A 57671-nucleotide genomic window follows, 5' to 3' on the forward strand; every position below is an offset into this window, starting at 1 on the left:
CTCTATCTTGAAAGCCTCTCCGGATTTCTTCATCTCCATACAGAGAACTATGTTGAGATCCTCGCTCTTCATTGCAGATGCCTCATCATATTTCCCTCCAGGATTAAATTTTGGATCGTAGGCATTCTTCACATAGTCGCCTGCATGACGGGAATATTCTTCCAAATTAACGCACTTTTCCACAAATACAGGGGCAAGCTCATCAACGGTATAATATTTACCCGTGAAATCTACCATCGGACGTGTCTCTCCTTTCTGGTTTATCATAAACAGTGGCGGAATACCGGCTGCTTTCGCAACTTTGGCGTCATCCGCACCAAATGTTGGCGCAATATGAACAATACCGGTACCATCCTCTGTAGTGACATAATCTCCTGAAATCACTCGGAATGCCTCATCTGCGATTTCAACGAAACGGTCATTACCATAACTGAAGACATTTTCAGGATGTGAAGATGCATAATTTTTAACATACTCAGCACTCCTGTCATCAACTCGCTCCACAGGCTTCACCCAAGGCATAAGTTGTTCATAATGCATACCCACAAGTTCCGGACCTCTCCATTTCCCGACCACTTTATATGGCAAAATCTTGTCGCCTGCATTATACGCCTCCAGATCCAATTTCTCACCTTCCGGCTTAAAATATGCTTTCAAAAGAGATTCGGCAAGCACTACTGTCAGTTTATCTGCTGTATAGGGATTGTAGGTACGCACTGCAACATAATCTATCGACGGACCCACACACAATGCCGTGTTGGATGGCAATGTCCATGGCGTGGTAGTCCATGCCATAAAGCAAGGTGTGCCCCATCCCTCCATCTCCGGCTTTGCATCCTTAATCTTAAACAATACTGTAGCCGTGGTGTCTTTTACATCACGATAGCATCCGGGTTGATTAAGCTCATGTGAACTAAGCCCGGTACCCGCTGCCGGTGAATAAGGTTGTATTGTGTAGCCTTTAAACAAATAGCCCTTGTCATATAGCTGACGAAGTAGCCACCATACACTTTCTATATATTTATTGTCGTAGGTTATATAAGGATTCTCAAGATCTACCCAGTAGCCCATCTTATGAGTCAGGTCGGTCCATTCCTTTGTGTACTTCATCACCTCACTACGGCATGCGGCGTTGTATTCATCTACGGAAATCTTCTTCCCAATATCCTCTTTAGTGATTCCAAGGCTTTTCTCTACTCCAAGTTCCACCGGCAAGCCATGAGTATCCCAGCCAGCCTTACGCTTAACATGGAATCCTTTCATCGTCTTGTAGCGGCACACAATATCCTTTATTGTGCGAGCCATTACATGATGAATACCTGGCATTCCGTTTGCAGACGGAGGACCTTCGTAAAACACAAATGTAGGACAACCTTCCCTCTCTTTCATTGATGCTTCAAAAAGAGAATGTTCATCCCAGATCTGCAACATCTCCTTATTTACTTCCGAGAGGTTGAGCTGCTTGCTGTATTCTTTGAATTTTTTGCTCATTATATTGAGTATTGTTATTGGAAAGACTTTTATTTAATTCTTGAACTTTTTTCCGGGTTTTACTCTATCTCACCGATTTTAACGTATTCAACGATGTCCGAATTTACTACCCTTCGCTCCCTTGACACCACCTTTTACGCCACCCCCCATGGCAAAAATATTGGCATCATACGTAAACGTCTTGCGATCTGTCTCACGTTTTCTACGCAAAGCTAATTCCACCAATTTATCCATAAGTTGCATAAATGTGATGCCTGTCTCTTCCCACAGATAGAAGGAAAGACTTCCAGGTATCGTGTTGATTTCATTTACATAGATTTTATTATCAGATCGATCCACCATCACGTCTACCCTACTAACTCCGTGACACGATAATACACGGAACGTTTCTCCTGCCATTTTTCTGATCTCATCGCTCATCGTTTCAGGGATATCTGCCGGAATACGCTTCTCACTTGACTGCATCCCCGCTTTTGAACCGCCTCCGTATTTCTCTTCGTATGACAAGAAATCGCCTTTAGATATCGGTTCCTCACACACACTTGTCTGATAGTCATCACAATCCCCGAGTACGGAACAGTTGATTTCCATCATATCCTTAACCATGTGCTCCACGATTATACGACGGGAAAACTTTTCTGCATTGTCTATCTTTTCCATAAGACTTCTGCGGTCAGAAGCTTTCCCTATACCGACACTGGAACCGAGATTTGCTGGCTTGACTATAACGGGATAGCCAAGTTTAGCCTCTATCTTATCCATAATGGCTTCCTTATTGGAGAGCCATTCCTTATCAGTAAACCAGACATAATCAACCACCGGGATACCTTCGGCTGAAAGTATCATCTTCATCGTAATCTTATCCATGCCATTGGCACTCGACAAGGTATCGCATCCGGCAAACGGTATGCCAATTGTCTCAAGAAGACCTTCAAACATGCCATCCTCTCCATGGGAGCCGTGAAGCACAGGTATTGCCACATGAAGTTCTTCATAAACCGGATTTTTCTTTGAAAATAGGCCTCCGCTTGGATTTGAACGATAAAGATTAAAATCGCCGTATTCCGGACGCATGTACACCTCTTCCGAATTCTCTGTAAGATGCCTCATGTCTTTGTAATTCCGGATGTCAAGCGTAAGTGGACCTGTATACCAACGTCCCTGTTTTGATATATATACCGGTATTATATTGTATTTTGACCGATCAAACGCATTTATAGCCTGCAAGGCTGATATGACCGAGATTTCGTGCTCCACGGATCTGCCCCCAAAGAACACAGCTACATTAGTCTTCATAAAATTTTGGAAAACCTATTATTATGAATCGTAAATACTCAGGAAACAAATCTTATTACAATCTGAAATCCCAAAATTCGCGATATTCCTTATTCTTAGTGCAAAATTAGCATAACACAATGAAAAAAACAAATATTTATTTACTTACGATGAAATCCCATAAAAAATCAGAAGATTACAACCTTATCATTTCTTAACCGAAGATACCGAAGGCCATGGAAAATCCGATGGATTGAGTGTGAGATGAACCTTATTTTCCTTCAATCTTATCTTCACATAAGAAATTAGCTTTTCCTTATCACCGGCAGACATACCTTTCGGTGCATTCACAAAAACCATATTTATTGTATCTGCCTGCGAATTAGTCAATGAAGTCGCGACCATCCTGCTCATTGCGATATCCTTAATTGATGGGAACAATGCCTTAACTTCTGGAGCTATCATAGTAAGTTCCCTATTGAAATAGCTATAATCCTTTAGCAAATCCTTCAGAGAGTCAATCTTTTCCTGGCGATCTGCAACTTCCTTTTGCATTACTGAATAAAATTGCCCGAAATTTTCCTCATCACTCCTCCCTCTGTTCTCACTAATCGAAAAGCCTTGCTTTATATTCAATATCGTGCCACCAAGACCCACGCTATCAAGTTTTGTCATCATTGCAAGCTGCAATGAATCCTTAGGAAGAGCCTGACCAATTAGTGTCACATCAATATGGCGTTGATTGCCGTTCATATATATTTTTTGATTAAGAACCTGCGTATTAGGAAATACCATCTCATTCTCCACAAACGAAGTCGCTTCCGTCATGAATATATTCTTTCTGATCATTTCATAGGTGAGATAGCAGCTGAAGCCTATGGTGACAAACACAACTGAATAGACAATCATCTGCACTCTATGACTTCTCCGAGTATCTTGATAAACCACTTTTTTAAAGTTCATCAATTTCACCCCGATAAGAGATGCAAACAATATGAATATCATATTTGTGAAGAATAGATAAAGCGCACCAAAGAAGAAATGTGATTGCAATGTTGCAATACCATATCCGGCAGTACACAAAGGAGGCATCAATGAGGTGGCTATCGCAACGCCCGGCATTACCTGACCCTTGTTCTTGCAAGCTATGCTTACAATTCCTGCCGCGCCACCGAACAACGCAACAAAAACGTCATATATGGATGGCGACGTCCTCGCAAGCAGTTGGCTTGAACCTTCATACTGCGGAGAAATCATAAAATATATTGCGGATGCCAACAACGAACCGATGATTGCCATGACAATATTCTTCAGACTTCTTTTCAATAAAGAGAAATCCTCTATGCCAATTGCAAGACCCATACCAATTATCGGACCCATCAATGGTGAAATAAGCATCGCTCCTATTATCACAGGAATACTATCAGTGTTAAGTCCAAGAGAGGCTATGAATATTGCAAATATCAATACGAGCAATTGACTTCCCTTAAAACTTACTCCTGATCTTATACTCTGCTCTATATCAAGTTGAGGTTCCAAGTCTTCTGCTACATTAAAGTATGAAACTATCTCATCTCGAAATTTGACAAGACCCTCTTTAACCGTTGACTTTGGTATCATAAATTATTAGTAATTTTAATTATTGTTATCCTGTAATACTATCGCGACATCCCTCGTCAGGATTCTTATCAAACTCAATCATGATGATAAATACCCTACTACAAAATGTCTCTATTGATAAAACGTAAAATATTCAAATTTTATCACATCTGTCAAAGATAATTCACTATAAAAATATACAAAGGTTATAAAGTCTCACAATTTTGTTAAATTGTATAGCAATTCTTATCTATTTCTTTACATTTTTTATTAACTTTGCATTAATAATTGAACCAACTTATGGCTGATTTACAATTAAAAGGTCTTGGTGTCGCCCTTGTGACACCCTTCAATAGCGACAAATCCGTTGATTTTGATGCACTCCGTAGAATGGTGGAGTATGTTGTATCCGGAAATGCCGACTATATTGTCGTGCTTGGCACGACTGGCGAAACTCCCACTTTGTTCCCGGATGAGAAAGCCGAGATTCGCAAAGTGATTATTGAGAAAAATGCTGGCAGAATCCCCTTGATTTTAGGAGTGGGAGGGAATAGTACCCAAGCAGTTGTCAACGAACTAAAGACTTCTGACTTCTCCGGATTTTCCGCAATCCTTTCCGTAGTTCCATATTACAACAAGCCTTCTCAAGAAGGATTATATCAGCACTACAGAGCTGTGGCTGATGCATCTCCTCTGCCTGTCGTGCTATACAACGTCCCGGGAAGAACTGGTGTAAATATGACCGCCGCAACCACCCTATCTCTTGCTCGTGATTGCGAAAATATTATTGGAATCAAAGAAGCATCTGGGAATTTTGCCCAAATAGAGGAAATTATCAAGAACAAACCGGAAAGATTTGAAGTGATTTCCGGAGATGACAGTATCACATACCCCTTGATGACTTTAGGTGCAGTAGGCGTGATTTCCGTGATTGGCAATGCATTCCCTATGGAATTCGGACGTATGGTGCGGCTTTGCCTGCAAGGTCGTTTTCAAGAAGCCCTTCCAATACACTGGAGATTCAATGAATTATTCAACCTATTATTTGTCGATGGGAACCCTGCCGGAGTGAAATGCACGCTACATGCATTAGGTCTTATCAAAAATGAATTGCGACTCCCGTTAGTGCCAACAAGAATGAGCACTGATGAAAAGATTCGGAAATTGCTCGGTTCGCTATACATTACATCTCCGGAAGAACTTGAAAAAGGAATCAGAGAAAACTCCACAATCTTCAAATAGTGATTGACAAAGCTACCGTCCAGAAAATTAAAGACACCGCTGATATCGTTGAAGTGGTAAGCGATTACGTCCACCTTACGAGAAGAGGCAGCAACTATATGGGATTGTGTCCGTTCCATAACGAACGGACACCATCCTTTTCTGTCAATAAAAGCCGTAACTTCTGCTATTGCTTCTCTTGTCATAAAGGTGGGGCGCCCATAAATTTCATAATGGAGAAAGAGGGGATTTCCTATCATGACGCCCTCTTGCATCTCGCAAAAAAATATGGCATTAAGGTTGAAGAGCGGGAACTTACCGATGAGGAACGAGAAGCTCAAAGCCGAAGAGAGGCGATGTTCATTGCAAATGAATGGGCAATGAATTATTTCGAGGATAATCTGCTCAACACGCCTGACGGTAAAGAGATTGGTCTCTCCTATCTTTACGGTAGAGGGGTGACTCAAGAAGCAATCAGACAATTCCATCTCGGATATGCAATCGACAGAGGGACTGCAATGCTTGAGGCGGCTCGTAAGAAGGGCTTTAATATTGATGTCCTAAAAAAGCTCGGACTTATTGGCACAAGCCAGCAAGGACATGACTATGACCGCTTCCGGGGAAGGGTAATATTCCCTATCCTTAATTCATCCGGTAAGGTAGTGGCATTCGGAGGTCGCGACCTCAAAGGAGGAATAGCAAAATATATAAATTCTCCCGAATCTGAACTATACAAAAAGAGCAATGAACTATACGGCATGTATCAAGCCAGAAGTTCTATTGTAAAGGAAGATAAATGCTATCTCGTAGAGGGATATCTTGACGTGATTGGTATGTGGCAATCCGGCATGAAGAATGTAGTGGCATCTTCAGGCACGGCTCTTACTGACGGACAGATTGCCCTAATTCATCGTTTCACAAAAAATGTGACGCTTATATATGATGGGGATGCTGCCGGCATTAAGGCATCATTCCGAGGAATCGACATGCTTCTATCCCATTATCTCGACGTAAATGTGCTGCTTCTTCCCGACGGGGATGATCCGGATTCTTTTGCCAGAAAACATACACCTGAGGAATTTAGAGAATACGTCAGCAAAAATGAAACTGATATAATCAAATTCAAGGCTAAGGTGCTCATGGCGGAAGCTAGCGACAATCCGCAGAGAAGAGTTGAGGCTATCAGAAGCGTGATCGGATCATTAGCCTGTATCCCTGATAAGGTCAAACGAGATGTATACATTCAGGAATGTAGCCGATTGATGGGAGTTAGTGAAGAATCTATTGGAAGTGCTACTGCATCGGCAAGAGCCACTGTAGTAGAACAGATAAAACGCCAACGTAATTTAAATGCCATTAATCAGATTCCGGGAAATCATATTACAGATTCTCCACGAAATATATCCACTACTTCTTATGCACAAAGCAATACAACTCAACCTCAGGATAGTGCTCATGTAAATTATCCGGAGAATATTGGATATACAAGACATTCCGACAGATCTCCAATGCCAAGACCCGAGATCAACAGTAATCCCCTACGCCCATTGGAATGGAAAGTTCTTGTATATTGTATCCGATATGGATTCCTTGATTTCTGTGAAAATGAAATAAATGGCAGTGTCATGACCGTATTGGAATATGTTGCGGAAGAACTTGCTGCCGATAATACTGATTTTTCAGTGGCAGACTACAATATGACATTTGCTCTGTTAATGGAGCTTTTATCCGGCTTCCGCAACGAACTTGCTTCTTTTGAAAAAGAGATATCAATTGAGAAAGATATGAAGAGGAAAGAAGGATATAAAGAAATCGCTGAGAGAGAACTATCCATCAACGAGATTCAACGGGAGGAACAGAAACTTGAAGAAAGAGTTGATGCTTGGGCTGAAGAGCAGATTGTAAATTTTGCAAGATCATATCCATCCAAAGTATTGGCAAGTCATGAAAATGACATTGTCCGCCGCATAACTACTGAGGCTATATCTGAACCATACCAACTTAGCCATATATATTCAAGAGAAAGACCTGTGGAAAAAGAGGAGGATAAACTAATTTCTCTTCTTCCTACTGCCATATATGTATGGAAAAACGGGATTCTCGATATTGAATTTAAGGCATTAATGTCTGAACTACGCGAAATTTCCGGGAAAGGTGATCTTAATGAGGTACAAAAGGTGCAACTTCAGATCTCTGAACTCATGAGATACCGAAGCGAATTGGCAAAGAATATAGGTGACCGGATTCTTTGTCCTGCTTCAGGGATAAGAACCTCAAAAAGATAATAATCCTACTTGAACGTATTCTCGGATTTTATAGAATTTATTCGTTTGTTAACTATAAATATATTTAATAATGGAAATTCTTCAAATTGACGGACTTGTGAAGCATTATGCTTCAACTAAAGCTCTTGATAATGTGAGTCTATCCGTTGCAAAAGGAGAAATTTGTGGATTGCTCGGTCCCAATGGTGCCGGAAAAACAACCATTCTACGCATAATTAACAATCTCCTTGTGTCTGATGCCGGATCCGTACTTGTAAACGGCATACCGGCTTCCCTTGAAGCAAGCCGAAATATCGGATATATGCCTGAAGAAAGAGGGCTTTACGACAAGATGAGGGTAGAGGATCAAATATTATATTTCGGTCAATTAAAAGGGGGCGACAAAGCAAGACTTAGGAATGTGATGGGAGAATATATGGAAATATTCAACCTTACAGGCCAAGGGAAACGTAAGATAAAGGAACTCTCGAAAGGCAACCAACAGAAGGTGCAAATCATTGCCACTCTCGTACATGAGCCGGAACTTGTGATTCTTGATGAGCCTTTCAGCGGATTTGATCCGATAAATGGTGCATTACTTCGTGATCTGATTGCCAGATTAAATGAAAAAGGTTCCACAATAATATTGTCGTCCCACAATATGCCGGCAATTGAAGAAATGTGTTCTTCGATTGCACTCATTAATCATGGTAAGTTATTGGTGAAAGGAGATATATCTGATATCAAGGAACAGCATCGCACTTCCGAGCTCTTACTGACTACCCGGAATCAACTTTCAATACCACTACTAATGGATTCCTCTCTTCTTGAGAACGTTGAAACAATTCCTCCTGTAAAAGGAAGAAAGGGATACGCCTATTCTATAATAAAGAAACCGGGTATAAGGAATACGGATATACTGAATGCAATATCCATACAAGGGGAGATTCTGCATTTTGAGGAAAAACTTCCTTCTCTAAACGACATATTCCTAAACTACACCACCGGTCAGCCTTCTCAGGAGAAAAGCAATTTTACGCACACCTCATGTTAAACGTTATTAATGTCAACTATGAAGCAATTAAACCTAATTATAAAAAATGAATTCCTGACAGATGTCAGGTCAAAAGGATTCTGGATAAGTACAATCATTGTCCCATTAATAATCATAGCATTTGGAATCATATTCGGATTCATATTAAAGGATGCCGACTCCTTCAATAATGTCGCGAAAGATCTCCCGACCCAACCGGATCCGGAAGAAATGACTGCCGGAAAGGCAATCGGCATGATGATGGGCTCTTGCCTTACATTTTTCCTCATGATATATGGCGCAATGATATTCAATAAGGTAAAGACAGAGAAGTGCAATAGAATAATGGAAATTATATCCACTTGCGTTGACGGGAAAACAATGATGCTGGCAAAGATCATTTCTGTCGGGCTATTGGGGCTTGTGCAATTAATTGTATGGGGAAGCCTGATATTGGTTGCAATTATCGGATTCTATATGGTTTTCCAATTTGCAATCCCTTGGGAAATTCTATCTAATCCCAAGACATATATCTATACACTTTGGATAATTCTTTATTTTGTCGGAGGATATATATTATTCGGATCCCTATACGCTGCATGTGGCGCAATCACTGACAAGGATAACGAAAATCAAGCATACATGACAGTCATCACATTTATTCTGCTTGGCACATTCTATATCGGCATGTATGCCGTTGATAATGGAGATTCAGCATTCGCAACAGCTTGCAACTATATCCCATTCACATCCCCTACCATCGGCACAATTAATGCAATTTCCGGAGTCTCTCCAATATGGCAGACCATTCTGTCGATAATTATACTCTATGCCACAGCCTATCTTTGTGTGACCTTCTCCGGTAAACTTTACCGTTCATCAATGTTGCTCAAAGGGAAGCAATTTACCCCGAAAGACTTGATAACTTTTATCAAGTCTCATTGAAACATTATTATTCCTCATAATATCAAATACGCCTGCATCCTTAAAATGATGCAGGCGTATCTATTATTCAATCAGAAGAGATTCAACCCTATATAGGAATTCTTCCGACGGCAAATTATATGGTAGCCAATTTATTGTAAAACCTCTCCTCTCCATTCCCCTAAACCACGTCATCTGACGCTTCGCAAACTGATGTATCGCAATCTCAAGCTGCCGTCTCATTTCTTCATACGACAACTTACCTATCACATGCAACGTGAGAAACTTATATTCAAGCCCATAATAAATCAAGTCATCCGGAGACACTCCCATATCTATCAAATTCCTGATTTCATCAATCATACCTGCCTGCAATCTTGAATCAAGTCGCTCCGATATACGCCTACGCCTATCTTCTCGAGATATTTCAATACCTATTATGACAGAATCTATAGGTTTCGCATGTCTTCTATCAGCTTCACATGCCTCATAAGGATTATTCCGATAATATTCCTGTATCTCTATTGCCCGTATGGCACGTTTCACCGTATCGATATCTGTGATATTATGCAATTCCTTATAGCCTCTTAATATATCTGTAAGTTTCTCAAGACTACAGTCCGCGAGTTGTTGTCTCAGTTCTTTATTCTCAGGCACATCAGGCATGGTTATTCCACTAAGTGCGGATTCAACATACAAGCCTGTACCTCCACATAAAATCGGATTCTTACCCCTCAGACGTATGGAATGCATCGCTATTTGAAAATCCTTCAAATAGCGATGCAGATTATATTTTTCCCCTGCATTACATATATCTATAAGATGGTAAGGTATATCTCCATACTCTTCAATATCTTTCCCCGTACCGAGATCCATATTCCTATAGACCTGACGAGAATCTCCACTGATGATTTCCCCCTTAAGCTTCTTTGCAATCTCTACTGCTCTACTTGTCTTTCCAGATGCAGTAGGTCCGATGATTGTCACCAATTTCATTGCCATGAATTATTTCTGGCAGATCCGGTCAATCTTCTCCACCATCTTTTTAACCGAAATAATGGGACGTCTGAATTAAACATTGAAATCTCAATCCATTTGTCATCTTGAAAATCTATATTTGATTTTCTTACATCATATAGATTGAACGATGGATTATACAGCCTGATTTTAGATTTTCGGAAGCCATTCTCATCAAACGTCTTCTCGGTAAGCATAATTGTTGCAAGACGTGTAGTGTCTGCCACAGACATCTCTGACAATTTACCAGGATTATGTGAATACAAATATTTTATCCTCTCATAATCCATCCACTCACCATCCACATTCATATCCTGATAATCCTCTATATCTCCGTCAAGGAAATAGAAATAACGCAAAATACTATGCTTACTCATATCTGCAGATTTCCTACCGAAGAAAAACCTAAGCTCACCGTTGCTATAACCGGTCATATTAATTATAGTACGTTTAACCTCGTCGGCAGTAATACCATTCATCGAACGCTTCGTAAAGAATGGAGTGTCTATCACCTCTTTATATACAGCCTTTGGATCTATGGCATGTGAATCGACATAAATATTATTGCCACATACGACATAATACCTAAGATACGTTTTCGCAGTCATATCATTAAGTTCTTCCGGAGTGATAATCTCATTGTTCTCCTTCATGTCAAGATACAGATTATAATATCTTGACACAAAATAAAGCACATCCATTATTATGCAGATTATCGTAAGCCAGGTGAATATATACCAGTCTCTTGCATTAATATTGATATTAACATAGAATACTAGATAGTAACTCCATACAAGCACTGATAATAATCCAAAAATTATAGCAAGATTCTTCAACTGAAGTCTTGCCTCTGATTCCAGGATATTTCCAAGAATTCCTCGTTCAAAAGAATCCCCATTCCTTAAGCGACAATTCACGCAAAGATGAAGAGAATGCCGACGAACCAACATTATAACCAATACTATAAACGTGACTGGATTAAACACCAGCGATGGAATAAAGGGATTTTTAAAAAATATAATTTCAGATGGTATCATCTTGACACCCCACGCATAAAGCACATTTAATAATATAGTAACGAATGCATAGGCAAGCTGACTATACATCATTGCGTAAGGGATGATCATACATGATGACCCCCACGACATCTTTGTCCCAAAAAGATAGACATAAAGAAATGCCGCACCTATAATGGCTATCACAGGTGAGAAATAAAACGGCAGCAATTTTGAGAACGTCATCATTGCTATGACAGTCACCAATCCGACTGTCAAATTTTTCCATAAATTATACAGCTGCATGCTGTTTACTTTATTAAAATCGTTCATACGGCAATTTGATCTTTATCAATTATGCTATATTAAGAACAAATCCAATATCCATTGGCAATCAAATTTACAATTACCGATTATAAGATTGCTCTTTTGACTATATTCCTATTTTACAATGTCTTATTAAGAAAATCAAGCACTTTACGATAAAGCTGTACACGTGCATTGCACATACCGAGGCTATGCTCAAAGCCGGCATAAGCCATCATATCGAATATCCCTCCTTCTGAATTTAATTTAGAGGCATATTTCAGAGTATTATAAAAATGCACGTTATCATCACTTGTGCCAGACATAATCAATAGTCTCCCTTTGACATTTGATGTATATGACAACGCCGATGACATATTATAACCAGTGGCATTCTGTCCGGGTGTAAGCATATACCTCTCCGTATAAATAGAATCATAGAATCGCCAATCGGTCACGGGAGCCATTGCAACTCCGGCTTTGAAAGGTGATTGCTTTGAACCAAGTTCCATAAGCGTCATGTAGCCTCCATAGCTCCAACCAAAGCATGCTATCCGAGAAGAATCCACATACGGCAGGCCTGCAAAATACTTTGCTCCGGCAATCTGATCTTCTGTCTCCACTATACCAAGTTGTTTATATACAGCATCACTCCACGACCTGCCTCGAAAACCTGTGCCTCTTCCGTCCACACATGCCACAACATAACCCTTAGAGGCAAAATAGAATTGCCATCCCATTTTCCACTGGTTTTTAACTTCTTGTGATTCCGGTCCATTATATTGGCTCATCACCAAAGGATATTTCTTTGAAGAATCAAATCCAACAGGCTTTATTATATAAGCATCCATCTCTTCTCCAACAGCATTCTTTACTTTCAAGAATTCCATACGTGGCACGTCTGAATACTTATTTGCATATTCCTTATTCAACTGCACATCTGCAAGTTTTATACTGCGTGAATTGAATAGCTTATATTGTGTAGGGACATTTGCGCTACTATAGGTCTGTAGATAATATGAATAATTCCTACTGAATACTGCAGAGGCGGTGCCCTCCTCTTTATTAAGCAATTTGAAGACTCCCTTGCTATCTACCGATGCAATATTACGATTGATGGCTCCCAACGAGGTTGTCTGCATATAATGTATACCTGTACGAGAATCCTTACCATAGTAATCTGTTACGTAGAAATCACCTTTGGTCAGCTGTCGTTTTTGTGTGCCGGTATAGTCATATTCATAAAGATGACGGAACCCACTGCGATCACTTCCTATTATGAAGGAGGTAGGACCATAATTCACCATCTGATATGCATAAGGACTCAGCCATGCTGATGATGTTTCTGAATAAATCTGCTTACCAACTGTAGAGCCGGGATGTACGCTAAAAATACGCAAATGATTCTGATCATGATTCAAAAGCATGACCATCAGTCGCTCTCCCTTACCATCAAATTCAAGTGAAGGCACATAGTCGGTATCTGTTATCGGCAAGTCCATTTTTTTTGTCACACGATTATCCACATTATATGCATGTACACTGACAACAGAATTGGGAAAACCTGCTAATGGATATTTATAACTATAGCGTTCAGGATAAAGATCTCCCAAAGGATCATTATCACAATAGCTACGGTAATCATCAAAAGTATATGTAGGCACTTTCGTCTCATCAAAACGCATGAATGCAAGCACTGAGTCATCCGAACTCCAACGCATCGTATTAGTGACACTGAATTCCTCTTCATACGCCCAATCCGGAGAGCCATTGATTACTTGATTTACCACTCCATCTTTCGTTACGGCAATATCCGTCTTATAATCTATATTGGATACGTACACATTATTGTCTCGTGTATATGCCACAAGTCTGCCATCATGCGACATCGTGGCATTTCGTTGAGGACCATTCTCACTTACTTTCGCAAGCGTCGAGCGCATTGTGTCGTAGACGTAATAATCAGCAGTGAAACTATGCCTATAGATTTTATTGACATTATTCCATAGCAATATCTTTCTTCCATTGTCACTGATTTCATAACCCACGAAATCCGAAATCTTCAGATCCCCTTTTATTCCGGATATACTGAATAAATCGCCAGTCTTCTGTCCCGTCTTGTAGCTGTACTTTTCAATTGACTGCCCATCATTACTAATGGCAGCATAAGTCTCTCCATCCGCAAGAGGAGTTATGGCTTTTATTCCCAAAGGTGCTGAAACCCCTGGTGCACAATACTCTTCCACGCTCAACGGCGCAGAATAAGCACTCACTGAAGTTGTTGCAATTATGTTTAAAATAATGAGTTTATCCCTTAGATTCATGATGATACTCGTTAGTTGCATATAAAAGAAATACATTAGGATATACTTCCTTCTATTCTATTAACAATCCTTACGCTTCAAAAGTTTTAAAAATAATAAAAAAAGTCTTTTTGCCCTTTATAAAAAAGACAAAAAGACTTTTTTTACATATTTTGATTTAGTATGCTCGCGCAATTATGACACGTCTTTTCGAGGGTTTTCCTGTAACCATGCAGACTCCCTCCTCCTCTTCTCCTGAAAGAGGAATACAACGAATCGTAGCTTTTGTCTCTTCTTTGATTCTCTCCTCTGTCTCCACAGTGCCATCCCAATGAGCAAGGAAGAAGCCGCCATTCTCTATTTTCTCCTTAAACTCGTCATAAGAATCAACCACGTAGGTATGCTCATTTCTAAGTTTCAAAGCTCTATTATACAGACAATTTTGAATATCTTCAAGCTCTTTTTCTATACGATCCTCAATACCATCAAGAGAAACGGTCTCCTTCTCAAGCGTGTCTCGGCGCATGATTTCCACTGTACCATTCTCAAGATCACGGGCTCCGATTGCAAGACGCACAGGCACACCCTTCAATTCATAGTCGGCAAACTTAAATCCGGGACGACGATTATCTGCATCATCATACTTGACACTGATTCCTCGTTTCTTCAACTCTGCGACAATAGGATCAACCGCCTTTGAAATCTCCGAAAGCTGATCATTATTCTTATATATCGGCACAATCACCACCTGTATCGGCGCAAGATGTGGCGGGAGCACAAGACCATTATCATCCGAATGGGTCATAATGAGGGCTCCCATAAGACGGGTAGAAACACCCCAGGAATTTGCCCATACATATTCTGGCTTGTTCTCCTTATTCATAAAGGTCACATCAAATGCCTTAGCAAAATTCTGACCCAAATTGTGTGATGTGCCTGATTGAAGAGCCTTTCCATCCTGCATCATCGCCTCTATTGTATATGTATTCACAGCTCCGGCAAAACGTTCATTCTCAGACTTGACCCCAATAATGACTGGCATTGCCATATATTTCTCTGCAAATTCTGCATATACATTGATCATCTGCACTGTCCTCTTCTCTGACTCCTCAGCTGTAGCATGAGCACAATGACCCTCTTGCCAGAGAAATTCTGACGTGCGCAAGAACATTCTTGTACGCATCTCCCAACGCATTACATTCGCCCATTGGTTAATCAGGAGAGGAAGGTCACGGTAGCTATGAATCCAATTCTTATAAGTTCCCCAGATTATCGTCTCTGAAGTAGGACGCACAATAAATTCTTCCTCAAGCTTTGCCGCCGGATCAACAATGACTCCACTTCCGTCCGGTGCATTCTTCAATCGGTAGTGGGTTACTACCGCACATTCTTTTGCAAAGCCTTCTACATGCTCTGCCTCACGGCAAAGGAAGGATTTGGGTATCAGCAAGGGGAAATAGGCATTCTGGACTCCGGTTTCCTTGAACATCTTATCAAGAGTCTGCTGCATCTTTTCCCAGATGGCATAGCCATAAGGTTTGATGACCATACACCCTCTTACCGGACTTTGCTCGGCAAGATCTGCCTTTACTACGAGTTCATTATACCATTTTGAATAATCTTCACTACGCTTTGTGAGATCTTTTAATTCTTTTGCCATGACGTATGTGGTCGAAACGTTTATTGTTTTTAATTATATTTGATCACCGTATACGGTCTACCGCCTTAAGACGATTATGATCTTTCTGCATCAATCCGTATGCTGAGATTGTTGCTACAATAGCTATCAACGGACAGATAATTGCTGAAGACCAACCAATTTCTCCACCAGGAAAACTCTGATAACCGAGATATGCCACTGTTGCAGATGAGGCGATTATGAACAACAGCGATACGAGACACACCTTTTTTTGAAGTGGAAGGTTCTTAAAAAGGAATATGTCAATCAACAGAAGCAACATGCTTGTAAATGTCACCGCAAACAAATACCACGTATGGAATATCTGTGCGCTGACTCCGTTTGTCGGTATGCCTTCCTGATAGAAGCCCATGCTCGTAAAATTATAAGTGAAATCGGCTGTCTGAATCTGTCCTAACGAACAGAATGAGAAACATCCCATAACTGCCGCTGCCACCAATAGAAGGAGAGATTGCCATCTTTGAATTACCATTGTTTACTGGGATTTTGTCTATTTTTAATTTCTGACTACAAAGTTACTTTTTTTTCATGAGAATAGCGACTAATTACGGATAAATCTATAGTTTTTCATAAAACTTATATGTTTTTTTACATGGCAATACTTTTCGGCACGACATTTGTTATAGGTATATGCGTGTATATGGCATGTTCGCGAAACTTTATAAAAACAATATTTATAAAATCTTTTTTAACATTTTATAAGGTTGAGCTACCACTTATACCTCAATTTTATTCAGTCTTTAATAATTATTAATATGGCATCCGGAAAGTATAATTCCATACATACAAAGCTCTACTCTCTCATTGAAAAGGGAAGTCTGCACATAGTCTTTAAAACTATGAGGGAAATGATTTCCTCTAATACTGAACCAGCTATCGCTGACAGCCTCAATCGACTTGAGGACACCTACAAATATATGATCCATTATCTTATAGAGGGATATCAGGACAATGGCAGGAATGATGTGCTTTCTGGTATAAAAGATGAACTTCATTCTTTAAACGACAGGCTATTACGAGATGCTGTAATCAAAGACAGTTCTGATATATATTCATCTACAAAACGCTTCATAAACATTCGCAAGGAGAATCTTAAAAGCCTTATCAATGAAATTCATCAAATTTATCCTGAATATCTGCTTGCTGGCGGCACCGACAGTGCAAGAGTATTCCAGAAAAAATTTGATGATACACTTTCCGCCATATTCAATTTTATTTGGACTATGTTTGGAGAGAAACATCTGGATTATAATCTCCTTTCTGATGAAGTCATAAACTCCGACTTACCATTCAGCTATAAAGCCCAGATAATATCTGCCCTTATGCTGGGAAACTTATCATTTTATGATAGGAATGCATTGACCGCTCTGATCGATATATATGAGGCCGACATAAATCAAAAAATATCGGCACGTGCTCTTGTTGCAATTCTTATTGTAGTTGCGGCTAATCCAGAACGTGTGAAGACTGATGCAAAAATAAGGACCCGCCTATCTCTATGGCAAGACTCTATTATCACGTATCAACGGCTGAGAGAAGTGATAATGAATATAATACGCACTCGCGACACTGAAAGAATCTCTGCAAAAATGCAGAATGAAGTGCTTCCCGAACTTATGAAACTTCGTCCCGAAATTCTGCATAAGCTAAAGGATATTTCTGAAGAATCCGACATGGAAATGCTCGACGTTAATCCTGAATGGGAGGAATTGCTCAATAAAAATGGCATTGGAGACAAACTAAAGGAATTGACAGAAATGCAGCTTGAGGGCGGCGATGTTATGATGGTGGCTTTCTCAAATCTAAAAAGTTTTCCCTTTTTCAACACAGTATCAAACTGGTTCCTTCCTTTCTCCATACAGCATAATGAGATCTCTGATGCCTTAAATAATCTTGGGGGATTGACCGACATGCTGGATATGGAAGGTGTCATGTGTAATTCCGACAAATATTCTTTCGCATTCTCTTTAGGTAAGCTTCCAGAAGAACAACGCAAAATGATGACTGAGAAAATGAATGGGCAGATGGAACAGCTAAAGGAGGCTATCGCCGATCGTAATCTAAAATCAAGCGTGCCCGAATTTGATTCTGAAGTGACAAGATACGTGCGCGACATTTATCGTTTCTTCAAACTATTCCGGGAAAAAGATGATTTCAATGATCCATTCAGTAATCCTCTTGATTTCCAATCGCTACCATACATCAAAGATATCCTCACCGAAATGGAGATGGTCAATCTTGTCGGCGAATTCTATTTTAAAAGAGGATATTATAAGGAAGCCCTGCCTATGCTGATGCTGATGGAGAAAGAGAATCCTGCAGATCATCTTATCTTCCAAAAAATTGGATACTGCTACAGTTGTCTTGGGAATATGGCGGAAGCCATCAAATGGTATCGCAAAGCCGAACTCTTCAATCCTGACAGCAAATGGCTCATTAAGCAACTCGCAGTTACATATAAAATTCTCGGAAGATTTGATGAAGCTGCTGAATACTACACAAAGGCTCTTAATTCTGATCCTGAGAACTATAGTCTATTGATGAGTGCCGCAAATTCTCTCTTGGAAAATGGGGATACAGCAAGTGCTATAACCCACTATTACCACGCCGATTATATCCGACCGGATAAGCCTGCCACACTTAGAGCTCTTGCCTGGGCCGAGATGATTAATCGGAACTTTGAAAAAAGCATTGCTGCTTATTCCAGAATTGTAGATCTTGGAATAGCCTCTTCTCAGGATCATCTTAATGCCGGACATTCATATTTCTTAGCAGGTAACTTTAAAATGGCAGTCAAGTGCTATCGGGAATCTCTAAATTCAAAAGAATTCAATATCGATAAGTTTGAATCATCCATTTCTGAAGATTTACCATATATCATAAATGCCGGAGGGAATGCTTCTGATTTAAATCTTGTCATTGAAAAAGTCAAGTATGAAATTTGAAACAATAAAAGGAAGTCGAACTGACTTCCTTTTATTGTTTCAAATCTTCCTCTATTTTTTCAATTGCCAACGACAATTCCTTTGTATATGGCAATCTGTCTGTGATTGTTGATATTCCATGAAGAACCGTTGCATGACGGCGATTTAATTTTTGACCTATCGCTGACGATGAAAGTGAGGTAAGCTTATGACAAAGATACATGATTACCTGACGGGCATCCGCTATATCTCGGATTCGGCTTTTAGAAAATATGACATCCGGATTTAGTTTATAATAATCTGCAGTTGCCTCTACTATCATGTCAAAATTTATAATCTTCTGCTCAGTCTTCTTCACAGAATGCTGCATGACTTCTTGGGCAAGCTGAAGAGTTATCGGAACATTAAGCTTTATTGATCGCAAATAGATGCCCATAACAATACCTTCCAATTCTCTAACAGAATTGGTGGCACTCTCTGCTATAAGATCTATGACATCTGAAGGAAGATTCAGACCGTTCTTTGATGCCTTAAATGTAAGAATCTTTTTTCGCAATGCAAGGTCTGGCTTAGGCAACTGTTCTGTTATACCCCATTTAAAGCGGTCTATCAAACGATCGGCAATGCCATCAAGTTCCATTGGAGGTCGATCACAAGTAAACACCAATGCCTTACCATTCTGGTGAAGATGATTGAAGATTGGGAACAATACGTTGGCAGTTCCATCCTTATGGCTCAACTCCTGCAAGTCGTCTATCAAAAGCACATCCATCTGCTGAAACCAATTTAGAAAACTTGGAATCTGCTTATGTATTGTGGCATTAGCCATAAGATTTTGGAATTGTCGTAAAGTTACAAAAAGAACTTTCGCCTTCGGATTGCGCTCTTTCACTCTTATGCCGATAGCCTGAATCAGATGTGTCTTTCCGACTCCTACAGAACCATAAAGGAAAAAGGGATTAAAGTCATTCTTCCCAGGATTATTTGCGATATACTCAGCTATAGTGTAGGGCAATCTGTTGCTCCCTCCTATACAATAATTCTCAAATGTAAGCGATTCATTCAACTGTGGATCAAACTCATCTTTCAATCCCTTATTTAATCCGGCTGACGGACGTGGTGGTGTCACTATTTGCGACAGCTTACCTTTGACATCCTCACTCCTTTGCGATGCCTTTATCTTGACTTTAGAATCCGTATCATTCTTGATTATAAAAAGCTCATAGTCAAGCTGCACATTATCGCCATATACTTTCTTTAATGTACTCGATAATATATAGTAGAATTCATCCTCATACTTCTCATAAAAAAAACGTGAGGGAATCCCAAGAGTAAGCCGATTGTTCTCAAAATGCAACGGACGTGCCGGAGAAAACCAAGTTGATGTCTTGGTTTCCCCTATACTGCCTCTGATTATCTCAAGGCAACGGTCCCATTTTATTTTGAAATCTTCCACCATTAGTATGCAAATGCGAGTGCAAATTAACTACAAAAAAAACACATAAAAAATAGTTTTTACATTTGCACAATTCAATTTATTTACAATATCTTGCAATTCAATGTTATATATCTACAAAAATCCTCTCCGGAAATTAAAATTCCGAAGAGGATTTCTATTTATCATTTAGTTTCTATTTATCATTTATTGTTATTCTGGTTGCATGTAGAGATTCCCTACAAATAATACAAGCCAACCACAATTATTAGAACAATTATCAGAGCAATTTTATACTGATATACCGTTTAGGATTCTTCTGTATGTCTATAAGAAGCGAATCTATATCTGCACTCACCTTATTTATCCTCTCATACAATTCGGGATCATTCATCAGCATTCCCAATGTGGAATTTGGATTATTAAGCTGGTTTGAGAATTTTGCAAGATTCCCGGTAAGTTCATTAACATTGTCAACGGTAGCTCCTATTGGAAGTTGCTTGAGCTGTAACGACAATTCGCCAAGATTTCTTGTGATAGTATCAAGATTTGCAGCAGTGCGACCCGTACTTCCCATAAGGCGGGGAACATCCCTTTTCATGACGGCACTAAGACCATTTGTAGCCTGGCTCAGATCATTCGTTATTCCATCAAGACGTTGCACTGATTTAAGCAATGCCGGATCTGACACAAGAGTATTAAGGCTGCTGAGCAGACTGTCTACCTTTGGAAGTATGCTACCCACTGATGGCAATAGATTATCGGAAATACTGGCCATCATATCAGGTGTCACCGAACCCTCTATTTTAGAACCTACCTCCACCATCTTAGTGCTCTTACCAAGCTTAATCTCAACGTATGCCCCACTAAGTAATGTTGTGGCTATTACTGCCTTTGAATCCTCGGGGATACGCAATGATTTATTCAAGGCCAGCAACACATCTATATGCCCGGGATTCTCATAATTGAAATTAATCTCCCTTACCTGACCTACCTTGTATCCGTCAATCGTCACAGGAGCTGCAACTTCAAGACCCGCCACATTCGAATAGGACGCTACGTAGAAATTTGCAGGCTTAAACAGATTTATCCCTTTCAGATAGTCTATTCCAAAAAACAGAATGACTATTGCCCCAATCACGGATAGTCCGATGATAAATTCCCTTGTAAATACTTTTTTCATAGTTAGAATCATTTTTTTGCCGTCTTCTCACTCTTCATCAATGATATTATGAACGCGTCCGGAATTTTCTTTTTCACGTCCTTTAGCATTGTCTCAATCTCCCGTTTATCTGTGCTCTCTCCATAATAGTACTTGTACAGATTTTTTTCTTCATACGTGGATATAGGAGACAGACCACAAAAACGTGGATTGTTTTGCTTGAGCCGATCGGCGGATGCTAATATTTGGATTTTATATACTTTAACAAATTTATCCGTCTTTGCGTTGTGCGCATTTGACTTTCTTCCCTTTTTTTCTTTCTTTTTCTTATCTTTTTTCTTTTTCTTTTTGCTTTTCTTATCCACACCTTCATCGCTTAAGGCATTTGTCTCTTGGATAGATTCCGTCGACTCCGATGTAAAGGCTATGTAAGAGGCCTCTCTTTCTCGTTCGCTATGCAATGGGATTGAAGAGGTTTCCAGATTTCTATTATCTGAAGCCACTCTTGAGGCTTCATTGCGACGACGACGCTTTGCCACTGTATATTCCGATTGTTGGGAGCCTGATTTTGAAGGGGCTACGCCCTTACGCCGTTTGACTGCACTCGGGATTTTTGCCACATAAGTCACGTCTCCTCCGGCCACAGACTCTCCCGGCTCTTCAATTTCCGGCAATGATTCCGACAGATGCTTCTTTTCCCCCGCTTCCCAACTATCATAATATCGTTTCAACGCATTGAATATTGCTCCGGCAAGTTCCTTTTCTCCTTGGCTGGAAGCAAGATATTTTGCTGTTTTAGGATTACAGATGAAATCCAACTCTATAAGCACGGAAGGCATCGATGTCGCCCACAGAACCCAAAATCCTGCCTGATGCACTCCCCTATCCTTTCGTCCGGCATCCACAAGTTCTTTCTGTGCCATCTCGGCAAATCGTATACTCTTACTGAGATTTTTTTTCTGTGCCATCTCAAAAATAATATACGATTCATCCTTATTTGGATCAAAGCCACTGTACTTCTGATTATAATTGCTTTCAAGCTCTATGACGGAGTTCTCTCTACGCGCCACACGCATATTATTCTCATCCTTATGCAGACCTAATGCATATACCGACGCTCCCGAAATTGTCTTTCGGTTCTTATTACTCTTATCTACCGAGTTTGTATGGATCGATATGAATAGGTTCCCCTTTGATTTATTAGCTATATCAGCACGTTGTTGAAGCGTCAGATAGCGGTCATCCTTTCGCGTCATAACAACTTTGACATCTTTCAGCTTCTTCTCCAGAAGTTTTTCAAGCTGTAATGCCACGCCAAGGTTTATATTCTTTTCCTTCGCGCCATTATCTACAGCACCGATATCCTTACCACCATGTCCGGCATCGATGACCACTGTAAATTGCTTATGATTTTTCTTTCCGTAAAGACAATCCGGAAATAACAGCAATGAGAAAAGAAGAAACAGGAATATATTTTGACTATTTTTTTTCATCTGGTTCTGTATATGCTACAAAATTAATAAATTTTATTTTTTATTCCGTAATATATGGGTGAAATAACCAAATTTAACGAATTTTGGAATCATTTCTATAACACATTTGGAATAAAAAAGGATTTTGAATTATACTATAAAATTTAAATGCATAGATTATATCAATATTGTCCATACTGCACAATTCCGGTTATAATATCTTCATACCTATCACAGCTGCTGCTTCTGCATCAGCAAGGGCATGATGATGATTTGAAAGGTCATACCCACACTCTTTCGCGACTGTTGGCAATTTATGGTTGGGCAATCTTTTACCGAAGACCTTGCGTGATGCTTCACAAGTACAATAAAATTTATAGTTAGGATAGGTCATCTCAAATCTCTTATGTGCTGCTTTCAGGCATCCTTCATCAAAACGACTGAAATGTGCTACTAATGGAAGACCCTCCAATAATGGCGATAATTCTGCCCATACCTCCGGAAACGTATCAGCGGCATCCGTATCACTACGGGTTAATCCGTGGACCATTACATTTCTCGGATTATAATAATTAGGCACCGGATGAATCAGTCTATATCGTTTATCTGTTATACGGCCGTTTCTAACCACGACAATACCGACACTACATACGCTGCATGCGTTGCCATTGGCGGTTTCAAAATCTATTGCTGCAAAATTTAACATTTCTACAATTATATATTATTTCTTCTGAAGTGTTCCAGACTTCTTTATATTATACGCAACATCTCTGTATTTATTTTGACATATTCCAACTCTTCATTAATTTTGCACTTGCAGGTAGAATCTGCAATTAAGTCATTTAACGAATCATCAAATGAAAATAAATTCATACGATAAAACTTTCTTTGAGTTTATTGAAGTAAATGCTAAAGAAGATCTGTCAAGACTCAAACTTAAATATCATGGCAAAAGTCTGCCTTTCGATCTGGACTTCGCATTGCTCCAGATCGAATGTCGGCGTAAATATGCCATAAAAATGAAAAACTTCCTGTCAAACTCAAATGTGGTTTTCCCTTCAATATTGGCAGCAGAGCAAGCCTCTCATGAAAGCATTGCGACATTCCATGCATCCATTATAGGAAATTCGGAGCGTTCTATTGATATGACCTCAGGATTGGGAATTGATGCGTTTGCAATTGCCCGCAACTCCGGCTCTTTGATTGCTTGCGAACTTGATCCGGAAAGATTTCAAGCACTTACATACAATAAAGAAATTCTTGGTCTATTCAACATAACAGTTGTCAACGGCGATTCTGTGCGATTCATATCTGATTCAAGAAATCATTTCAACACTGTATTTATTGATCCGGCTCGTAGAAATAAAAACGGTCGGGTATACAATTTCAAAGACTGCCAACCTGACGTCATCCCTCTGATCAAAGAGTTAAGAAATAAGGCAGACAGGATATTTATAAAAGCATCCCCTCTACTCGACATCTCTCAGACCATAAGAGATATTCCCGACCTTACAGCCATACGGGCAGTAAGCGTGATGGGTGAATGTAAGGAGATTTTAGTGGAAATAAACAACCTATGCTACAATTCTGAGGATAATCCTATCCCGATAGTTGCTGAAGCAGTCGATTTAAATAATAATGGAGAAATCTCCAGTCGTTTCACATATAAAATTCCTCGGATAAATGATCGGCTGACATGCGTTCCCCAATCATATAATGACATCTCAACCGACAATCCAATTAATTCTATATATAATGGTATATTATATGCCGGGAAAGAAGACATATCTCCGGGGAATTACATATACGAACCTAACGCTCCCATGATGAAACTTGCCCCTTGGAATGCTCTTTCAACCAGCTACCCATCAATAAAAAAACTTTCCCCATCATCCCATCTGTTTGTATCCACAGAGTTTATTCCTGATTTCCCTGGTAGAAAATTATTGATTGATTCTCTGCCTGATAAAAAAAGTCGGAAAAGCCTACATGGGAAACCAATAAATATCGTAACAAGGAATTATCCCGTGGCTCCGGATATTCTCAGGAAGCAGCTTGGAGTAAAGGAAGGAGATCTTGATTTTCTTTATGCCTCAAGATTGGATAAGACTCCAATATTTATTTTGTGTCATAAATTGTAACCCAACAAAAAAAGGAGTTTCCTTCACACTTGGAAACCCCTTTTTCTTTTGAAGTTATATAAACTTTTCAGGTATATTTCTATCAGAATCTTAATCCTGCTGACAAAACTATCTGACTATTATTCAACGATAGTTTTGCCTGAGGCGATGGGATGACTGTGCCGTTATCCACATCCGGCGTGTAGGCATGATACTCTGACGACATATTCTTATAGATATATGCAAGATCTACATAGAATCTCTGATAACGATAACCCGCTCCACATGTGATGTAGCTTGTGTGATTATCAAACCTGTAATTCGGCATTGTGCCGGAAGTCCAGATAATCTCCTTATTGTCTGCCACATTCTGTTTTACCGGAGAAGTGGTATAGCTATACCCGGCACGGAGGCTGAACGAAGGCGTCACTCGGTATTCTGCGCCGACACGTATAGTATTTGTTGAACGGTAATAATTACGGATATCACTGTTTGTATCGGAAAATGAATTGTTTTCGTAATCTCCAAATCCACGTGGCTTAAGTTCTCCTGCTCGGTTTTTGGCTGGTCCATACCAAGGATCCCAATCATAGTCCCAATCTCCACCCCAGCCGGAACCGACTCCATAACTGCCTGGATCGGAAAATTTCATCTTATCATAGCTCGCCCATTCATAGTCAAGCGATAGAATCAGACGATTGTCTATTACTCCCGCCACTCCGGCAATCAACTTCCACGGTGTCCGGAAACACATCTCATTCTCTCCAAGATAGCCGCCATTGGTATCAACAGCCCCGCTTTCATTCCCGCCATACGTATAATCTATGCTTGCTCCGAAATTTTCAGTCAGATTATACCAAGTCGGGGTATGGAATGAGAATCCGAAACGTAGTTCCTGAATAGGCTTCAATATCAAGCCAAACTGATAGTTGAAACCACTTCCATGAACGTTATAATAATTTCCCAATCGCCAATCCGCACTCTCCCTAACAATCTCATTGTTCAATCCCGGGACATAGGCATCGTTCAGGCTCTCCGACCAGAGACTTTGCATCGTGTAGTTCATATTAACGATATCAAAGTTCATACCCCAATACACCACATTTGATATATTTCCACCTATGGCGATGTTATACTCATCTACAGCACCTTTCTCATGCACCTTAAAAGAGCCTGTGCCAGATGTGCCATTTCCCCATTGTCCAAACCATTGGGTGTCTGATCCGCTTCCTGTAGGATTTATCAAGTAACCGTCATAACCCAATATCGGAAGCCATGGAAAGACATATCCTCCATCTGTTGGATTATATGGGTCATAATCATCCGTTGTCGATAAGTCATTCTCCGTTAGTCCTTCTCCATTTGCAATCCCGGCAATATAGTTACTCAAAGAATTGGATAACTTTGGTATGTTTCCGCCATAAACCCTGTTGAATGAGGCCGCTTTATTGTAGGAAAAACCAAAATTTACATTCGGAAACGTCATGCTGGGGAGACGCATCGTGAACACCGCTCCAATATTATTGAGAAGGAACTTTGTCTGGCTCATATCATTACTGATACCTTGAGACGTTGACGTTGAGCTTTGACAATCAAGATCCACTGTAAATCCCACCTCATTACTCCTGTATATACCTATACCGGCAGGATTCTGTGACAAGGTTGATAAATCACCACCCAACGCACTGAATGCTCCACCCATTCCCATAAAACGTGCAGTACCTTTCATGTCTGGTTGTGAGATACGGTAAGCATCAATTGCTCCTTGACCATAAGCCATCCCCGCTCCTGAGAGAATGGCACTTAATATAAATACTGATTTATTCATTGCGCGATAAAGCAAATAATAAGACAATATGAAAATTTAACTCCCTGTCAACAATACGCATCCTTGACTCACTGTTGATAAAGATCATTATGACCTTCTATATTATATAACAATCGGGAGCCCAAAAGTTTTGTGCCCCCGATCTTGTAAGGCTGAATATTGTTTCGACAGTAATCAACGGTGTCCTCGAGAACCGCCTCCGGTACTGCGTCCGCCTGTGCTACGTCCGCCTGTACTACGTCCGCCACCGAATCCTCCGGTACCTCTACCCGTATTATACGACCCTCTGTTATTATTATAGTTCGTATTACGATTGGTATTCGTATTGGTATTTCTATTTGTATTATAGCTACGGTGATTGGTATTGGTGTTCGTATTCCGGTCTACCCTTGTTCCCGTATTCCGGTTATCGTTGCCGCGTCCCGTATTTATGACACCTGTGCCGGCCTTACGATGACCTGTTGTGCCACTTGTGTTGTATTCCCACCTGCCATTATTATTGACAACACCGGTGCTACCTCCTGGACGTGGTATTGATCCCCCCTGTGACATATTACCCGGGCGTGAACCAGATGACGGACGTCCGGAAGTGCTGGGTCGGGAAGGCTGACGATGAGCAAGATTTCCACCGGGACGCGTGGTTGATGACCAACCCGGACGTGGTGCCGAAGGACGATTTCCGGAAGGACGCCAATCCGCCATTGGCGGACGACCTCCACCGACAGGTCCTCCCCAGGATGGTCCCCAACCCCAAGACGGACCCCAGCCCCAGGATGGTCCCCATGTCCAAGACGGACCCCATGCCCAAGATGGTCCCCAATTCCACCCCCAGTTCCATGAATACCATGGATCATAGAATCCTACGCTCCATCCCCATGGACCGGCATTAAAGCCCCAACCCGGATAGTAACGATAACTCCACGGTGAGTATGTATATGGAGAAAATATCGGCAGTCCATTATTGTCGATCACTATCTCTACGTTGCCATAAGAATTGGCAAGCAAATCGCCAAGCACATCGGCATTATCTACAACAATGGTGGGATTGTAATATTTCTGTATCTGTTGGGTATAGACAAAATCCTCCCCATTTTCAGCATACGCGCCAATAGTATCTATCGGAGTGGCATAATACTGCTCTCCACGACGATTATAGGTATCGACGTCCATGTCTGCCATATTGGCAATGTAGTTTGACTTCTTTTTCTTCTTTTGAAACGAAGTCGTCTGATCCTTTTTAGGATCATAATAGATGTCGTCGTCAAAATAGCCCTGTGCCATGAGCACGGGCGTCCCCAACGCCACCAATGCAGAAAGTATCAGTTGATTTTTCATAATCTTTTTTGTATTATGAGCCTCTCTGACTGAGACAAGCTCTCGTTTCTTGATTCATTACTTTATTGTCTGACAATTTAATCGTCAAATAGTTTAATCCTATCAACTATTTAACATTTCCTATCAATTCTCCTTTCCTTATGATTCCCTATTTCCATAAATCATCCCAATTCAAAATTTAAGGTAAAAGTCTCCACACAAATTTCTATAATCATCTGTAGGAATACCTTCATCTTGAAACATTGTCAACATAGGCACCTCTTCCCTTTTCACAGAAACATGGCATCCCTCATCAACATCTTTGGAAAACTCCATCAATACACGTTTTACAGAAGCCTCCGGATGATTCCTCACAAACATCGCTCTGACAAGAACCAATCCCAACGATATGCCCCAATCTCTTAATTTATCAAAGAACTCCGACGGCACTATCATTGCCACTCTTCCTCCATCTGCCAAAAGCTTAGGCGATCTCTCCAACAATACGTATGGAGAAAACTCACCCTGATGACGTGCCGCTATGCGGGTTGTCGTAAGGTCGGTGACTCCGGAATCAAAATAAGGCGGATTACTTACTATCAGGTCAAATCCATATCCTTCCGGTGAAAAATCCACATACGACTCTTGCCGCACCTGCAATCTGTCACTCCATGGAGAATCCTTGAAATTACATTGAGCCTCATCCACTGAGGCTGAGTCTATGTCTATACCCAGAATTTCAGCAGCATGGTTACGTTGAGCAAGCATCAATGCTATAAGACCGCAACCGGTTCCGGCATCAAGTATCCTTTTGCCGGAAGCCGATGACCATGCTCCAACCATAACACCGTCAACACCAACTTTCATACTGCCATGACCATGACCCACTGAAAATTGTTTGAAATGAAATTTTCCTGCTTTCATGATGCAAAGATAATCAGAATTTATCATATTACATTTATTATTATGATAAACTTGCCCTATCCTTCACTCAATAATGATACAATCGGATAAAAAAACTGTTTTTTCAATTAATTTCACAACTCCCTTTACCTATGTATGGATAGATTTGACTAATTTTGCACTATGCTTAGAAAGAAATACCCTTTATATTCTGCTGAATCTGCTGATTTCAATGTCAGCGGTTCATTCATAGCTGAGATTCCATCAGCCGACGACATCAATTCCTTCTCTTTTGATGCCTCAAATGTGACATTGCTCCCTTTGGTCGACAATGTGATATTCCCGGGAATGCCTCAACCGGTGAAATTGGAAAACGAGTATCTGGAAACGCTCGTCAAAGATGCCTATGAAAAAGGTTCCACGCTCTTCGCCGTCACTGTGAAGGAGAATATTGAGACTCCTTCTAAATTAAAAGACTTCTATAATGTCGGGATAATCTGCAAAGTTGTCAAAATCATAAGAATGCCGGGGACCACTCCGGTAGCATTCGTAAGCACCGGATTACGGGCAAAGCTAATGAGTCTGACAAAAGAATCCGAATGGCTTTCTGCTGAAATAGAAATCATGCCTCAAATCGAAACTGATGATAACTCTTACGAGGTGGATTGCTTATGGGAAAATATACGGGACGCATACGAAAATATATTGTCATATATACCCGACCATGATAGAGAACGTATTTCCGATTCTTTAAAAGGTCTTAATGAGAAACCTGAGTTCGCCATATATTTCATGGCTTCCAATTCTCCACTATCTATTGAGGAAAGAGCGAAACTTCTGTATAGCAACACATTTAAAGACCTTCTTGAGAGTTTCTTGAAAGACCTTGATCTTTCTCTGCAAAAACTCGCCATCCAGGCAAGTATACACCAACGCACTCACGAGGACTTGAATCAGAAGCAGAAGGAGCATTTTCTCCAACAGCAACTCAGAGCAATTCAAGATGAACTTGGAAATGTCTCTGAAAATTCTGATGTAGATGAATTAATGGCAAGAGCTGCCGAGAAAACATGGAATAAGGAGAATCAGACGCATTTTGAGAAAGGATTGAAAAAATTAGAACGGTTCAATTCTCAGAATCCGGAATATTCAATCCAATACTCATATCTTGACACCTTGCTTAACTTGCCGTGGAATCATTATTCTCCGGATAATTTCTCTTTGTCAAAAGTAGAGAAAATACTTAACCGTGACCACTACGGGCTGGAAAAGGTAAAGGAACGTATAATCGAGCAAATGGCTGTCATTAAGCTGCGTAAAGATATGAAAGCACCTATTATATGCTTATACGGACCTCCGGGAGTTGGAAAGACTTCCCTCGGAAAATCTATAGCTGATGCTCTCGGACGAGAATACGCACGCGTATCTTTAGGCGGACTACATGACGAAGCTGAAATACGCGGACACAGACGCACCTATATCGGGGCGATGCCCGGAAGGATATTGGCTGCCCTCTCAAAATGCGGCACCGGTAATCCTGTTTTCGTCTTGGATGAGATTGACAAAATTGGCAAGGATTTTAAAGGTGATCCATCTACTGCTCTACTCGAAGTGCTTGATCCCGAACAAAACGGAAAATTCCATGATAATTACATTGATTGTGACTATGATCTCTCGCACATCATGTTTATTGCCACTGCCAATAATCTCTCCGAAATATCCGGTCCACTGCTTGACCGTATGGAAATAATAGAAATCGGAGGATATATCCCTGAGGAAAAAATTGAGATAGCACGTCGGCATCTTGTGCCGAAATCTTTGAAAGACCACGGATTGGGAGAGGATAAAATCTCATTTGAGAAGAATGCTCTTGAGTATATCATCGAACGCTACACCCGTGAATCTGGAGTAAGACGCCTTGAAAAAACCATTGCAAAGATTCTGAGAAAAGTAGCCAGGCTAAAAGCTTCCGGAAAGGAATATCCAAAACTAATCTCCACAAAACTTGTAAAGGAGTTTCTCGGCAAAGAAGAGGTCAATCCCGACATTTATGAGAACAATAAGTTTGCCGGAGTAGTTACAGGACTCGCCTGGACCCAGGTGGGTGGTGAAATTCTATTCATCGAGTCGTCACTATCTCCGGGAAATGGTGAGAAACTCACACTTACCGGAAACCTTGGTGATGTAATGAAAGAATCGGCGATTATTGCCCTTCAATACCTTAAGGCTCATGCCCGTAAGCTTGGTATTGACTCAGAATTGTTTACAAAGGCAAATGTCCACATCCATGTGCCCGAAGGTGCGATCCCGAAAGACGGACCATCTGCCGGCGTGACAATGGCAACATCTCTTGCCTCCGCTTTCCTCGGTAGGAAAGTTCGCGAGAAGACAGCAATGACCGGAGAAATAACATTGCGGGGGAAAGTGCTTCCGGTAGGAGGAATAAAAGAAAAAATCCTTGCCGCAAAACGTGCAGGAATTGCAGATATTATCCTCTCAGAAGCCAACAGAAAAGATATTGAAGAGATCAACTCAAAATATCTCAAAGGATTGACGTTCCATTTTGTCGAGACCGTGGAAGACGTGCTTGATTTCGCACTCCTGCCAGAGCTCGCCGAAAACCGATTCGAGATATAACAATCCCCCGTACTTATACAACCGATTATACATTAACGGCGGCATATTCTGATGCCGCAGTTAATGTATAATCGGTTGTATATATTCATTGATAATAAGTACAAATTCAGTGTGTGTCAAGTAATCGGATCGCAAATCCGATCAAAAGCATCTGCCTGGTTCTTCTTATTATTCTGCAACAGAAGTCTCCTCATCAAGCTGCCAGACTATCTTATTGGCCATCTTCACCGCTAATGATATATGGGGGCATATATGATCCTTTCCTATCAGCTTATCGATACCTACATGCTCAAGTACGCTTCGGACATTATCATTTACTCCGGAAAGCACTACATGAATACCCTCCTCTTGTGAAGCCCTTATCAGGATTTCAAGGTTATGCACAGCTGTCGCATCAATAAACGGCACTTTTCGCATTCTTATAATTCTGACTTTGGGCTTATCTCCCATCGTGGTACGCATCATTTCATCAAACTTTGTAGCGATTCCAAAGAAGAACGGTCCATCTATCTCATATACCTGCACTCCCTTCGCAACATCAAGAACCTCATGCGAAGTGGATTCTGTCCCCTCCGCTATGTCAAGCTGTTCGCTGTACACCTTAATCTGGACATTCTCCGTAACTCGACGCAAGAACAGTATCACAGCAAGCAGCAGTCCAATCTCTATCGCTATTGTTAGGTCAAATATTACTGTCAAAAGAAACGTGACCACAAGCACAGTGACATCACTCTTAGGATTCTTAAGGATTGCCCTTACAGTACGCCAACCACTCATATTATAGCTCACCACTATAAGTACCGCAGCAAGACAAGCCATCGGAACAAGATTGATAAGTGGCATCATGAACAGGAATATTACCAAAAGCACTATCGCATGAATGACCCCGGCTATCGGCGTGCGTCCACCATTGGTTATATTTGTCATGGTACGGGCTATTGCTCCCGTGACAGGGATACCGCCAAAGAACGGCACCATCATATTTGCCACACCTTGACCTATCAATTCCGTATTCGATCCGGTCTTAGATCCGGTGATACCATCTGCTACCGTAGCCGAAAGCAATGATTCTATTGAGCCGAGAACTGCAATCGTAAATGCTGACGGCAATAGAAGATTGATAGTATCCATTGAGAACACAAAACCCTTGGGTGCCGGTATTGTAGTGACCAGATCGCCAAATCGGTCTCCAATAGTCGCCACATGATATTCCGGAAAATTGCTGTTAAGCAACCATACCCCAAGTGTGACAAGAATTATAGCAATCAATGCTCCTGGTAATTTCTTGGAAATCATCGGTACGGAAATGATTATTAGCAATGACACCACCCCAACAATCGTAGACACTATGTCGATATTACCAAAATTACTAAAATACATCCCCCATTTTGGAATAAATGCCGCAGGCATATTTGTAAGTCCAAGCCCGAAAAAGTCATTCATCTGAGTGGAGAAGATTGTCAAGGCTATACCCGCAGTAAACCCCACTACTATCGGATATGGTATGAACTTTATAACTGTGCCGAGATGGAAAAGCCCCATCAGCACAAGTATGACGCCAGCCATAAACGTAGCGATTGCAAGACCTTCAAGTCCAAAATTTTCTATTATTCCGTAGACAATTACTATAAATGCACCCGTGGGTCCACCGATCTGAACAGAACAACCTCCCAATGCCGATACCAGAAATCCCCCAATTATTGCTGTTATAAGTCCCACAGTCGGGCTCACTCCACTCGCTATTGCAAATGCTACAGCAAGTGGCAAAGCAACGATGCCAACGACTATGCCGGCAATTAAGTCACTCTTAAATTTTGTAAACGAATAATCCCTCAATGCCGAAATCAACTTCGGCTTAAAATCAATAGGACCTGAAAGTGTCATAATGACTGATGTTAGTTAGCTATTAATATTCTGTAACCTAAAACAAGCATCTCTTGTTTCAGACCGCAAAATTACAAAATATATGTTAAAAAACATAATAATATAACACAAAACGAACTCATCAAACGCATTCAGCCTATCTATAAGTACAAAAAAAAATTGATTGTCGTCCCGACAACCAATCTTCTGTTAACCTTAAAATCTAATACCATGAAAAACTCACTGCAAAATTATAAATTATTTTTCAAGACAATGCTATAAAACATAAAAAAAATATCATACTTTAACATCTTTTAATCTAATATAAAAAATTATGTTAACATTTAAATTTCAGAGTGACCGTTATAATTGCTTACAATTCAATTATTCTTGTCATTGTTATTCCTTGTCTGCTTTAATTCCGTAAACTGGCTCTACTTCGTTGTCAGCTTTAAACCCAGTCTCATAAGAAATGGGTCTTAGTTCCGTCACCGATCCCACTGGAGAGGAAGCCCGTTCTTCACCGGTTCTACATCAATAAAAAAGAATCGCCTTTCGTGAAAGACAATCCTTATTTGGGCATTGGTGTATATACAAAAAAATTGATTGTCATCCCGACAACCAATCTTCTGTTAACCTTAAAATCTAATACCATGAAAAACTCACTGCAAAATTACAAATTATTTTTCAAAATCTGTTATTAAACATAAAATAATTTCATCTTTTAACATAAATTTAACTCTTGCAGAGGTTTTCTGGCATAATATTTAATTTTGTTAACACGAAGATTGGCTTAAGCTAAATCTATGATTATGTTCAGACAAAATTATATTCAGTTTATCATACCGGATATGGCAACTATCCTTTTGGATATTGGACAGTGAAACATCATTCCGATACGACATCCTGAAAATTCAGGTCAGCTATACGATCCTGTTGGAAATTCACACTTAGGTGCAGTTTAAACAGTAAGTATTCCGATATTTCACCTCATGGTGTCAGAATCGGATTTATCCGGATCCGCAATTCCTAAGAAACTCGCATTTGATAAGAATACCGAAACAAAAGGCGTAAAAAAATTGATTGTCATCCCGACAACCAATCTTCTGTTAACCTTAAAATCTAATACCATGAAAAACTCACTGCAAAATTACAAATTATTTTTCAAAACAATGCTATAAAACATAAAAAAAATCCAACTTTAATATTAATTAACATTTGCATCAAAAACAAGGGTGACTCATAGCATCATGAATCACCCCATAAACGCTTAATAATAAAGACTTAGCGTATAAACAACAGCTCGCGATATTTCGGGAGAGGCCAGATCTCATTGTCAACCATAAGCTCAAGGGAATCTATATGCATCCTAATCTCCTCAAGAAGGGGAGCAACTGTATCATGATATGCAATTGCCTTATCACGTTCACTCGGCTTCCTATTAGCGATATGACGCGAACTTACCATCTTCTCTACAAGAGACTTTATAGCACTCATGTGCTCCGAAATCTGCTCAATAGTGAGCATGTCTTGACCACCGATCTTTCGTGCGGTTGACTCATCAAACAATTGCTTGATCTTATACACATTGTCAAGCAGTAATCTCTGATAAGTGATAGCAGCAGGAATAATATGATTGATGGCAAGATCCCCAAGCACACGCGACTCTATCTGAAGCTTCTTGGAATACATCTCCCATTTCACCTCATTCCTTGCCTCAAGTTCCTTCTCACTGAAGATACCCGCTTTCCTGAACATATCAATGGTAGAGGGTTCCATATATTTGTCAAACATTAACGGCGCCGAAGATTCTGTGTCAAGACCCCGACGTTTCGCCTCCTCCTTCCATTCTTCGCTATAGCCGTTTCCATCAAACTGAATAGCACGAGAACGTATGATATTCTCACGTGCCTCATCAAGAAGAACCTTATCAATATTCTCTCCCGATGCCACTCGCTTCTCCACACGATCTGCAAATTCATCAAGTTCGACAGCTACAGCCGCATTCAATGCAATGAGTGCTGATGCACAGTTGGCTGATGAACCCACCGCACGATATTCAAATCTATTTCCGGTAAATGCGAACGGACTGGTACGGTTACGATCGGTATTATCTATCAAAAGATCCGGTATCTGACTTACGTCAAGACGCATACCCTCTTTGCCTTCAAGAATGATTGAATCAGTCTCGTTCTTCTCGATACTGTCAAGTATCTGTGTCAACTGACTTCCGAGGAACATTGAGATTATTGCCGGAGGAGCCTCATTGGCACCAAGACGATGGGCATTAGTAGCCGACATAATGGAGGCTTTCAACAATGCATTATGCTTATGCACTGCCGACATGACATTGCTGACAAACACAATAAATTCCAAATTGCGCTTCGGCGTCTTTCCCGGGGAGAACAACAGTTTACCCGTATCAGTCCCAAGACTCCAGTTATTGTGCTTACCGCTACCGTTTATCCCTGCAAACGGCTTCTCATGAAGCAGTACACGGAAATTATGACGGCGTGCCACCTCATTCATCACCGACATCAGCAGAAGATTATGATCATTGGCAAGATTAGCCTCCTCAAATATCGGAGCAAGTTCAAATTGATTTGGAGCCACCTCATTATGGCGGGTTTTGGCAGGTATTCCAAGACGATGACATTCCAATTCAAGGTCAAGCATGAATGCCTCTACCCTACTCGGTATTGCTCCGAAATAATGGTCTTCAAGCTGCTGGTTCTTTGCACTCTCATGACCCATCAATGTACGCCCTGTCAATACCAGGTCAGGACGTGCTGCATACAATGATTCATCTACAAGGAAATATTCCTGCTCCCAGCCGAGATAACATTCCACATGCTTCACCGACTTATCAAAGAATCTCGCAACACGTGTTGCCGACTTATCGATTGCATTCAGCGTGCGGAGAAGAGGAGTCTTGTAGTCAAGCGCCTCTCCCGTATAGGATATGAAAATCGTAGGGATACACAACGTATTTCCAACGATAAATGCAGGCGAAGAAATATCCCATGCTGAATATCCTCGGGCTTCAAATGTATTACGGATACCTCCGTTAGGGAAGCTGGAGGCATCAGGCTCCTGCTGCACAAGGAGTTTACCCGTGAATGTCTCTATTACGCCCCCCTTGCCATCATGTTCTATAAAGGCATCATGCTTCTCTGCTGTGCCTCCTGTCATCGGCTGGAACCAGTGGGTGTAATGACGGGCACCCTGCTCTACTGCCCAACGCTTCATTCCCTCTGCTACACTGTCAGCTATTTCGCGATTCAAAGGCTCCTTATTATCTATAGCCTTTACGAGTGCCTCGTATGTAGTGCGTGGAAGATATTGAAACATTTTCTGGCGATTGAACACCTTTTCGGCATAATACTGATCAACCCTTTCTTTGGGAAGGTCCACCTTTACTGCCTTGCGGGAGGAGGCTTCCTCCACACTTTTAAACCTTAGATCTGACATACCTTTAGATTTTTTTGGAAACTTTTAATCTTTTTCTCTATTTAATAACGCAAGCATTGCTTTTTCAGTATTTTCTCGGCTATTGAATCCCGTCAGACGCACATAGCCGTCACCTTTTGTGCCGAAACCGGAACCCGGGGTAGTGGAAAATCCGCATACCCTAAGCAACTGATCAAAGAGGCCCCATGAATCCACACCCTCTCCGGCATATACCCATACGTATGGAGAATCCTCCCCTCCAAATGCCTTATAACCTGCCTGTATAAATGCCTGCTTGATAATAGCTGCATTACCAAGATAATAATCAGTGGCAGCCTTGACCGATGAGATTCCTTCCGGAGTATAGATCGCGGCAGCTCCCTTCTGTGCTATATATGAAGCACCATTGAATTTAGTGGTTTGCCTTCGATTCCACAATGTATTGAGAGAAACGTCTGACCCGTCTGCATATTTACCTTTCAACTCACGCGGAACCACCGTATACCCACAACGGAGTCCGGTGAAACCTGCCGTTTTGGAATAGCTTCTAACCTCTATTGCCACCTTTTTAGCTCCATCTAATTCATAAATGGAACGAACACTATCCGGATTACGCACGAATGATTCATAAGCCGAATCATATATAATCAAGCTATCATTATCACGCGCATAGTCCACCCATTTCTGAAGTTCATCTCGAGTGATCGACTCGCCCGTCGGATTATTGGGGAAGCATAGGAATATGACGTCGACATGCTCCTGGGGAAGATTAGGCATGAAATGGTTCTCCGGATTACAATCAAGATATACAAGATTGCTCCATCTTCCGGCGCAAAGGCTTCCGGCACGACCATCTATAACATTATCATCCACATAGACCGGATAAGCCGGATTCATGACAGCCACCTTACATTCTTTGGAGTAAATGTCGCCTAAATTCCCAAGATCACTCTTCGCACCGTCGCTTACGAATATATCCGATGCACTGATATCGATTCCTCTTGATTGATAATCATGCGATGCTATTGCATCCCGCAAAAACAGATATCCTTGTTCCGGGCCATATCCATGAAATGTTGTCGCTTTTGAAAGTTCATCAACACCCTCATGCATCGCTTTTATGACACATGGGAACAATGGACGAGTGACATCCCCTATATCCATTCTGATTATCTCCTTACCGGGATTCTCCTCTTTATATACGGAAATCTTACGGGCAACTTCCGAAAAGAGATATGACACAGGCAGCTGCCTGAAATTATCATTTACCAACATAAATTCTTATACCTGATTAATCATTTTAATTTTATAGGTAGGCATTAATCCGGCTGATAATAATAATGACCCTCCGCCACAAATTCTGCCGGACCATGCATGTGGACATGCCCATTCTCCTTATCTATCCTGATATTCAGTATGCCACCAAGCAGAACAACTTCCACCTCATTTCCCGACAAACCTTTCAGGAAGGAAGCTACCGCTGACGCACACGCTCCTGTACCACACGCAAGAGTCTCACCCGTTCCCCGCTCCCAGACACGCATCTTCAATCTCGTCGGAGATTCCACCTCTACAAACTCTATATTGGCCTTCTCCGGCCAAACGTCAGAGGTCTCCAATATACTGCCGTAATGATGCACAAGACAGTCGTCTATAGAATCTGTAAATATCACGCCATGTGGATTACCCATACCTACTGCCGTGATCAGAAATTCTCTCCCGTCAGCCACAACAGGCTCGTCAATCATCACATCATCAATCGCTCCTTTTGCCGGAATATCCTTACAATGGAGATAATAACACCCCATGTCTACTGTGACGCTTCGTGTTTCGCCATCCTCTATATGGAGCCGCAATATCTTTATGCCACTGTTAGTTTCAAGAAGAATCTCCTCTTTATCCGTGAATCCCTTATCATATAAGTATTTCGCGACACACCGGCTTGCATTGCCACACATCTGCGCCTCACTTCCGTCTGCATTAAACATTCGCATACGAAAATCGGCGCTGGAGGAGGGCATTATTACTATCAGCCCGTCACCGCCAACGCCGAAATGTCTGTCACTTATTTTTGTAGCCAAGTCCGGTAGGTTTACCGTCCCCGGACTTAATGAGGTCGGAGTTCCTAATGCGTCAATGTATACGTAATCATTGCCCGCACCCTGCATCTTTGTAAAATATATCTTTCTTTTCTCAGGCATATTTCGTTTTTTACCTGTTTTAGCACCACATTTATGAATATGATACCGTTATTTATTTTCCGACTGCAAAATTATCATTTTTTTTAATACTTCACAACATTTTTCTAATTTTATTTATTTTTTTATTTCTCTTATAATATAAACTGAATTAAAATTGCCTGTAAATTAAGACCTCATATCATAAAAAATTAATACCGCTTAGTATCACACTCAAGTCGATTTGATAATTTTACAAGATTATCTTTGTAAGCAGCTGTCTGAACTCACATGGACAGAGCTAATATTATTTCATCAGAAACCATGATCCCTTTATGGCTTAATTTCAACAAAACCCCATCATATATAAGGTCTCCATTATCAATAAACGGACGGGCATTATTTATTAGGCGTTGTTTATCCAATATCCCGAACCTACCTTCATATTCTGTAGTATCCATTCCGGCAGCCAACCTCATACGCGTAATAAGCATCTCCTCTGCCAATTCTTCCTTGCTAAGATGCTCCTCTTCATAAAACACACTATTCCCTACCGCTGCATCCGTCGGGGAATCGGCACAATAAAAGGATAGGTAACGTTTCAAGTCATTAGGATTAGACCTACGTATATCTATGCCGTCATACGAATGTGCCGACGGACCCAATCCAAGGTATGGATTCCCATACCAATAACGGCTATTATGCACAGATTCCTTCCCGGGAAGGGCATAATTTGAGATCTCATATTGGCAATATCCCTCCTTTCTCAATCTCTCAGACAATATTCTCCACATCGCCAGACATTCATCTTCATTTGGGAAATTAAGACGACCTTTATCTCGAAGCACACTAAGGGCTGTCCCCTCTTCAAACATTAAGGAGTATGCCGACAAATGCTCCGGTCGCATATCCATAGCAACCGACACACTTTCACGCCAGCTTTCCACACTCTGTCCTGGAAGTCCATACATGAGATCTATACTTATATTGTCAAAATATTCTCTAAGCACTCCATACGCATCAATTGAGCTTTTGGAGTTATGTCTACGCTTTACAGCAAGCAATTCTGAATCAACAAACGATTGGCAACCCATACTCACTCGGTTCACACCACAATCTCTCCATACCCTACATTTATCTTCCGTGACGTCCTCCGGATTTACCTCAATCGTAAATTCCGAGATATGAATACTTCCTCCAAACTCCAAAGTGATACCATTCACAAGATGCCGAAACTCATCACATGGAATCAACGAAGGTGTGCCTCCTCCTATATATATAGTAGCTACACTGCTTTTCAACTCCCGCCTCCTTATGTGCAACTCTTTCAACAATGCCTTGGTGAGCTGCTGCCAATCTGCACACGATGCCCCCCCACTGTAAAAATCGCAATAAATGCATTTACTCCTGCAATATGGTACATGAATATATAATCCTGATTGTTTCATACTGTAACATTGTTAGTTATCCATAATTCTCTGACAATATTGGACTGTCACAGATTGCGAATTTAGTAAAAAAATATGGAAATGTGTTTTTTAACATATAAATTTCATATCATCATTCCGGATAATTTTACTAAATTGCGTTCGAATTTCAATCCAACCGATAAGAATTGGTGAAATTCCGCATTTATCTGCACAAGAATCTCACCTCTTTATCTATCGACAGTAAATGTGTGGATTTAATGAATCTAATTCCATTAACCCTAAAATCTTTTATAAAATGAAGATTTATAAGACCAACGAAATCAAGAACATCGCCCTCATCGGATCTAAGGGCTCGGGTAAAACCACACTCGCTGAGTCTATGCTCTTCGAGTGTGGAGTTATAAAACGTCGTGGAAACATCGAAAGCGGAAACACTGTTTCTGACTATTTCCCCGTTGAGAAAGAATACGGATATTCTGTTTTCTCTACCGTTTTCAATGCTGAGTTCAACGGCAAGAAACTTAACGTGATTGACTGCCCCGGAGCTGACGATTTCGTAGGGAACTCTTACACCGCTCTCGGAGTGTGTGACACAGGTGTCATCGTGATCGACTCTGAATATGGTGTGGAGGTCGGCACTCAGAACATTTTCCGCACTACAGGCAAACTGAAAAAACCTATCATATTCGCCCTTAACCAAATCGATGGTGAGAAAGCGGATTATGAAAACGTGATCGAACAGCTTAGGGAGCATTTCGGTTCAAAAGTTGTTGCAGTGCAGTATCCCCTTGAAAGCGGTCCCGGATTCCATTCAATGATTGATGTCCTACTGATGAAGAAATATGAATGGGGACCTGATGGCGGCGTTCCTACTATTTCTGAAATCCCGGAAGAGGAGATGGAAAAAGCCAACGAGCTCCACAACGCTCTCGTTGAGGCTGCTGCCGAGAATGACGAGACTCTTATGGATAAATATTTCGAGCAAGGACACCTATCTGAGGACGAAATGCGCGAAGGCATCCGCAAAGGTCTTATCGACCGAAGCATTTTCCCAGTATTCATCGTCAGTGCACTCAAAGATATGGGGGTCCGTCGAATGATGGAGTTCCTTGGCAACGTATGTCCTTTCGTTTCCGACATGCCAGCACCTGAGACTATATCCGGAGAACCGGTTGCTCCTGATGCCAACGGACCGCTCTCTGTATTCTTCTTCAAGACTTCCGTTGAGCCTCATATCGGTGAGGTATCATATTTCAAAGTAATGAGTGGAACCCTCAAAGCTGGTGATGATCTCGAGAATATATCAAGAGGCGGCAAGGAACGACTTGCCCAGATATTTACCGTATGCGGTCAATTGAGGACTCCTATTGAAAAACTTGAGGCAGGCGATATCGGTGCTGCCGTGAAACTAAAGGATGTCCGCACAGGCAACACCCTCAATGCAAAAGGATGTGACTATGCTTTTGATTTCATCAAATATCCGGAACCTAAATTTATTCGTGCAATCCGACCCCTCACTGAAAGCGATGCTGAGAAACTTATGAGCATCCTTACCCGTATGCACGAAGAAGATCCCACATGGATTGTTGAGCAAAGCAAGGAATTGAAGCAGACTCTCGTCAAAGGTCAGGGTGAATTCCACCTCAGAACCCTCAAGTGGAGAATTGAGAACAACGAGAAACTTCCGATTGAATTCCTTGACCAGAAGATACCATATCGCGAGACAATCACAAAAGCGGCACGTGCCGACTATCGTCATAAGAAACAATCCGGTGGTTCAGGTCAGTTTGGTGAAGTGCATCTGATTATCGAACCTTACACGGAAGGAATGCCCGAACCTGATTCCTACAAATTCGGAAATCAGGAATTCAAGATGAACGTCCGCGACAAACAGGAGATTCCTCTCGATTGGGGTGGCAAGCTTGTTGTCTACAACTGCATCGTAGGTGGTGCCATTGACGCACGTTTCATTCCCGCAATTGTAAAAGGCCTTATGGACAGAATGGAACAAGGACCTCTCACCGGCTCTTACGCCCGCGATGTGCGCGTGATGATCTACGATGGAAAGATGCATCCCGTTGATTCCAATGAAATCTCATTCCGTCTCGCCGGACGACATGCGTTCTCTCAGGCATTCAAAAATGCTAATCCTAAGATTCTCGAACCGGTTTACGATGTCGAGGTCTTCACTCCGGGCGACACTATGGGCGACGTAATGAGCGACCTACAAGGACGTAGAGCTATAATAATGGGTATGGAGTCTGACAACGGTATTGAGAAACTGAATGCAAAAGTGCCGTTGAAAGAGATGTCATCCTATTCCACATCTCTCAGTTCCATCACAGGCGGAAGAAGCTCATTCTCTATGCAATTCGCCTCTTACGAACTCGTGCCGGGTGATGTGCAGGAGAAATTGCTCAAAGAATACGCAGAGACACAAGAGGAAGAATAACTCAACCACTGACCAATTGTGTCAAAAGGGGCAGCAAAAGCTGTCCCTTTATTTTATGCAAGAATCTAATCATATTAAATCCAATTATACAAAAATCTCCCGACCATCCTATGGATAGCCGGGAGATCTTTATTTATGCAAACCTATCGGTTAGAACCAGCGGGTATATGCGAAGTCCTGACGATGAGGAAGATCAGGATTGTTGGGATACATACGGAGTGAATAGCGGAATACGCCTGCTGTGTCAAGCTCCGTCTTCAGATCGTAGGTATATACATTCCCCTCTTTCTTGACTATGGTCAGAGGTTCTGTACCTGCAAACTCGCTTGTACCGTCATGATCACGATATTTCACAACCTCTACTCCAATTGCATCACCAAGACCCTTAGTGTCGATGACACAGCTTACCTCGATCGGATTGCCGGTGCGGGCGGCACCATTACCTACAGAGTTCTCCTTGATGTCAACATTGACAATCTCCACCTGGTTCCACTTTGAAGCCACATTCTCTTTCCATGCCACGATCTCACGAGCCTTGGCATAGTTGTCTTTCTTGATCTCGGCTGCACGGTCTGCTTCCGGCACGTAAAGACGATCGATATAATCATCAAGCTGACGCTTCATTGTGAAGTGAGGTGCGATGTGTGCAATCGAACGTTTGATTCTATCAATCCATTCAGGGCTGTATCCCTTATAATTCTTATTAAAGTAAAGGGGTACGATCTCATTCTCAAGCATAGAATAGATAGTCGCAGCATCAAGACGGTCCTGCTGACCCTGATCTGTAAATGTGCGCTTCTCAGTAAGTGCCCAGCCTGCAAGCTCATCAAACTTATAGCCCTCATACCACCAGCCGTCAAGAACTGAGAAGTTAAGGACACCGTTCATCTCGGCTTTCTCTCCTGATGTGCCGGAAGCCTCAAGAGGACGAGTCGGAGTGTTCAACCAGATATCAACGCCGCTGACAAGACGCTTGGCAACAATCATGTTATAGTCTTCGAGGAAGATAATCTTGCCAAGGAACTGAGGCATCTTTGAAATCTCTATGATTCTCTTGATCAGACCCTGACCTGCGCCATCTGCCGGGTGAGCCTTTCCTGAGAATATGAACTGAACAGGATATTTCTCGTTGTTCACAATCTTAGCAAGACGGTCAAGATCGGTAAAGAGAAGGTGAGCACGCTTATAGGTTGCGAAACGACGGGCAAAACCGATGATAAGTGCATTCGGATTAATCTTCTCAAGAATATTGACTACTGCACCCGGATCTCCCTGGTTTTTGAGCCATTTCTCCTTGAAATCTCTCTTTACAAAGTTGATGAATTTGTTCTTGAGAGTCATTCGCATATTCCAGATCTCATCATCCGGCACATTGAAAATGCCCTTCCATGCATCCGGATTGCTCTGATCCTCAAAAAGTTGCTCGCCGAGTTTGTCGCCATAGAATGATTTCCATTCTGATGCTGCCCATGTCGGCATGTGCACACCGTTAGTCACGTATTTCACGTGGCTCTCTTCCGGTCCATAGCCCTTCCATACACCTGCAAACATCTTCTTGGATACCTCTCCATGAAGCCAGCTTACGCCATTTGCCTCCTGGCATGTGTTAAGTGCAAATACACTCATTGAGAAACGCTCCGGTGTGTCGGGGTTCTCTCTACCCATGTTGATAAGATCATTCCATGAGATTCCGAGTTTTGCAGGATACTCACCAAGATACTTACCAAGAAGGCTCTCCTCAAAGTAGTCATGACCTGCCGGAACCGGAGTATGAACTGTGTAGAGTGAGCTTGCACGAACCACCTCAAGAGCCACGTTGAACGGAAGATTCTCCTTCTGCACGTAATCAACAAGACGCTGGAGATTGAGCAATGCTGCATGACCCTCATTTGCATGATAGATATCTGTATGGATACCAAGACGATTCAGCATATAGATACCGCCGATGCCGAGAAGATATTCCTGCTTCATACGGTTCTCCCAGTCGCCACCATACAATTTATGAGTGATCGGGCGGTCATACTCGGAGTTCATGTCAAAATCAGTATCAAGAAGATAGAGATTCATTCTGCCCACATTGACACGCCATACATGGCAATATATGATTCTGCCGGGGAACGGCACTTCAAGAATCATCGGCAGACCATCCTCTCCAAGAACTGCCTCTATAGGTAGCTGATCGAAATTCTGGGGTTCATAGTTGGCAATCTGCTGGCCATCCATTGACAGAGACTGTGCAAAATAACCATAGCGATATAGGAAACCGACTGCGGTCATTGGCACACGGCTGTCTGATGCCTGCTTGATATAGTCGCCGGCAAGTACTCCAAGACCGCCGGAATAGATTTTCAAGCAATTGCAAAGACCATACTCCATTGAGAAATATGCCACTGACGGAATATCGTCACGCATTGGCTTACTCATATACTCCTTGAATGCAGCATAAGTGGAATTGATACGTTCCATCATGTGCTCATCTGCAAGGATCTCCTCAAGACGCTTTGAACTGATCTGCTGGAGAAGCATCACTGGATTCTCTCCCACCTTGCGCCATAGATCATGATCCAGATCACGGAACAAGTTTTTTCCTTCACTGTTCCATACCCACCACAAGTTTTTAGAAAGTTCCTCAAGAGCTTTCAGATCCTTGGGGAGCTGAGCGCTCACGGTGAGGCTACGCCACACCGGCTCATTTGTATTGCTTACCTGAAGTTTCATCGTTATAATATTATAAGGTTGTGTTTTTTATTTTTGACGAGCGTCTCTGTTGCTTGCTGCTACTTGAAACGCCTTGTAATATTCCTCTACAAAAAATTTCCAGTCTGCCTTGACTGACGTTGCCGTTGCTGCCGCGGATGCTTTCTTCTCCTCTTTGGAATCCATCTCGCTATATTTCTTTAGCTCGGTGGCAATAGCTGCGGCAGCTTCATCATAATTGGAATCTGTTCGTCCAACCACCCTTACGCCACATGCCGGAATAGAATTCTCAAAATTCGAAAGCACCCACTGTCCGAAGCCACTCTTATCTGTAGTGACCGTAGGCTTGCCAAACGCAACACTCTCAAGAGGTGTATAGCCCCATGGCTCGTAATACGACGGGAATACAGTCATATCAAGTGCCGGAAGGATATCATAATATGAGATATTGACGATTCCATCATTCCCGTCAAGATAACAGGGCACATATACCACCGAGACATTCCCTTTAAGTTTACCCTGTGCCTCAAGATCACGAACCCGACACGTAATACAATCGCTGTCCTCATTGTTCAGTCGATGTGTCATATAGTCCGGAGCCCCGTCAACAGGTTCGCCATTCTTCATTGATGCAAGAAGTTGAAGAGAAGGCTCTTTCACCCATGCCGGCACAAGTACAAGTGCAAGGATCTGCCTGTTTGGAGACTCCTCCTCAAGTTTCACGAGTGAATCAAGAAACAAGTCAAGTCCTTTATTGCGATATTCATTACGTCCGGAAGTCGCCACTATTACCGTGTCGTCTGCAAATTTCTTCCCCTTTAGGGACCCTGCAATAGCAAGAAGCTGTGAGCGTCCCGACTTTCTCAACGAATTTGCCTTCTTACTTCCGGGCACAAAATCCGGTTCAAAGCCGTTGGGCGTCACCACCTGCGGACGGATATCAAGCAACTGCTCACATTCATCAGCTGTCAGATCACTCACTGCCGTAAAGCAATCCGCCTCGTGCGCACAAGTCTTTTCAAGAGAATGTTTTGCCTCCATATTGAGTTCACGCGCCATTTGATCTCCGTTATAGCCAGAGAAATAATCATAGAGAGGTTTGCCATTACCACAGATACTTCTTCCGATGCTCGTTGCGTGAGTGGTAAATAATGTGGCGACCTGAGGCATGATCATTTTAAGATACAAAAGTCCCATGCCTGTGGTCCATTCATTGAAATGGGCAGTCACTGTATTCTTCTCCACTTTAAGATGTTCGGCAAGCGACTTCATTACTATAGCTGACGCCACTGCAAACGCACATCCTTCATGATAATCTCCGTATGCATTCATAGAGTTCACACCATAAAGTTCCCACATCTTGCCGAATATGGAATTAAGCTGAGAATATACTCCATCAAATTTTACAAGAATAACCTGAGGTGAACCCGGAATGTTCCATCGACCCACTCGAATCGAAATATCGTATGGCAATTTAAGCTTGGAAGCGGCCTGCTTCAACAACGTTTTCCTTTCTACGAAATATGGAGAGCTATTTTCTTCTGTCCATACATCCGGACCGATAAATATCAGCCGATCGCCGTATTTTGCCTGAAGAACCCTGGCTTTCGTGGAAAGCACCGTGTAAATGCCCCCGATTTTGTTACACACTTCCCAACTGGTCTCCATCAGGAGGTTAATACCGTCGCGACATGATCGCATGTCTTTCTGCATAATCTTTTTTAATCTTTTTTACCTGCGACAAGTGAATCTAAACCTTTCACTGTTAAGCAATTCATAATTATCTTATCCATATAGGAATCCTTTATCATATTGACAAATAAGTCTATATGAATAAGATTTATTTATCGTATTCGCGACAAAATTACAAAAAATCAATGAAATAGACAAATATATCAGCCTAAAATCATCGTTTTTACAAACATTTGAACATCCTTAGTCTACGAAACTACGATTTCCAAATATAATTGGAAGATGGAGCTAAATTGTCTCCGGCAATTTTATTCAATATGCCACGGCTATTGACTTATTGAAGTTGCCTAAACTTCATCTAATCATAAAACAGATTCGCCAATCTTATAAATTGGCGAATCTGTTTGGCATGCCTAAATCGGCGCGTTTATCAAAATGGGAGATCCTCATCGCTTGAAGCCGGAGATGCGGTAAATGCCGGCTGTGTGGCTGGAGCGCCAAATGCTGGAGCAGCTGGCTGCTGAGGTGCGCCGTATGATGGCATTTGTGGGGCAGGATTCTGCACAGGTGCCATATAATCGCGTGCCTGATATACGTTGACGTCTGTATACCAACGTCCATTGAATTCTCGGCTCTCCAGATCACATGAAAGGACATAATCCCTACCTGGCTCCAAGTGAATATTGTCTACACGATCTCCGAATATATGAAATTTCACCTTACGGGGATATGCTCCGAAAGTCTCAAGAACCATCTCTCTCTTCTTCCACGGATTCCCGGCCTTTGAAGTTCCCGACTGGATTCCAAGATCCAGAATTATTTTTCCTTCTATTTCCATTTTATTTTTAGTTTTGCTTCTTGTCCGACCAGACGTATATCCAACACCAAGTCGAATCCCAAAGCGAATTATTTAATGTCCAGAATTAAGAAGACATAATGAAAATGGCAGTATGATAGTGCCTTAATCATTTACTACGCCTCACTTAGTCTGCGAAATTACTATTTTAACTTTGATTGTGCAAATTTATTCTCAAAATAATATTTTAACGATAGCAAAACCTGTACGCATATCCGTTGCACATTTGATTATTCTTCATTAATTTTGCAAAAACATCTCATCCCTTATTACAACATGATTGAGCATATTTTAAAATATTTCCCGAATCTCTCCGATCTTCAGATAGATCAGTTCAACCGAATGATTCCACTCTACGCGGAATGGAATGAGAAAATAAACGTGATCTCCCGAAAAGATATATCTAATATAGAGATCAACCACATATTGCATTCCCTTGCAATCGCAAAATTCATAAAATTCTCCGATGGATCTGAAATTATGGATTTCGGATCAGGTGGAGGATTCCCCGGGATTCCATTAGCTGTTTTATTCCCCGACGTGCATTTCCATCTCATCGACCGGATAGGGAAGAAAATGCGTGTGGCAAACGAAATTGCTGAAGCTATAGGTATGAAAAATGTATCCACACAACATGGTGATTCCGGAGAATGCCACCGGCTATTTGACTTCGTGGTCAGCCGAGCTGTAATGCCACAACCGGATCTCGTGAGGCTTGCAAAAAAGAATATCTCAAACGTACAGAAAAATGCAATCCCAAATGGCATAATCACCCTCAAGGGCGGAGATCTCACCCACGAGATAATGCCCCTAAAGGATAGATCTGAAATTATAAATATCAATAATTATTTTGATGAGCCATTCTTTGATTCAAAAAAAATTGTTTATACTATTGTGTAAGGGGCAATATCTGTCAGTCTTCCAAACCCCACCTTCAATCTCTCCATTCAAGAGGTAGGGAGATGCACAGACATTCCATCCTTCGAAAATTATCAAACCAGTAATCTTCATTTATTATGAAAGTAGCTATATTTCAATTTGCAATCTTCGGCATCAATTCTTACGTGGTGTATGACCCCGACACAAGATGTTGTGCCATAATTGATCCGGGCATGACCAACTGTAAGGAAGAAAATGCCATTGTGGATTTTATCGACAGGAACAAACTCAGCGTGAAATACGTCATAAACACCCATCTGCACATAGATCATGCCGTAGGAAACGAATTCCTGAAGGATAAATATAATGTCCCCGTTCTTGCTCATGAGCTTGATCGTCCGCTTGGTGAAAGAATGCTACTACAGGCTCAGATGTTTGGACTACCCGAACGTTTCAAAAACGTTGAGATTTCGGAATATCTGCATGATGGTGAAATCATAAAGATCGGCAATGGTGAGTTAAAAGTCATCTGCGTACCAGGGCATTCACAGGGGAGCGTGGCATTATACGATGAGAAAGACAATTTTGTCATTGTGGGGGATGCTCTTTTCTCAGGAAGTATCGGTAGGACCGACCTTCCCGGAGGAGATTACGATCAATTGATATCAAGCATAAGGTCACGGTTATTGACTCTACCTCCGCAGACAATAGTCTATCCGGGGCATGGACCACACACCACTATTGCACAAGAAAGACAACATAATCCATATCTCAACAATTAATAATAATCGCCCGATATGATATCTCAGTTTCATATCGGGCGATTATTATTGAATCAAATCACTTCCCTCCTACATAATAACATTTTACTTGTCCGACAGGTAGACTTCCCACTACAAGCAACGGTATATGTGAGCTATCCGTAGATATCCAGGTGTCGATATCATCACTCGACTTCTTTTTGCCTGCTTGCGTAAATTTAAATTTTATGTGATAGGCATCACGCTCGCTCTTATCCCGAAGTTTTATACGCTCCTCCCCTACGCATCTTATCGTGATTGACTCCACCTTTGATCCGGAAAATACCGTTGCCGTTACCACCTGATTATTTTTCAGACGGGCATAATCTATGTTTCTCAAAAAATAGAATACACTTAGCATGTCATACACAGGCCATGTCCCTGACAGTTTCTTTTCCGAAGAGGTTATGCTGCCATCCTTCTTCTGACGCACTCTTTTGGCATGCCCATCAACAGAATTTCCGGAATAGATATACTTGATATCATCCCTGCTATATTTCCCTTTTTCATGAGCCACCTTCGTATATGTCAGCGGTTTCAGTCCATCCTTCTTCAGTTTCCCGCTCAACGTGTCACGCACCTGATAAAATTTATCAGCCCATGGCTTGGTCTTACCTACAAGACGCAACTGATAAAAGTCACCTTGATTCTTAAGCGACAAGACCGCCTCTCCCGCATCCTTATGAATAAGACCCCATTTATACGATATCACGTAATGAAGATTCTCATTATTAAAAGTGCCTGCAAAAACATTAAATGCACCCAACAACAAGACACACGATACAATTATAGTCTTTAATTTATTCATAATAAGCGTATTTCTACTCATACTGATAACAGTTGGTTAAACTTCACCTTACAAAGATAAGACATAATCCGGAATAATACAAAAGCACCCCGACTTATGCCGAGGTGCTTTAGATATTTCAAATCCAAATATTCTCTCAATTACCCATATTGGGATCAATAATACAGAGAAAGAATCTGCTCTAATTTCGCTGCCTGTTGAACTCCTGACTCTCGCCATTCTATATTGCCATTCTTAAATACCATCAACGTCGGTACTGACCTGACATTATAGAATGATGCCAAATTCTGATTTTGATCAATATCCACCTTTATTATTCTTGCCTTATCGCCGATTCTGTCATGAAGCTCCTCCAATATTGGATGCATCATTTTACATGGTCCACACCATGTCGCGAAGAAATCCACGAGCACAGGTTTCTCTGAATTGATTATGTCTTCAAATTTTTCCATAATTAAGATTATTTTTAATTCTCATCAATATCCTTTCGGACTTTCTATTATTGTTAACGCTTGTGCCTTCATTTTGTTTATGTATGTTCCAAGCCGGCAACCACATCCCCCAACAGACAACACGATCCGGCATCTTATCAAAATGCTATAATATCGATATATTCTTATTAAATAAACTCCGCACCTCTCCAAAAGAGCATAAATTCATACAAAACATCTGTCACATTGTCATAATTCACAAATTTTAATACTATTTCCCATTATAAAATTTTGCCACATTCCAACTTATGCCTATATTTGCAGCGCTCTTTCCGAATGACGTTTTCGGAAAATAAATATGCCTTAATATTTCAGGCTACTTTTTAAACCCAATTTAATTACCAACTGTATGGACAATACCTTAAATCTAAATCCGAACAAAGTGGTGCAATTCCTTAAGAAAGTCCCGGATCAAATAAGGAAAACGGATCTCATCCGTTTTGTAAAAGAAAACGGCATCCGTATGATCAACTTCATGTATCCTGCCGATGACAACCGACTCAAGACATTAAATTTTGTAATCAACTCTGAAGAATATCTTGATTCAATTCTGACATACGGTGAGCGTGTCGACGGGTCAAGCCTATTCCCATTCATTGAAGCAGGCAACAGCGACCTATACGTGATTCCGAGATATGCTACAGCTTTCGTCGATCCTTTTGCTGAGATACCCACACTCACAATGCTGGCATCATTCTTCAACAAAGAAGGATTGCCTCTACATTCTTCTCCGGAATACACTCTTAGAAAGGCCTGTGAATCTTTCCATGAAGTAACCGGAATGGATTTCTATGCTATGGGGGAATTGGAATATTATGTAATATCCGAAGACACCGGTCTGTTCCATGCCAACGACCAGAAAGGATACCACGAATCCGCTCCATACGCGAAGTTCAATGATTTCCGTGTGGAATGTATGAATCTTATCGCCGAATCTGGTGGGCAGATAAAATACGGGCACAACGAGGTGGGTAACTTCACCATTGATGGAATGATATATGAGCAGAATGAGATTGAATTTCTTCCGGTGCCGGCACAATTGGCTGCCGACAATCTGATGATTGCAAAATGGATAATACGTACTCTCGCTGCAAAGAAAGGATATGACGTGACGTTTGCGCCTAAAATCACTGCCGGGAAAGCTGGAAGTGGACTGCATATCCATTTCAAGATAATGAAGGGCAACCGGAATATGATGACTGAAAATGGAGTTCTGAGCGATATTGCAAAAAAAGCGATTGTTGGAATCCTGGAGCATGCCGATGCTATAACTGCAATGGGGAATAAGGTGCCCACAAGCTACTTCCGGCTCGTTCCTCATCAAGAAGCTCCCACTTCTATATGTTGGGGCGACCGCAACAGGTCGGTGCTCGTAAGGGTACCTCTCGGATGGACCGGCGAAAACGATATGTGCTCTATTGCCAATCCGCTTGAAAATGACTGCATCTCAACTCCACCTCAGAAACAGACTGTAGAACTAAGAAGTGCCGACTGTTCAGCCGACATATATCAGCTCATTGCGGCTATGGTTGTGGCTGCCCGCACTGGATTTGAGATGGAGAACGCCCTTGATAGGGCTGACGACCTCTACGTGAGCGTGAACATACACAACGATGAGAATAAAGAGAAACTTGCTCAGTTGAAATCATTGCCCGACAGTTGTGTCGCATCCGCAAAAGCACTTGCAGGTCAACGCGAGATTTTCGAAGAGCGTGGAATATTCTCGCCACAGCTTATTGACGGCATTATTGCAAAGTTGTCATCCTTCAATGATGGAGATCTACGTGAATCTCTATCCGGCAAGCCCGAAGAGATGATGGAGATTGTCAGAAAATACTGGCATTGCGGATAAGTCCACTAATCGCTCTGAATAGAATCCATTCCGAATAAGAACATAGAAATAAATCGGCTGCGTCAGAATGAGACGCAACCGATTTATTTTTATGTACATTCTTTATATTTATCCCCTTTTTCACTTTATCGCCGACGAATCGTCTGATATATGCACATCCATCTGCGGGAACGGGAATGAGAAGCCACGTTCCGGCAATTCCTTATAGAACCGCTCGTTCATCTCAAAATAGAGTCCCCAATAATTTGACGAATGTGTCCATGCCCTGACAACTATATTTATGCTGCTTGCCGCTAATTCGCTCAATCCCACGAATGGCGTGCAATCCTTCTTGACCGGCAATCCCTCATTCATGGAAATCTGCTCACGCAATTTCTCCTCTATCAACTGATGCCGACGCTTCCTGTTGCTTCGGAATCGGGACCACCATCCACCCTTCTTCTCTTCTACAGGCTGCACATCTGCCACATTCGCATCCGGAGAATCTGACAATCTCTGCTTGACGTCATCATCAATGTATTTCTTGACGACACGCTCATCTGAATCAAGCATCGACAAGATTACCTTTCGTGCTGCCGCATAATCTGTTCCGTATGAAAGTCCGATTACCCAATCCACCCTACGGTACTGCTCAAGCGAATAATTATTGATAGACCCCGTTGATAATCCTCCGTTTGGTATGATTATCGCCTTGTTATCCCCCGTATTTATGACCGTATGGAATATCTGTATCTCCTTAACTGTTCCGGAAAATCCCTGTGCCTCGATAAAATCACCCACCTTATATGGTTTCAGCAACAATATCAGGACGCCACCAGCAAAATTCTGCAAGGTTCCGCTCAACGCCATACCTATTGCCACGCCTGCCGAGGCAAACAATGCGAGGAATGAACTCGTCTCAATACCTATTATACCTACTATCGTTATAATCAATATGAAATATAATACAATTCTTACTAACGACAGCACAAAAGTAGTAAGGGAGGCATCTACCTTACGGTTTACCATTATAGAATAGACCAGTCCATATATCTTTTTTATTATGAACTTGCCTATATAAAACACCAAGATAGCGAGAAGCATCCGAAACGTGAATTGCACGATTCCACTTGCTATTCCGCTCAACGCATCCTCAAGACCGAGGCTTTTTACGACTTCCAATATATCCTTGCCATTGCTGACATCGGCCGCCGACTGCAGTTCTTCCGTCTGAATCATATCTTTCTATTATAAGTGACTAATCATTTATTCAAGTTCAACTTTTGGATACACTCGTTTATACCAGTCCAACGTATGATAGTACTGAGCCTTTTCCGACGAATCACTCTCCGAGAACCGGAAACATGACACACCGGAATAATTATCAGCTGATATCGGACGTCCGTTAAAATCATAATCCGTGGCTGACTTATATATAACAAATTCATCCATCAGTCGTTCAAAATCTTCAGACGTCATATCTGTCGGATTCATCTCCATGACTCTTCGCGTATATTGCCCGAAATCATAAAATGGTCCAAACTTACCTCTTGAATAGGTCTGAAGACCTGACGACGACGGAGCCTTTGAAAATCCGGAATATGCCCGATTGCAATATTCAGCGACTATCTCTATCTTCGTCATGTCCATAACCGCGATTGTTGCCACCCGATATGACGATGACGGATGATCCGAATAATAAGTGAAAAATTCTGACGCCGCGCTCTTCAAATCCGGTGTCTCCTTTAATATATAAGGTATCGTCAGATTATATGGCATACCGGGGGTATATACTTCCGTAGGATAAGCCACAAAAGTATCACATTTATCCCTCAATTCGTATGCAGTCTCAATCCCACTCATATAGCAGGCATCAAACCAGATGAAATCAAACACCCCATCCGGTATCGCATCGGCAAGCTCATCAATATCTATCTCATCGTAATAACCCTTATCCTTTTCAGGATTATTATCAGAGCCAAATGAATAGAATGAATGGCGGGTTTCCGAAAATACCATCTCATCACGATCCGACCTCGTATCATGAGTAGAGAATGAGGGATCTATTCCGGTACCATGCGACCAAAATATCAATCCATAGTTATTGGCATTGGTAAGAGCCCTGACATCTTCTATAACCGCACTTATTCTTCTGGGATCGGTGGAATAGATATCCTTATCATAGCTCTTGACTGAGATAAACTCACATACGCCATCTCTTCCTCGCCTAAGTTGCAATAATCGTGCTGAATCATTCCTTGTCACCTGATACACCATCATCGACAATCCGGTCAAGTCCATATCGCGTGCTGCCTCGAGAATCTCATCTTTATCCGACAATAGATTTTCATATAGATTATTAGATGCCACTGCATAAAGAAGCACACATCGTTTGATCGAATCCGGTTCCGTAGGTCCTTGCGGCTTGTCATCACCACAAGAGGACATTGACATCACTACCGACAATAATGCGGTTCCATATAAGGGTAACTTTCTATTCATTATCATAAATACGTAAAACCTGTTGATTTAAGTCGTTTAAGCTATTTTTTGCGCTATCCATAAATGGAAACCGACAATTTTACGACATAACTTTATAACGTCATTTCCCTTGCTTTAATATATTTTACGTCAAAATTTGATTTTTCTTCATTATTCTTTAGCTTTTCATAATTTTATGTTAAATTTGCACTGTAATGTTAAAATCATTATCCAATCCTTTATAAACTTATAGCCCTTAATTTTGTTAAATCTATAAAAGATTTATGAAATTATATCATAAATCACCAAATCTTTTGATATGAAAAAATCCATTATATGGCTACTCACAATTGTGATGTCAATCACGTTCGGAGCTCTGCTCTACTTTCAACTCATGTATCTGGAGAACATGGTCAAGATGAGAGAGGCACAGTTCTCTGAAACCGTATTACGTTGTATGTCGGCGACGTCTGCTTTTCTTGAACGAAAGGAAACACTACATTTCCTTCAGGAAGACGTGGATATCATCGAAAAAAGTCTTATTGACGATTATACTGATACGGACAACGGGGAGACGTTCAGCTATTCCGTAAAAGGTCATGACGGCACTATTACAAATTACACCCTCGCTGCCGAAAAGGAAAAACCTACCAATGGCAATTCCAATCTCATATTCCCCTCCCCTACAAATAATGTAGCCAACAGATACAAAAATATGCAGGAAGTCATCAGAAGCCAATATCTATATCAGAAAGGGCTGCTTGATGAGGTGATTCTGGCTATTCTGCGGGATTCTGGGAAACGACCTGTTTTCCAACGTGCCGACTCCACGATCATAAGGAATCATCTTTCCTCAGAGCTTGCCAACAACGGGCTTACACTACCCTTTGAGTTTGCCGTCACAACAACCCAGGATGCAATAATATATGCATCCCCACGATATGACGAGAATATAGGCAAAGGGAAATATTCCCAGACTTTATTTCCCAACACAGATAGCAAGCTGAAACTGAATGTGGAATTCCCTAATCAAAAGAATTACATATTCTCCTCTGTACGATTTATAATTCCCACTCTCGCATTCACTCTCATTCTGCTCGTAGTTTTCCTCTACACAATCATACTGGCATTCAGACAGAAGAAAATTACTGAAATGAAGACCGATTTCATCAATAATATGACCCATGAACTGAAGACTCCGATTTCAACGATTTCCCTTGCAGCTCAGATGCTCAACGACAACTCGATACAGAAATCGCCATCCTCTCTGAAACATCTGTCGCAGGTCATTTCCGATGAGACAAAAAGACTCCGTTTCCAAGTGGAGAAAGTATTGCAGATGTCGGTATTTGATAATTCCGACAGCAGTGCATTGAAATTTACGGAAGTTAATGCCAACAAAATTGTAGAAAATGTGGTTAATACTTTCAAGATAAAGGTGGAGAAATATGGCGGATCCATTAGTTGCGCGCTCAACGCAGACAATGCAATGATCAGTGTCGATGAGATGCATTTCACAAATATAATCTACAACCTTCTTGATAATGCCGTGAAATACATGCGTGAAGATACCGAACCGCAATTGAAGATAACCACCCGGGATATTGACTCCAATCGTCTTGAAATCAGAATTAGCGACAACGGTATCGGCATAAAGAAGGAAGACCTTAAAAAGATATTTGAGAAATTCTATCGTGTGTCTACCGGCAACCGACATGATGTCAAAGGGTTCGGACTCGGTCTGGCTTACGTCAAAAAGATGGTGACCATCTTCGACGGGTCTATAAGTGCTGAAAGTGAACTTGGTAAAGGATCGGATTTCATAATCACACTCCCTCTTAT

At 41.4% G+C, this 57671-nt stretch carries 39 protein-coding genes (2 of these 39 cut by a window edge); 12 read left to right on the plus strand and 27 right to left on the minus strand.

What is annotated here, in order from left to right:
• The 3 genes from ileS to E5331_RS04915 form a co-directional block, all read right to left on the minus strand.
• On the minus strand, positions 1 to 1491 hold the beginning of the coding sequence (ileS, locus tag E5331_RS04905) for an isoleucine--tRNA ligase (RefSeq protein ID WP_135985658.1). The gene continues 2079 nt to the left of window position 1, outside the view; the window shows 1491 of its 3570 coding nt (coding positions 1–1491); the start codon lies at positions 1489 to 1491; its stop codon lies off the left edge, out of view.
• Positions 1492 to 1578: 87 nt separating this feature from the next.
• Complete coding sequence (locus tag E5331_RS04910) at positions 1579 to 2787, minus strand: D-alanine--D-alanine ligase family protein (protein WP_123481830.1); 1209 nt, start codon at positions 2785 to 2787, stop codon at positions 1579 to 1581.
• A 186-nt stretch (positions 2788 to 2973) separates the two neighbouring features.
• Entirely contained in the window at positions 2974 to 4386 is a 1413-nt protein-coding gene (locus E5331_RS04915) for a TIGR00341 family protein (protein WP_123481829.1), read from the minus strand.
• Positions 4387 to 4665: 279 nt separating this feature from the next.
• Here E5331_RS04915 and dapA point away from each other — a divergent pair, with 279 nt between their 5' ends.
• From dapA to E5331_RS04935, 4 genes are all read left to right on the plus strand, one after another.
• Positions 4666 to 5607, plus strand: a complete 942-nt coding sequence (gene dapA, locus E5331_RS04920) for a 4-hydroxy-tetrahydrodipicolinate synthase (protein ID WP_123481828.1) — start codon at positions 4666 to 4668, stop codon at positions 5605 to 5607.
• Positions 5607 to 7871: a DNA primase gene (gene dnaG / locus E5331_RS04925; protein WP_168355142.1), complete on the plus strand. Its 2265-nt coding sequence runs from the start codon at positions 5607 to 5609 to the stop codon at positions 7869 to 7871. The genes dapA and dnaG overlap by 1 nt, the downstream gene beginning before the upstream one ends.
• A 70-nt stretch (positions 7872 to 7941) precedes the next feature.
• The gene (locus E5331_RS04930) at positions 7942 to 8904 is read left to right on the plus strand and encodes an ABC transporter ATP-binding protein (protein WP_123481826.1); all 963 of its coding nucleotides are present in this window, start codon (positions 7942 to 7944) and stop codon (positions 8902 to 8904) included.
• Between the two features lie 18 nt (positions 8905 to 8922).
• Entirely contained in the window at positions 8923 to 9828 is a 906-nt protein-coding gene (locus E5331_RS04935; RefSeq protein WP_168355143.1) for an ABC transporter permease, read from the plus strand.
• A 63-nt stretch (positions 9829 to 9891) separates the two neighbouring features.
• Here the strand turns inward: E5331_RS04935 and miaA are convergent, their stop codons facing one another.
• The 5 genes from miaA to E5331_RS04960 all read right to left on the minus strand — a co-directional run bounded on the left by miaA (position 9892) and on the right by E5331_RS04960 (position 16599).
• Positions 9892 to 10809: a tRNA (adenosine(37)-N6)-dimethylallyltransferase MiaA gene (gene miaA / locus E5331_RS04940; protein WP_123481824.1), complete on the minus strand. Its 918-nt coding sequence runs from the start codon at positions 10807 to 10809 to the stop codon at positions 9892 to 9894.
• Complete coding sequence (locus E5331_RS04945; RefSeq protein ID WP_123481823.1) at positions 10800 to 12152, minus strand: hypothetical protein; 1353 nt, start codon at positions 12150 to 12152, stop codon at positions 10800 to 10802. The genes miaA and E5331_RS04945 overlap by 10 nt, the downstream gene beginning before the upstream one ends.
• Positions 12153 to 12265: 113 nt before the next feature.
• Positions 12266 to 14398 (minus strand): S9 family peptidase, encoded by a 2133-nt coding sequence (locus E5331_RS04950; protein WP_168355144.1) that lies wholly within the window; start codon positions 14396 to 14398, stop codon positions 12266 to 12268.
• Positions 14399 to 14606: 208 nt separating this feature from the next.
• Positions 14607 to 16088, minus strand: a complete 1482-nt coding sequence (proS, locus tag E5331_RS04955) for a proline--tRNA ligase (protein WP_123481821.1) — start codon at positions 16086 to 16088, stop codon at positions 14607 to 14609.
• Positions 16089 to 16131: 43 nt separating this feature from the next.
• Positions 16132 to 16599: a DUF4293 domain-containing protein gene (locus tag E5331_RS04960; protein ID WP_123481820.1), complete on the minus strand. Its 468-nt coding sequence runs from the start codon at positions 16597 to 16599 to the stop codon at positions 16132 to 16134.
• A 376-nt stretch (positions 16600 to 16975) separates the two neighbouring features.
• Here E5331_RS04960 and E5331_RS04965 point away from each other — a divergent pair, with 376 nt between their 5' ends.
• Positions 16976 to 19072, plus strand: a complete 2097-nt coding sequence (locus E5331_RS04965) for a tetratricopeptide repeat protein (protein WP_168355145.1) — start codon at positions 16976 to 16978, stop codon at positions 19070 to 19072.
• A gap of 31 nt (positions 19073 to 19103) precedes the next feature.
• Here the strand turns inward: E5331_RS04965 and dnaA are convergent, their stop codons facing one another.
• The 4 genes from dnaA to E5331_RS04985 form a co-directional block, all read right to left on the minus strand.
• Positions 19104 to 20510, minus strand: coding sequence for a chromosomal replication initiator protein DnaA (gene dnaA / locus E5331_RS04970; RefSeq protein WP_123481818.1), 1407 nt, complete (start codon positions 20508 to 20510; stop codon positions 19104 to 19106).
• A 256-nt stretch (positions 20511 to 20766) separates the two neighbouring features.
• The gene (locus tag E5331_RS04975; RefSeq protein ID WP_168355146.1) at positions 20767 to 21669 is read right to left on the minus strand and encodes an MlaD family protein; all 903 of its coding nucleotides are present in this window, start codon (positions 21667 to 21669) and stop codon (positions 20767 to 20769) included.
• Positions 21670 to 21677: 8 nt separating this feature from the next.
• The gene (locus E5331_RS04980) at positions 21678 to 23141 is read right to left on the minus strand and encodes an N-acetylmuramoyl-L-alanine amidase family protein (RefSeq protein ID WP_123481816.1); all 1464 of its coding nucleotides are present in this window, start codon (positions 23139 to 23141) and stop codon (positions 21678 to 21680) included.
• A 190-nt stretch (positions 23142 to 23331) separates the two neighbouring features.
• Positions 23332 to 23826, minus strand: coding sequence for a 3'-5' exonuclease (locus tag E5331_RS04985; RefSeq protein WP_123481815.1), 495 nt, complete (start codon positions 23824 to 23826; stop codon positions 23332 to 23334).
• A gap of 151 nt (positions 23827 to 23977) precedes the next feature.
• Between E5331_RS04985 and E5331_RS04990 the strand changes: the two genes are divergently transcribed.
• Positions 23978 to 25261: a class I SAM-dependent methyltransferase gene (locus tag E5331_RS04990; RefSeq protein WP_123481814.1), complete on the plus strand. Its 1284-nt coding sequence runs from the start codon at positions 23978 to 23980 to the stop codon at positions 25259 to 25261.
• An 82-nt stretch (positions 25262 to 25343) separates the two neighbouring features.
• On the opposite strand, the gene E5331_RS04995 is transcribed toward E5331_RS04990, so the two are convergent.
• The 3 genes from E5331_RS04995 to E5331_RS05005 all read right to left on the minus strand — a co-directional run bounded on the left by E5331_RS04995 (position 25344) and on the right by E5331_RS05005 (position 29333).
• Positions 25344 to 27068, minus strand: coding sequence for an OmpP1/FadL family transporter (locus tag E5331_RS04995; RefSeq protein WP_123481813.1), 1725 nt, complete (start codon positions 27066 to 27068; stop codon positions 25344 to 25346).
• Positions 27069 to 27242: 174 nt separating this feature from the next.
• Positions 27243 to 28403 (minus strand): dermokine domain-containing protein, encoded by a 1161-nt coding sequence (locus tag E5331_RS05000; protein WP_135985414.1) that lies wholly within the window; start codon positions 28401 to 28403, stop codon positions 27243 to 27245.
• A gap of 171 nt (positions 28404 to 28574) precedes the next feature.
• On the minus strand, positions 28575 to 29333 hold the full coding sequence (locus E5331_RS05005) for a tRNA1(Val) (adenine(37)-N6)-methyltransferase (protein WP_123481811.1): 759 nt from the start codon (positions 29331 to 29333) through the stop codon (positions 28575 to 28577).
• A 135-nt stretch (positions 29334 to 29468) separates the two neighbouring features.
• On the opposite strand from E5331_RS05005, the gene lon reads away from it, so the two are divergent.
• Positions 29469 to 31922: an endopeptidase La gene (gene lon, locus E5331_RS05010; RefSeq protein ID WP_123481810.1), complete on the plus strand. Its 2454-nt coding sequence runs from the start codon at positions 29469 to 29471 to the stop codon at positions 31920 to 31922.
• Positions 31923 to 32090: 168 nt separating this feature from the next.
• Here lon and E5331_RS05015 read toward each other — a convergent pair whose 3' ends face one another.
• The 5 genes from E5331_RS05015 to hemW all read right to left on the minus strand — a co-directional run bounded on the left by E5331_RS05015 (position 32091) and on the right by hemW (position 40860).
• On the minus strand, positions 32091 to 33806 hold the full coding sequence (locus E5331_RS05015) for a SulP family inorganic anion transporter (protein WP_123481809.1): 1716 nt from the start codon (positions 33804 to 33806) through the stop codon (positions 32091 to 32093).
• Positions 33807 to 35069: 1263 nt separating this feature from the next.
• Positions 35070 to 37256 (minus strand): glutamine synthetase III family protein, encoded by a 2187-nt coding sequence (locus E5331_RS05025; protein WP_123481807.1) that lies wholly within the window; start codon positions 37254 to 37256, stop codon positions 35070 to 35072.
• Positions 37257 to 37280: 24 nt separating this feature from the next.
• Entirely contained in the window at positions 37281 to 38510 is a 1230-nt protein-coding gene (locus tag E5331_RS05030) for an LL-diaminopimelate aminotransferase (RefSeq protein ID WP_123481806.1), read from the minus strand.
• Between the two features lie 44 nt (positions 38511 to 38554).
• On the minus strand, positions 38555 to 39436 hold the full coding sequence (dapF, locus tag E5331_RS05035; protein WP_123481805.1) for a diaminopimelate epimerase: 882 nt from the start codon (positions 39434 to 39436) through the stop codon (positions 38555 to 38557).
• Positions 39437 to 39699: 263 nt separating this feature from the next.
• On the minus strand, positions 39700 to 40860 hold the full coding sequence (gene hemW / locus E5331_RS05040; RefSeq protein ID WP_123481804.1) for a radical SAM family heme chaperone HemW: 1161 nt from the start codon (positions 40858 to 40860) through the stop codon (positions 39700 to 39702).
• Between the two features lie 277 nt (positions 40861 to 41137).
• Here hemW and E5331_RS05045 point away from each other — a divergent pair, with 277 nt between their 5' ends.
• Complete coding sequence (locus E5331_RS05045) at positions 41138 to 43294, plus strand: elongation factor G (protein ID WP_123481803.1); 2157 nt, start codon at positions 41138 to 41140, stop codon at positions 43292 to 43294.
• Positions 43295 to 43444: 150 nt separating this feature from the next.
• Here E5331_RS05045 and glgP read toward each other — a convergent pair whose 3' ends face one another.
• From glgP to E5331_RS05060, 3 genes are all read right to left on the minus strand, one after another.
• Entirely contained in the window at positions 43445 to 46012 is a 2568-nt protein-coding gene (gene glgP / locus E5331_RS05050; protein ID WP_123481802.1) for an alpha-glucan family phosphorylase, read from the minus strand.
• Positions 46013 to 46039: 27 nt separating this feature from the next.
• Positions 46040 to 47704: a glycosyltransferase gene (locus E5331_RS05055; RefSeq protein WP_275441090.1), complete on the minus strand. Its 1665-nt coding sequence runs from the start codon at positions 47702 to 47704 to the stop codon at positions 46040 to 46042.
• A gap of 409 nt (positions 47705 to 48113) precedes the next feature.
• Positions 48114 to 48521 carry a DUF3127 domain-containing protein gene (locus E5331_RS05060; protein WP_123481801.1) on the minus strand — a complete coding sequence of 136 codons (408 nt, stop codon included), beginning with the start codon at positions 48519 to 48521 and terminating at the stop codon, positions 48114 to 48116.
• Positions 48522 to 48818: 297 nt separating this feature from the next.
• Here E5331_RS05060 and rsmG point away from each other — a divergent pair, with 297 nt between their 5' ends.
• A complete protein-coding gene (gene rsmG / locus E5331_RS05065; protein WP_123481868.1) occupies positions 48819 to 49439 on the plus strand; it encodes a 16S rRNA (guanine(527)-N(7))-methyltransferase RsmG in 621 nt (206 codons plus the stop codon).
• A 116-nt stretch (positions 49440 to 49555) separates the two neighbouring features.
• Positions 49556 to 50200, plus strand: coding sequence for an MBL fold metallo-hydrolase (locus tag E5331_RS05070; RefSeq protein WP_123481800.1), 645 nt, complete (start codon positions 49556 to 49558; stop codon positions 50198 to 50200).
• Between the two features lie 58 nt (positions 50201 to 50258).
• Here E5331_RS05070 and E5331_RS05075 read toward each other — a convergent pair whose 3' ends face one another.
• Together E5331_RS05075 and trxA are read right to left on the minus strand one after the other, a co-directional pair.
• A complete protein-coding gene (locus tag E5331_RS05075) occupies positions 50259 to 51026 on the minus strand; it encodes a DUF3108 domain-containing protein (RefSeq protein ID WP_168355147.1) in 768 nt (255 codons plus the stop codon).
• A 155-nt stretch (positions 51027 to 51181) separates the two neighbouring features.
• The gene (gene trxA / locus E5331_RS05080) at positions 51182 to 51478 is read right to left on the minus strand and encodes a thioredoxin (protein WP_123481798.1); all 297 of its coding nucleotides are present in this window, start codon (positions 51476 to 51478) and stop codon (positions 51182 to 51184) included.
• Between the two features lie 388 nt (positions 51479 to 51866).
• On the opposite strand from trxA, the gene E5331_RS05085 reads away from it, so the two are divergent.
• Positions 51867 to 53369 carry a glutamine synthetase family protein gene (locus tag E5331_RS05085; RefSeq protein ID WP_123481797.1) on the plus strand — a complete coding sequence of 501 codons (1503 nt, stop codon included), beginning with the start codon at positions 51867 to 51869 and terminating at the stop codon, positions 53367 to 53369.
• A gap of 120 nt (positions 53370 to 53489) precedes the next feature.
• Here E5331_RS05085 and E5331_RS05090 read toward each other — a convergent pair whose 3' ends face one another.
• Together E5331_RS05090 and E5331_RS05095 are read right to left on the minus strand one after the other, a co-directional pair.
• Entirely contained in the window at positions 53490 to 54587 is a 1098-nt protein-coding gene (locus E5331_RS05090) for a mechanosensitive ion channel family protein (protein WP_123481796.1), read from the minus strand.
• Positions 54588 to 54614: 27 nt separating this feature from the next.
• On the minus strand, positions 54615 to 55850 hold the full coding sequence (locus E5331_RS05095) for a clostripain-related cysteine peptidase (RefSeq protein WP_168355148.1): 1236 nt from the start codon (positions 55848 to 55850) through the stop codon (positions 54615 to 54617).
• A 298-nt stretch (positions 55851 to 56148) separates the two neighbouring features.
• Here E5331_RS05095 and E5331_RS05100 point away from each other — a divergent pair, with 298 nt between their 5' ends.
• Positions 56149 to 57671 carry the 5' portion of a sensor histidine kinase gene (locus tag E5331_RS05100; RefSeq protein ID WP_123481794.1) on the plus strand. Its footprint extends 25 nt past the window's final position, so the window shows 1523 of its 1548 coding nt (coding positions 1–1523); it begins with the start codon at positions 56149 to 56151; the stop codon falls past the right edge of the window.

The organism is Lepagella muris (assembly GCF_004793975.1).
Taxonomy (GTDB): Bacteria; Bacteroidota; Bacteroidia; order Bacteroidales; family Muribaculaceae; genus Lepagella; species Lepagella muris.

Bases quoted from the DNA above. Each gene is read 5' to 3' on its own strand.
- E5331_RS04910 (WP_123481830.1), bottom strand. From the start codon at position 2,787: ATGAAGACTAATGTAGCTGTGTTCTTTGGGGGCAGATCCGTGGAGCAC.
- E5331_RS04915 (WP_123481829.1), bottom strand. From the start codon at position 4,386: ATGATACCAAAGTCAACGGTTAAAGAGGGTCTTGTCAAATTTCGAGAT.
- dapA (WP_123481828.1), top strand. From the start codon at position 4,666: ATGGCTGATTTACAATTAAAAGGTCTTGGTGTCGCCCTTGTGACACCC.
- E5331_RS04930 (WP_123481826.1), top strand. From the start codon at position 7,942: ATGGAAATTCTTCAAATTGACGGACTTGTGAAGCATTATGCTTCAACT.
- E5331_RS04935 (WP_168355143.1), top strand. From the start codon at position 8,923: ATGAAGCAATTAAACCTAATTATAAAAAATGAATTCCTGACAGATGTC.
- miaA (WP_123481824.1), bottom strand. From the start codon at position 10,809: ATGGCAATGAAATTGGTGACAATCATCGGACCTACTGCATCTGGAAAG.
- E5331_RS04945 (WP_123481823.1), bottom strand. From the start codon at position 12,152: ATGAACGATTTTAATAAAGTAAACAGCATGCAGCTGTATAATTTATGG.
- proS (WP_123481821.1), bottom strand. From the start codon at position 16,088: ATGGCAAAAGAATTAAAAGATCTCACAAAGCGTAGTGAAGATTATTCA.
- E5331_RS04960 (WP_123481820.1), bottom strand. From the start codon at position 16,599: ATGGTAATTCAAAGATGGCAATCTCTCCTTCTATTGGTGGCAGCGGCA.
- E5331_RS04965 (WP_168355145.1), top strand. From the start codon at position 16,976: ATGATTTCCTCTAATACTGAACCAGCTATCGCTGACAGCCTCAATCGA.
- dnaA (WP_123481818.1), bottom strand. From the start codon at position 20,510: ATGGTGGAAGATTTCAAAATAAAATGGGACCGTTGCCTTGAGATAATC.
- E5331_RS04975 (WP_168355146.1), bottom strand. From the start codon at position 21,669: ATGAAAAAAGTATTTACAAGGGAATTTATCATCGGACTATCCGTGATT.
- E5331_RS04980 (WP_123481816.1), bottom strand. From the start codon at position 23,141: ATGAAAAAAAATAGTCAAAATATATTCCTGTTTCTTCTTTTCTCATTG.
- E5331_RS04985 (WP_123481815.1), bottom strand. From the start codon at position 23,826: ATGTTAAATTTTGCAGCAATAGATTTTGAAACCGCCAATGGCAACGCA.
- E5331_RS04990 (WP_123481814.1), top strand. From the start codon at position 23,978: ATGAAAATAAATTCATACGATAAAACTTTCTTTGAGTTTATTGAAGTA.
- E5331_RS04995 (WP_123481813.1), bottom strand. From the start codon at position 27,068: ATGAATAAATCAGTATTTATATTAAGTGCCATTCTCTCAGGAGCGGGG.
- E5331_RS05000 (WP_135985414.1), bottom strand. From the start codon at position 28,403: ATGAAAAATCAACTGATACTTTCTGCATTGGTGGCGTTGGGGACGCCC.
- E5331_RS05005 (WP_123481811.1), bottom strand. From the start codon at position 29,333: ATGATAAATTCTGATTATCTTTGCATCATGAAAGCAGGAAAATTTCAT.
- lon (WP_123481810.1), top strand. From the start codon at position 29,469: ATGCTTAGAAAGAAATACCCTTTATATTCTGCTGAATCTGCTGATTTC.
- E5331_RS05015 (WP_123481809.1), bottom strand. From the start codon at position 33,806: ATGACACTTTCAGGTCCTATTGATTTTAAGCCGAAGTTGATTTCGGCA.
- E5331_RS05025 (WP_123481807.1), bottom strand. From the start codon at position 37,256: ATGTCAGATCTAAGGTTTAAAAGTGTGGAGGAAGCCTCCTCCCGCAAG.
- E5331_RS05030 (WP_123481806.1), bottom strand. From the start codon at position 38,510: ATGTTGGTAAATGATAATTTCAGGCAGCTGCCTGTGTCATATCTCTTT.
- dapF (WP_123481805.1), bottom strand. From the start codon at position 39,436: ATGCCTGAGAAAAGAAAGATATATTTTACAAAGATGCAGGGTGCGGGC.
- hemW (WP_123481804.1), bottom strand. From the start codon at position 40,860: ATGAAACAATCAGGATTATATATTCATGTACCATATTGCAGGAGTAAA.
- E5331_RS05045 (WP_123481803.1), top strand. From the start codon at position 41,138: ATGAAGATTTATAAGACCAACGAAATCAAGAACATCGCCCTCATCGGA.
- glgP (WP_123481802.1), bottom strand. From the start codon at position 46,012: ATGAAACTTCAGGTAAGCAATACAAATGAGCCGGTGTGGCGTAGCCTC.
- E5331_RS05055 (WP_275441090.1), bottom strand. From the start codon at position 47,704: ATGCAGAAAGACATGCGATCATGTCGCGACGGTATTAACCTCCTGATG.
- E5331_RS05060 (WP_123481801.1), bottom strand. From the start codon at position 48,521: ATGGAAATAGAAGGAAAAATAATTCTGGATCTTGGAATCCAGTCGGGA.
- E5331_RS05070 (WP_123481800.1), top strand. From the start codon at position 49,556: ATGAAAGTAGCTATATTTCAATTTGCAATCTTCGGCATCAATTCTTAC.
- E5331_RS05075 (WP_168355147.1), bottom strand. From the start codon at position 51,026: ATGAATAAATTAAAGACTATAATTGTATCGTGTGTCTTGTTGTTGGGT.
- trxA (WP_123481798.1), bottom strand. From the start codon at position 51,478: ATGGAAAAATTTGAAGACATAATCAATTCAGAGAAACCTGTGCTCGTG.
- E5331_RS05085 (WP_123481797.1), top strand. From the start codon at position 51,867: ATGGACAATACCTTAAATCTAAATCCGAACAAAGTGGTGCAATTCCTT.
- E5331_RS05090 (WP_123481796.1), bottom strand. From the start codon at position 54,587: ATGATTCAGACGGAAGAACTGCAGTCGGCGGCCGATGTCAGCAATGGC.
- E5331_RS05095 (WP_168355148.1), bottom strand. From the start codon at position 55,850: ATGAATAGAAAGTTACCCTTATATGGAACCGCATTATTGTCGGTAGTG.